The organism is Caulobacter sp. 602-1 (assembly GCF_003931565.1).
Taxonomy (GTDB): Bacteria; Pseudomonadota; Alphaproteobacteria; order Caulobacterales; family Caulobacteraceae; genus Caulobacter.
In genome coordinates, this window is sequence record NZ_RRYI01000007.1 from 1 (window position 1) to 54,089 (window position 54,089).

The following is a 54,089-nucleotide window of genomic DNA, read 5'->3' on the forward strand; positions in this document are numbered from 1 at the left end:
ATCGCGGCGGATTGAACGCGGATCATTCAGCGGCGTGAAAAATCGACAAGTCATTGATTTCGTGGGGTTCGATGTCGCCAACACCGGGGATAGAGCCCCCTCAATCCCCTCTCTCTTTGAGAGAGGGGTCCGGGTGGGTCCGCCTAGATCGAGATCGTCTTCAGCGGGTTCGCCCCATAGCGGTTCGCGCCCTGCTCGCCGCCCATGACCCCCAGCTCGACGATCGCCCAGACGATCACCAGGCAGAACATGAAATCCAGGAAGTGCTCGGGCTGCGGCCAGACGGCGATCACCGCCACCAGCACCAGCAGCGACCACCAGCCCGAGCGGCCGCGATCGTGCAGGCGCTTGGACAGTACGCAGGCGCCCGAGAACAGCAGGGCCGGATAGACCAGCCAGCCCGTCAGCCAGTGCAGGGTGTAGCCGGCGATGGCCTCGTAAAGCACCGCCACGCCGATCAGGACCCCGGCCGCGATCAGGAACGGCGTCCGCGCCAGCCTGCCGTTCGACGACAGGAACAGCTCCGCCCATTCGCTACGATCGCTCATTTCGCCTTGGCTCCGAGTCGGCGAATGCGCCGAAGCGGCAATCTAGGCTTTCGGCGGCTCGCTCGAAAGAGTGGGTTCATCGAGCACCAGGCGCCTGCCGTCGGTCTCGGGATACTTGTCGGAGGCGCCGTAGCGATTGGGTCCCTTCGTGCCGTCGATGAAGCCGTAGTCGATCAACATGTACAGCGCGAGCGGGAGCATCACGAGGCCGAGCAAGGCTCCTAGCGTTGCATCACCCGCGTGGAGTAGCCAGGAACCGATCCAGGCGAGCCCATAGAGCAAGACCAGCAGGACGCTCGTGTATCGCGCCGAGCGATTCCGGTCATGACCCCGCTTGATGGCGATCGCCGCATAGGGCCACAGGAACACCAGGTCCAAGCCAACCCGCAGCGGAAAGACGTTGCTGGCCTGGACAAAGCCCATGCCTAGAACGGCCGCGCTAACACCCAGCGTCACCAGGCGTACGATGCCCAAACCGATGCTGGCGATCCAGTACTCGGAGCGTCGGAACCGGCCGTCAAAACCGAAGAGACCATCGATGAAGTGACTGGTTTTGCGAGCCATGCCGCTGAAGCTAGACAACTCCACCTGAGGTCGCAAGTCGCCTTACGCGAACTCCACCAGGACCTCATCGGCGGCGACGGGATCGCCGGCCTTGGCGTTGACGGCCTTGACGGTTCCGTCGCGCTCGGCGCGGATGATGTTCTGCATCTTCATGGCCTCGAGCACGCAGACGACCTCGCCCTCGCGGACCTGCTGGCCGGCGGCGACGTCCATCGAGACCACGAGGCCCGGCATCGGCGACAGCACCAGCCTGGAGGTGTCGGCGGCCTGCTTCTCGGGCAGCTTGTCGTGCAGTTCGGCGTTGCGCGGGGTCAGGACCAGCACCCGGGCCCTGGCGGCGCGGTGGCGGATGGTGAAGCCCTCGGCGGCCGGCGAGACCTGGACCGTGAAGGCCTTGCCGCCCAGGGCGGCCTTGAACACCGGCTTGCCCGGACGCCAGTCGATGTCGGTCAGGGTCAGGGCGCGGCCCTCGTCGAGCAGGTCGACGGTGACGTCGCCGTTCTCGCCGGCCACCTTTGCCCGGCGCTTGGCGGGACCGACGGCCACGACCCACTCGGCGCGCGGCGGACCGGCCAGGCCCGAGGCGTCGGAGCGGGCCCGGGCGGCGTGGACCCGCTGCATGGCCGCGCCGACGGCGGTCAGGATGTCGATCTGCTCAGACGTCGGCTCGGTCCCGGCGAAGCCGTCGGCGAACTCGTCCTTGATGTAGTTGGTCGAGATCTTGCCGGACCGGAACCGGGCCTGGTCCATCACCGCGGCCAGGAACGGGATGTTCTGGCCAAGCCCCTCGATGTGGAAGTCCTCCAGCGCCCGGCCCATGCCGTCGATCGCCGCCAGGCGGGTCGGGGCCCAGGCGCACAGCTTGGAGATCATCGGGTCGTAGTACATCGAGATCTCGTCGCCCTCGCGCACGCCCGCGTCGTTGCGGATCGTGTAGCCGTCCTTCTCGCCTTCCGCCGGCGGGGCGTAGCGGACCAGCCGCCCGATGCTGGGCAGGAACTTGCGGTAGGGGTCCTCGGCGTAGATGCGGCTCTCGATGGCCCAGCCGTTGATCGAGAGGTCCTTCTGCTCGAAGGCCAGCGCGTCGCCCCAGGCCGAACGGATCATCTGCTCGACCAGGTCCAGGCCCGTGATCAGCTCGGTGACCGGGTGCTCGACCTGCAGGCGGGTGTTCATCTCCAGGAAGAAGAAGCTCTTGTCCTGGCCGGCGACGAACTCGACCGTGCCGGCGCTGTCGTAGTTCACCGCCTTGGCCAGGGCCACGGCCTGGGCGCCCATGGCCGCGCGGGTCGCCTCGTCCAGCAGCGGCGACGGCGCTTCCTCAATGACCTTCTGGTTGCGGCGCTGGATCGAGCATTCGCGCTCGAACAGGTGGACGACGTTGCCGTGCTTGTCGCCCAGCACCTGGATCTCGATGTGGCGCGGGCTCTCGATGAACTTCTCGATGAAGATCCGGTCGTCGCCGAAGCTGGCCTTGGCCTCGGCGCGCACGGCCGGGAAGCCTTCCTCGACGTCCTGGCGGCTCCAGGCCACGCGGATGCCCTTGCCGCCGCCCCCGGCCGAGGCCTTGATCATCACCGGATAGCCGATCTGCTCGGAGATCGTCACCGCCTCGGCCGTGTCGGCGATCTCGCCGATGTGTCCCGGCACGCACGACACGCCCGCGGCCTGGGCGAACTTCTTGCTCTCGATCTTGTCGCCCATGGCCTGGATGGCGCCGGGATTGGGACCGATGAACACGATCCCCTCGTCGGCGCAGCGCTGGGCGAAGCTGGCGTTCTCCGACAGGAAGCCGAAGCCCGGGTGCACCGCCTGCGCGCCCGTCTGCTGGCAGGCGGCGATGATCTTGTCCGCGACGAGATAGCTCTGATTGGCCGGCGAGGGCCCGATATGCACCGTCTCGTCGGCCATCTCGACGGCCAGCGACCCCGCGTCGGCGTCCGAATAGACCACCACCGTCGCGATCCCCAGCCGACGGCACGTCTTGATCACCCGAACCGCGATCTCGCCTCGGTTGGCGATCAGTATCTTCGAAAACATCGCAACTTCCGCCCAAAGATCTTGTGCCTTGCGGCACGGCCTATCAGTCCCCGTCGGGTTTGCAAGCTTGCCCTTGGGGCGCTAAACCAGCCCCCAGGCATGACACCGGTTTCCATTAGTGCGGCGACCGCGATGAAACGCCACCGGGAGGAGACCAAAGATGAAGGCGATTTTCCTGGGATCGGCGTGTGCGCTGATCCTCGCCAACGCCGCCGCGGCCCAAAGCGCGCCCTTGGCGGCCGAGCCGGCGCTGCTGTTCAAGGTCTCGGGCGACAAGGGCCTGGTCGCCGACGTCGCCGCCGGTGACCCCGTCCCCAACTTCGCCGACAAGGTCACGCCGATCGCCGATGGCAAGGCGGGCAAGGGCTTCCACGCCGAGGACGACGGCGTCGTCTCGTGGAACGCGCCCGGCAACATCCAGGCCCAGCGCGGGACCCTCTCGTTCTTCTGGCGCTCGGGCTATCCGGTCGGGGTCGCGCCGTTCGTGATCTTCCGCGTGGGCTATGCCGACCATTCCAGCTGGGACATGGCGTTCCTGCGCATCGACTGGAACGGCCACGGCTTCGACGCCTTCGTCACCGACAACGGCCTCTCGCGCACCCGCGTGTCGTTCAAGCTCGACAGGAACCCGGCCGCGGACGCCTGGACGCATCTGGCCTTCACCTGGGACGAGACGAGCGGCGTGCAGCTGTTCGTCGACGGCAAGCTGGCCGCCAAGACCGAGGCCAAGGCCGTCTATGACGCCGGTCTCGACCAGTTCGGCGTCGCCGGCCGCGTGATCGCCCCGCATCAGGTCCAGAGCCGCTATAACTTCACGCGCGGCGGCGACCTGGACGAGCTGCGCGTCTACGACCGCCCGCTGGCGGCCGACGCCATCGCCGCCCTGGCCCGCAACGAGACCCCGGCGACGACCGCGCCGATCGCCACGCTCGAAAACCCCGCCGTCCATGCCGCCTGGAAGCAGCGCTACGGCTGGACCAAGGCCCTGCCGCCGCTCCTGACCGACGCCCAGACCACGATCCGCAAGGTCGAGTTCAAGGACGCCAAGGACATCAAGGAATGGATGTGGAAGGCCACCGACGGCATTCCCGAAACCACCTGGCCCGGCGTCTACAACCGCTCGCGCCTGCCCGGCCGTGACGACTATTTCCAGCTGCCGGACTGGAACGTCTATGTCGACGGCGGCAAGGCCCTGACCCTGACCCTGCCCGACGAGCCGGTGAACCGCATCGAGATCCAGGGGCCGGCCTATGGCGACCTGAACTGGTCGCCCCTTGGGACCGCCAAGGCCGGTGACAAGGGCGCCAGCGTCGGCTCGCGGGCCAAGGACCAGCAGCGCACGGTCAACACCCTGGCCAAGCCGCTGACCGGCGGCGTCCTGACCTTCACCAACGTCGCCCAGGAAACCCCGATCCAGGAGATCTGGGCCTACAACGTCACCGCCGGCGCGGAGCCGAAGGACGCGTTCAAGATGAGCTACGTGGTCCGCGCCGACGTCGCGCCGGACTATCTGAACCTGGCCGCCCTCAACGCCTACATCACCGGCCGCCACCCGGCCGGCGAGCGCGCCACCGTCGTCGCCCTGCCCGAGGGCGCGCCCAGCCGCAAGCGGCCCGCCGGCGACCTCGCGGGCTCGCCGGCCATTGGGGGCCTGCCGATCGTCCACGTCCTGATCCCGTCGGGTTTCGGCGACGCGCCGGCCGCCCAGCCCCTGGCCCGCAACTGGGCCTATGGCTGGGAGAACGCCCGCGACGGCCTGGACGGCGTGGCCATCGACATTCCTTCTCTGCCTGGCGCCGCTGGCGCCATCATCCCGCTGAACATCCAGGTCAAGGACCCGATCTGGCCGGGCCGCAACATGATCGACGTCAGCGTCTCGGTGAAGGCCGGCGAGGCCCGCACCGTCTGGCTGGACCTGCGCGACCGCATCCTGACGTCCGACAGCCTGTACCTGACCCTCGCCGCCGACAGCGCCGAGTTCGGGCCCAAGGCCCTGGACGGCGCCAGGATCCGGCTTGTCCTCAAGGACCGCGACAAGGCCAAGGCCGAGCACGTCACCGACCGCCTGAACCAGGTGAAGGACAACTGGGCCTTCCTGGTCGAGGAGCACACCACCTCCAAGCGCCAGGGCCTCTATCGGCGCCTCTATGCCGATATCTCGGACCTGCTGAAGGTCGATCCCGACAACCAGATCGGCCGGGAATACTGGGGCGACATCACCTATGGCAGCCAGGGCTGGCCAGCGTTCGAGCGGCCCAAGCCGACGGACGGAACGCCGCTGTGGGCCTTCCGCCAGCTGGAAGACCTCAAGCTGGTCTCCAGGTTCGTCAACTGGTGGATCGACGAGCGCCAGGCCGAGTTCGGCGACTTCGGCGGCGGCCTGTCGGACGACACCGACCTCTTGCAGCAGTGGCCGGGCCTGGCCCTGATGGGCGTCCAGCCGGACAAGATCACCCACTCGCTGAACCGCCTGACCGACGCGGTCTACAAGAACGGCATGTTCACCGATGGCCTCTCGACCATCGTGACCGACGAACTGCACGCCTACGAGGAGGGCATCAACAGCAACTCCGAGGCGATGTACGTCAACTACGGCGACCCGCTGACCGTCGAGCGCCTGTTCACCACGGTCAAGGCCCTGCCCCGCGTCGTTGACAGGAACCCGGTCGGCCACGTCCACTTCAACACCAACTGGTACAGCGGCAAGATCGCGTATCGCGAAGGCCCGTGGGAGTGGCAGAAGCCCTATTCGTTCGGCGTCACCCACCCCTCGATCCTGATCAGCGACTTCAACGGCGATCCGACCGCGCGCAACACGATCATCGGCCTGGCCGACGGCTACCTGGCCCACGTGGCCAAGGACGGCTCCTATCCCAACGAGATCAACTGGCGCAGCGACGCCGAACGCGGCGGCACGGTGCTGCAGGGCTCGGGCGCGGACGGTCCGTTCCAGGTGTTCTGGCAGGCCTGGCGCCTGACCGGCGACAGGAAGTACCTGGCCCCGATCAGCTGGCGGATCGGCAAGGCCGGCGTCAAGGCGCTGGGAAGCATCAACGAGAACGCCCTGACCGACATGGGCCTGAGCGCTTCGGCCAAGGACCAGATCATCGCCGCCGCCAGGAAAGGCGGCGCGTTCGAGCGTTACAGCGCCTGGAACCTGACCGGCGACAAGACCTACCTGGAGAGCCTCTACGCCGACGAGATCCAGTGGAACGCCCAGCACATGTACATGCACACGGAAGGCCACTGGTGGTCCGACCGCGTGGAGCTGCCGTCCGACATCCTGCAGCGCACGCGCCTGGGCGGCGTCGCCAACAAGCGCACGCAGATGACGCCGGGCCACACCGTCTCGTGGCGCTTCGACGGCGTAGACGGCGCTGAGGTGGCGGTGCTGGTCAAGGACGCGACCAAGACCGGCTTCAAGGTCATCGCCTACAACACCACCGACAAGCCGGTGACGGCGACCATGACCGGCTGGAACATCGCGCCCGGCCAGTGGAGCCTCCGCCAGGGTCTCGACGCCGACGGCGATGACGCGATCGACGGCTCGGGCGAAACCCGCTCGCTGGCCTTCGAGCGCAGCCTGGGGACCAAGGTCACGCTGGCTCCGCGCCAGACCACGGTCATCGACATGAAGCTTGTGACGGCCGGCGACGATCCGGCCAGGCGCGCCGACCTCGGCGTCGGTCGTGGCGACGTCGTGGTGAAGGGTTCGACCATCTCCGCCACGGTCCACAGCCTCGGGGCCCAGGACGCTCAGGCGGCCAGGCTGGAGCTGGTCGACGCGGCCGGCAAGGTGCTGGCGAGCGCCGCGACGCCGGCCCTGAAGGCGCCGCTGGACCTGCTGCCCAAGACCGCTTCGGTGAAGCTGAAGATCCCGGCCGGGGTGAAGGCCCAGGGCCTGCGGGTCCGCATCGTCACCGCCCAACCCCAGAACACCGCCCTGAACGACGAGGTCGTGCTGCCATGACGAAGACTATCGCCCTGATCGCCGCCGGTCTCTGCCTGGCCGGCGCGCCCGCCCTGGCCCAGACGGCGGCTACGCCCCCCGCGCCGAACCCGGCCTATTCCAGCCGCGTGATCACCCTGGCCGAGGCCAAGACCGTGGTCGCCGCCGCCGAGGCCGAGGCCCGCAAGAATGGCTGGACCATGGTCATCACGGTGGTGGAGTCGAACGGTCAGCCGGTCCTCACCGAAAAGATGGACGGCGCGCAGTACGGCTCGGGCGAGGTCGCCCACAAGAAGGCCGCGACCGCCGCCAACTTCCGCCGCCCCTCGTCCTATTTCCAGGACGCGGTGAAGGCCGGGACGCTGAACGCGATCTTCACCGGCGCCATGGCGCTGGAGGGCGGCGAGCTGCTGATGGTCGACGGCAAGATCGTCGGCGCCATCGGCGTTTCGGGCGGCGCGACCGCCCAGGACGGCGTTGTGGCGCGGGCGGGGGTGGCGGCGCTCAGGTAGCGGCGAATTCCCGCGCGAACATCGCCTCGTAGCCGGCGATCGCGTCTTCGGCCTCCGGTGCGATCAGGCGCGCGACGGCGGCGGCGAAGGTCACCGGGGCCAGGCCCGAGGCGCTGACCACCTTGCCGTCGCTGACGGCCTTGGGCGTGTCGACATAGTGCTCGGCGCCCGGATAGTCGGTCACTGTCTTGGCCAGCCAGTCCTGTCCGTTCGAGGTGTGCCTGCGCCCCTCGAACAGGCCGGCATGGGCCAGGGCCGTGGTTCCGGCGCAGATGCCGGCCACCACCTTGCCGTCGGCGAAGGCCTGGCGCAGCAGGCCGCTGACCGCCTTGTTCTCGCCCTCGGCCCACGAGTCGCTGCCGATCAGGATGAAGACGTCGGCGTCGTTCAGCACCGGATCATCGAAGCGGTAGTCGGCCGCGGCCAGCACGCCGCCGATCGAGGTCTCAGGCTCGCCGTCCGGCGTGGCGATCTCGATCTGGACCTTCAGCTCGCGGCGCAGCAGGGCCAGCACGCTCCCGGCTTCCCAATCGGCCCAGCCGGGCTGCAAAAAGGCGACGGCGACGGTCATTGAGTGCCTCCTAGGGTCCTACCGGACGAACGCGCGAACACTTACATTGGCTGTCATGACAGACACAGCCGCCCTTTCAACCGCCGGATTCGACCTGACGCCGCCGACCGAGGCCGAGCGCGAACGCCTGGAGGCCGACCTGACGGCCGAAGAGGCCCGAGTCCTTCTGCATCACGGCACCGAGGCCCCGTTCTGCGGCGGCCTGCTGGGCGAGAAGAGCCCCGGCGTCTACGCCTGCCGCCTGTGCGGCCTGCCGCTATTCAAGCACGAGACCAAGTTCGAGAGCGGCACCGGCTGGCCCAGCTTCTACGCCCCGTTCGCCGAGGATCACGTGCTGGGCGTCCGCGACGACTCGTACGGCATGGTCCGCATCGAGACCCGCTGCGCCCGCTGCGACAGCCACCAGGGCCACGTCTTCCCCGACGGCCCCGCCCCCACGCGCCTGCGCTACTGCATCAACTCGGTCTCGCTGCAGTTCGTGAAGTCGGGCGATCCCCTGCCCGACCCGTTGCATCGCGGCGACAAGATCGCGGCCTAAGCGCCGACCAAAGAGCTGGGGCGAAATCACGGTCTCGCCCCAGCTTTTCTCAATTCCTATCGAATGGATATGAATTGTCTCCCGGCGTTGGAATGGGGCATCTCCGCTGGGTAGCCAGAGCACGCCCATGACCCCTACGCCCGCCCTCTTCGAAGCGCCCCGCCGCGACCGTGCCAATTACGAACCAGAATGGCCGCCGATCCTGATCGTGCCGGGCCTCTACAATTCCGGCCCCGACCATTGGCAGAGCCATTGGGAGCGCGAGCTGCCCAACGCCCAACGGGTCGAGCAGCAGGATTGGGAGCGCCCCTTGCTGGGCGACTGGACCATCAGCCTGGCCGAGGCCATCCGCCAGAACCCCGGCGCGATCCTGGTCGCCCACAGCCTGGGCTGCGCCCTGGTCTGCCACCTGGCCCAGGTGACCGGCGGACGCGGCGTCGGCGGGGCCATGCTGGTCGCGCCGGCCGACGTCAATCGCGAAGGCCCGGCCGGCCGCCTGCTGGTCGGCTTCTCACCGATCCCACGCCAGCGCCTGCCCTTCCCCAGCCTGGTCGTGGCCAGCCGCAACGACCCCTATGTCGAACTCGAACGGGCGGAAGCGTTCGCGCGGAGTTGGGGGTCTGAGTTCGTCGACCTGGGTCGGGCGGGACACATCAATGTGGATTCGGGGCACGGGGCGTGGATGAAAGGCCGCACGCTGCTGCGGGGGTTGGCGCAGCGGGTGGCGGCCGCGGAGCGGCTATAGTCCACTATGAAGGAAAGAGTTGGTGCGGGCGGTCGGGGTCGAACCGACACTCCTTTCGGAACCGGATTTTGAGTCCGGCGCGTCTACCAGTTTCACCACGCCCGCAGGCTTCGCGTCTCCGCGAAGGGTGGTCTTCCTAACAGGCGTCGCCGGCGATTTCCAGTCTTCAGAACGCGGTTTAGCGACGGCCTTCGAAACCCCTATGGCGGGCTGATCGTCTCGCCGCCGGTCAGCTGGACGGCGGCCGTCTCGAGGTGATCCAGCAGGCGCTTGAACATCGCCACCTCACTGGGGGCCAGGCCGGCCAGCAGAGTCGCCTCATAGGCCAGGGCCAGCGGGGCGATCTCGGCGAACAGGCGACGTCCGGCAGCGGTGAGTTCCAGGGTGTGCGAGCGGCGGTCCGAGCGGACCGTCGTGCGGGCCACCAGCCGCCGGACGACCAGTTCCTGGGCGGCGCGGCTGACCCGGACCTTGTCCATCGCCGTGCGCGTGACGGCCGTATGCGGGGTCAGCGCCCCCTCGGCCAGCACCGACATCAGCCGCCACTGTGGGATGGTCAGGCCGAAGCGGTCCTCATAGGCGCGGGCGATCAGGCGACTGACCGCCGCCGACGCCGTAGCCAGCCGATAGGGAACATAGTCGATGAGGCTGACACCTGCCTCGGGCGCGTCGGGCGCGCCAGACGTGATCGGAGAGACCGTCGCGGTCATACCCTTCCTTTCGTCCTCCCGGGCGTGACCGCCTTGGAAGGCGCGGCCTTCGCCAATTCATTGCGCGTTGGTCGGGCCATGGCGTTGGCCCACGCGTCGTCTTGGTGTGAGCGTCCCCTGCCCGCGCCTCAACGACGGGGCGAGTTCGCTCGAAAGAAGACCCACATTCGCACGCCGCTTGGGCAGAGAATAGCCGTCTCGCCCACCTGAACGGCGTTCTTATGCCTCGGGACGTCAGTGATGGTCGGCGCCGTGCGGCTTTTCCTTGGGCATCGGCGGCAAGGTGGTCAGCGACTTCTGGCAGTCCTCCAGCTCGCGCAGGCAGTTGGGACGGTTCCAGAAGTCGGCGAACTCGGCCACGGCCAGACGCAGCAGCTGCTTGAATTCCTTGGAGTCCGGGCCCTTGGGGCCCCCGTGGTCCTCGTGCTTGGCCTCCGGCTTGCACGACGCCAGCAGCACGGTCTGGGAGCCGACGATCGTCACGTTGCGACTCAGCACCTCGACACCGCCGCCGCGGCACTTGTCGTCGCACTTGTGCTTGTCGTGGCCGTGCTCGGCGCAGACCTTGTCGTCGCCATGCTTGTCGTCCTTGCCGTGCGCAGCGCCGGGGTGGCCGTCCTTGGCGGCTTCCTTCGGCTTCTCCTCGGGCGGCTTGCCGTCGATGGCGTCGGACAGGTGCTGGAACGCCTTGGCGCAGGGACCGCCGAACGTCAGCAGCGGCCCGATCAGGCGGTCGACCTCGGCGAGTAGCTCGTGGGCCTTCTTTTCCAGTTCGCCGGAGTGGGCGCTGCTGGCGGCCACGCACTTGGCCTTGATAGCCTCGTGGATCTTCTTGGGAACGTCGCTGGTCTTTTCGCCCTTTTCGCCGCGCCCCGTCAGGCGGCCGGCGAAAAAGGCCAGGGCCGCGATGGCGATGCCCGCGAGAATCAGCAGGAAGACCAGGGTCGGGTCGAAGACCGGCACCGGCTGCTCGACCGGAAATTCTGACTGGTACACGGCGATCCCCCTTGGCCCCATACGCCACGCGTCGAATAGCGCGGCCTATGGTTAACGCAACAGCGTTATCTATGCACGGCCAAGGTGCTCAGGACGGGGCGGAAATGATGCTGGAGACGCGTGCGCCCGCGTCGTAGCGCGACGGACCGCCAAACACGGTCACCTCGCAGAGGATGTCGCCGCCCTCGGCCGAGGCCCAGATATAGCTGCGCTCGACCTCGACATAGCGGCCGGCGGGCGAGATCCCCTCGAAGCTGTCGCCCCAGGGCACGATCCCGCGCAGGTCTCGCCAGCGCAGGGTCACGGCGCGCGAAAGCTCGTCGCGCGCCATGGCCTCCAGGTCGGGATCACCCACCGGACTGCTCACCTTAGGGGCCTCAGCCTTCGGCGGTGTCGCGGAAATAGGCCTCGACCTCGCCCTGCAGCTTCAGGGTCATCGGGTTGCCCTTGCGGTCCACGGTCTTGCCGGCGGCGACCCGCACCCACTTCTCGCTGATGCAGTATTCCTCGACATTGGTCTTCTCGACGCCCTTGAAGCGGATGCCGATGCCGCGCTCCAGCAGGTCGGCGTCGTAGTACGGGCTGTCCGGGTTCACGGAGAGGCGGTCGGGAGGCGTGTCGCTCATGGTCTTCTGGCTTTCGGTCGGGGCAGCGCGGCCCATGTCTTGGCCGGCGGTGATAGCCACGAAACGCCGAAAATCCAAATACGGCGACGCGCCGCCCGTCCTTTTAGGCCTGCGGGTCTTCCTTTACCGGGTCGGCGGCCGACACCGTCCCGTCGTTGTTGGTGTCGTGCGTCACGAACATCCGCCAGCCGGAATAGTCGAACTCGGCGCGGGTGATGGCGCCGCTCTTGTCGCTGTCGAGCACGTCGAAGCGGACGTCGGCCTGGCGCATCTGGCGCTCGCGCTCCTCTTCCTTCTTCTCGGCCGTGCGGCTGTCAGTGGCGAGCCGCTTCTCGAGGCGCGCCTTGAACTCGCCGACATATTCGGCCCTCGACAGCACGCCGTTCCGGTCGGCGTCGGTGGCGGCGAACTGCAAGGCGCGGGTGGCGGCGTACTCGTCCTTGGTGACGACGCCGTCGCCGTTCTGGTCCTGCTCCTTGATGAAGGTGTCGCGGGCGTGCGAGGCGGCGTGGGCCGCCCCGGCGGCCAGCGAGACGGCGGCGATGGCGGCGAGAATCGTGCGGGTCTTCATGGGATGTCCTAGCGGAGGGATTCGAACGTCAGGGCGTAGGTGAAGCTCTGGCCGGGCTGACCAGCGGCGGCCGGAGCGATGCGGTAGCGGGTCTGGGCCTGGTAGATCCCCGACCTGTCGACCTTGAGGACGAAGCGCCCCTTGGCGTCGCTGGTCACGGTCCTGGGCGCGCTCTTGGTGTCGGCGTATCGGTCGTCGGCGCCCTGGACGGTGATCGGCTGGCCCGCCAGCGGCTTGCCGTCGAACAGCACCTCGAACACGGCGTCCTGGCCGGTGACGATCTTGCTGGGATGGGTGATGGCGTGGAATTCCAGGCCCTTGCCGATCGGGGCCAGGGCCGCGTCGCTCGGCGCGCCGCGCGTGACATAGACGTCCGCCATGGTCAGGCTCTGCATGTCGATGGCGTCGGCCGGGGCCTTGTCGCCCTCGAAGAACTGCCACTCGCCCTTGACCAGGGCGGCCTTGGCGACGCGACCGCCCCGCAGGCCGGTGGTGATGCGATAGGTGCCCGGCTTCTCGGTGACGGCTTCGACCAGCGCCAGTTCGCGCGTGTAGACCGGCGTCAGGGCGACACGGACTCCGTCGGGGCCGATCACGGCGTAGGCGTCGGACTTCATCACCACCTCGGGCGTGAAGAAGCTCTCGGTGAAGGCGCCCTGCACGGTGACGATCTTGCGGTCCGACGCGTCGAACACGGTCGGCAGCAGATAGGGCGAATGGGCCTGGGCGGCTGAGCCGGCCAGACCGAGCAAGAGCGCGCCGCCCAGCAGGCCAACGCGGAGAGAACGGATCATCGGGAACACCCCAGCCGCCGCTCCAGTCGCGGCGAGGCTTGAGATATTGCGATTAGTTCTGAGAATCAATTGCAAATAGCTTGACCGGTCTGGCGGGCCGTTTTACCCCGTCGCCACCAAGTTGCGAACAAGTCGCAAAAACCATCGAAGGGGATATCGATGTCTCGCCTCAAGCTGGCCGCCCTCGCGGCCGCCTCCTCCGCCGCGCTCATGGCCGTCGCCGCGCCCTCCTCTCAAGCCTGGGCCGCCGACAACACCGCCGATGCGGTCGAGGTCGACAAGGTCACGGTCACCGCCACGCGCTCGGAAAAGTCGGTCGACAAGGTCCCGGCGACGGTGAGCGTCATCTCGTCGGACGAGATCGAGGACGGCCTGGTCAAGGACATCAAGGACCTGGTCCGCGACGAGCCGGGCGTATCGGTCCGCAGCGCCCCCGCTCGCTTCACCGCCGCCGGCTCCTCGACGGGCCGCGACGGCAACGCCGGCTTCAACATCCGCGGCCTGGAGGGCAACCGCGTGCTGATCGTCGTCGACGGCGTGCGCGTGCCGGACGGCTTCGCCTTCGGCGCCCAGTCGACCGGCCGTGGCGACTATGTCGACCTCGACATCCTGAAGTCGGTCGAGATCGTGCGCGGCCCAGCCTCGGCCCTCTATGGCGCCGATGGCCTGGCCGGCTCGGTCAACTTCATCACCAAGGATCCGTCCGACATCCTGAAGGACGGCAAGACCTTCGCCGGCCGCGCCCGCGTCGGCTACGCCTCGGCCGACGAGAGCTGGACCGAGAGCCTGCTGCTGGCCGGCAAGTCGGACCGCTGGGAAGCCCTGGCGGCCTACACCCGCCGCGACGGCAAGGGCCAGAAGACGGCCGGGACCAACGACTCGGCCAATACCGACCGCACCACCGCCAATCCCGAGGACAATCAGTCCAATTCGTTCCTGGGCAAGCTGATCTACAGCCCCGACGACAGGAACCGCTTCCGCCTGACGGTCGACCACCTGGATCGCGACGTCGACTGGACCGTTCTGTCGGCCATCGCCAAGCCGCCGCTGGCCTCCACCAGCGTCCTCGGCCTGACCGCCTTCGACAAGATCAAGCGCAATCGCGTCAGCGCCGACCACCGCTTCGATGGCGGCGAAGGCCTGATCAAAACCGCCCGCTCGACCGTCTACTGGCAGAAGAGCACGACCCGCCAGTTCTCGGCCGAGGATCGCAACACCGCCGCCGACCGCACCCGCGACGCCACCTTCAACAACCGCGTCCTGGGCGCCAGCGTCGAACTGCACAGCGTGTTCGACACCGGCGCGCTGAAGCACGAGATCGTCTGGGGCGGCGACGCCTCGATCACCCGCCAGCAAGGCACACGCGACGGCACGGTCCCGCCGGTCGGCGAAACCTTCCCCGGCAAGGCCTTCCCGACCACCGACTTCACCCTGGCCGGCCTCTATTTGCAGGACGAGATCGCCGCGGGCCCCGTGACGATCTATCCGGCCATCCGCTTCGACTACTACAAGCTGGACCCGAAGGCCGACCCGCTGTTCACCACCGCCGCGTCGGGCCAACACGACTCGCACATCTCGCCGAAGCTCGGCCTGGTGTGGGAGGCCAGCGACGTGGTCACCGTGTTCGCCAACGCCGCGGCCGGCTTCAAGGCCCCCGCCCCGATCCAGATCAACACCGGCTTCGCCAACCTGGTCTCGAACTACAAGTCGATCTCGAACCCCGACCTGAAGCCCGAGACCAGCAAGACGATCGAGGGCGGCGTCCGATTCCACCAGGGCGGCTTCCGCGCGGCCGCGACCGCGTTCACCGGCAAGTACGACGACTTCATCGAGCAGGTGCAGGTCGGCGGGAACTTCACCGCCGCCAATCCCGCCGTCTACCAGTACATCAACCTGTCCGACGCCAAGATCAGCGGCGCCGAGGCCAAGGCCTCGTTCGACTTCGGCAACGGCTTCACGGTCCGCGCCGCGGCCTCCTACGCCAAGGGCTCGTCCAAGACCGACGGCGTCCGCGCGCCCCTGGTCTCGATCGACCCGGTCAAGCTGACCGGCGGCCTCGCCTATCGCGCGCCGACGGGCCGTTTCGGCGGCGACCTCAGCGTCGTCCACGCCGACCGCAAGTCGGCCAGCCGCGCAGGCGTGACCTGCACTGGCGGCTGCTTCCTGCCGCCGTCGTTCACCGTCGCCGACGCCACCGCCTGGCTGGCCGTGACCGACACAGTGACCGTGCGCGCCGGCGTCTTCAACCTCACCGACGAGAAGTACTGGTGGTGGAGCGATGCGCGCGGCCTGGCCGACAGCTCGACGGTCAAGGACGGCTACAGCCAGCCCGGCCGCAACTACAGCGTCTCCCTGGCGCTGAAGTTCTAAACCCGCCGCGATCCTCGCCGGCGAGCGCCCCGATCCGGCCGGATCGGGGCGTTTTGCGCTTAAGGGCCATGGGCGCGCCAAAAGCGCTTACACTTTGCGCGCTCACGCTTTACCACCGGCGAGGTCACGATATCGGAGTCCGCATGCTGCGTCGCCTCTACGACTGGGTCATGGGCCTGGCCGCTTCCCGCCACGCTCCGGTGAGCCTTTTCGCCGTCTCGTTCGCTGAAAGCTCGTTCTTCCCGATACCGCCGGACGTGATGCTGGCTCCGATGGTGCTGGCCAAGCCGGAGAAGGCCTGGCGCTACGCCCTGATCTGCACGATCGCCTCGGTGCTGGGCGGCGCCCTGGGCTGGGCGATCGGCTATTTCCTGCGCGATTTTGGCCTCTGGATGATGGCCGCGACCGGTCATACGGGCGGGCTCGAGCAGTTCCAGTGCTGGTATGGCAAATACGGCGTCTGGGTGATCCTGGCCAAGGGCTTGACCCCGATCCCCTACAAGCTGGTGACCATCGCCTCTGGCCTGGCCGCGTTCAGCTTCCCGATCTTCCTGGTCGCCTCGGCCGTGACGCGGGGCGCGCGCTTTTTCATGGTCGCCTTCATCGTCAAGAAGTTCGGCCCCACCCTGCTGCCGATCGTCGAGCGCCGTCTGGCCCTGTTCGCCGGAATTTTGATCGCCCTCCTTGTCATCGGCCTGACCGCCAGCCACTTCATCGGCGGAGGCGGACATGCTGGAGCTTGTGGCGCGTGACGAACGACGATCCGAACACTGAACGCCCGGCTGGCGGCGAAACGCCGGCCCCGACCTTCATCGGCGTCGTCTATGACCTCGTGACCCGCCACTGGCCGCTGGTCGCGTTCCTGTCCAGCGCGCTGATGCTGGCTATCGCCCATGGCTTCGAGACCTTCGGTCACCTCGCGCCCTGTCACCTCTGCCTGAAGGCCCGCGAGGTCTATTGGGTCGCGGGGACCGTGGGCCTGCTCGGCGCCGTCCTGCAGCGCACGCCGCTGTGGCCCCGCCTGCGCCAGCCGGCGAACCTGCTGCTGGGCGTTATCTTCCTCTATGGAACCGGCCTCGCGATCTTCCACGCCGGCGTTGAATGGAAGTGGTGGCCGGGTCCGACCACCTGCACCGGCAGCGGCGCGGCCAGCGCGGCCAACCTCTCGGCCATGCTGGACGGCTCGCTGAAGATCGAGGCGCCGATGTGCGACAAGGCCGCCTGGGTGTTCCTGGGCCTGTCGATGGCCGGCTGGAACGCCTTGGTCTCGCTGAAGCTGACCGTCTGGTCGGTGCTGGCCGGCCTGCGCAAAACGGAGACGCTGTCATGACCCGTCCGATCCCCGCTCGCCCCGGTCAAGGCGCCCTGAGTTCGCGCCTCGCCGAGATCCTGCGCGTCGACCAGGCCGGCGAGCTGGCGGCGGTGCACATCTATCGCGGCCAGGCGGCCGTCATGCGCGCCGCCCCCGGCCGTGAGCGCATCGCCGGCCAGCTGGAGGAGATGGAGGGCCACGAGCAGGTCCACCTCAGCCGCTTCAACGAACTGCTGACCGAACGCAATGTCCGCCCGACCCTGATGTCGCCGGTCTGGCGCGCGGCCGCCTTCGCCCTCGGCGCGGGCACCGCCCTGCTGGGCGACAAGGCCGCCCACGCCTGCACCGAGGCGGTCGAGACCGTGATCGAGAAGCACTATGCCGGCCAGATCGAGGAGCTGAAGGACCGCGACCCGGCCCTCGCCGCCGAGCTGACCCAATTCCGCGACGACGAGCTTGGCCACCGCGATATCGCCATCGAGGAAGGCGCGCACGAGGCCGTCGCCTATCCGCTGCTGACCGCCGTGATCCAGGCCGGCTGCCGCGCCGCCATCAAGATCAGCGAGAAGATCTAGACCCTCGGCTTGGCGCCCGCCGCGCGCGCGCCTACCGATGCTCCCACAAGACCTTGCGTTGGGGAGTCGTCTACTTGTCGTTCCGTATCTTCGCCGCCTGCGCGGCGTCGCTTCTGGCCCTATCGACGGCGACGTCTTGGGCCGCCGAGCCCTTGAAGACCAGCGAACTCAGCCTTCAGACCGGGGGCCCGATGCCCGCCGAACAGCAGGCGCTGGGCTTCGAGCACGCCGACCTCAAGTTCAAGATCCTGCCCGACAAGAAGGCGATCGAGGGCGAGGCAACCCTGACCTTCACGGCCAAGGCGCCTCTGGACAAGCTGGTCCTCGATTTCGACCGCGTCTTCACGATCCGCAAGCTGACCATCGACGGCAAGGCGCTGAAGCCTGCGGCCTGGACCAACCCCGAAGGCCGGATGACCATTACCCTGCCCCACGAGGTGGCCAAGGGGCGGTCGGTCACCGCCGTGATCACCTATGACGGCGTCCCGCTGGAAGCCAAGCGTGCGCCGTGGGACGGCGGCTTCGTCTGGAGCAAGGCCCCGACCGGCGAGCCCTGGATCGCCACCGCCGTCCAGGGCGACGGCTGCGACATCTTCTGGCCCTGCATCGACTATCCGACCGGCGAGCCCAAGCTGGTGGACCTGCACATCACCGTCCCCGCCCCGCTGGTCGCTCCAGCCAACGGCGTCTTCAAGGGCATGACCGAGAAGGACGGCTGGCGGACCTACAACTGGCGCGCAAAGAACCCGAATACCTACGCCATCGCCCTGGACGTCGGCCCCTATGAGGAACTGACAGCGCCCTACAAGAGCCGCTTCGGCGACAGCTTCCCGATGTCGTTCTGGTATCTGAAAGGCAGCGCCGACAAGGCCAAGGGCCTGTTCGCCGAGTTCGCGCCGATGCTGGACTTCTACGAGCAGATGATCGGCCCCTACCCCTTCCGCGACGAGAAGATGGGCGTGGTCGAGACCCCGCACCTGGGCATGGAGCACCAGACGATCAACGCCTACGGCAATAAGTACAAGAAGGAGGTCTACGGTTTCGACTGGCTGCTGCAGCACGAGTTCGCGCACGAGTGGTTCGGCAACCAGCTGACCAACAGCGACAACGACGACATGTGGCTGCATGAGGGCTACGGAACCTACATGCAGCCGCTGATGTCACAATGGCTGCACGGCGACATGGAGTACATGGCGCGCCTGAACCAGATGCGGGTCGACACCAAGAACAGGTTCCCGATCGTGTCCGGCAAGCCGCTCAGGGAAGACGAGGTCTATAACGGCGAGCGCGGGCCCGGGAACGACATCTACTATAAGGCCGCCAACGTCCTGCACACGCTGCGGGCCCTGATCGGCGACGAGGCCTTCTTCAAGATCACCCGCATCGCCGTCTACGGCCGCGACGACCCGAAGCCCGGCAATTTCACCCCCCGCTATCTGGGTACCCGGGACTATATCAAGATCGTCAACCAGGTGACCGGCAAGGACTACGGCTGGTTCTTCGACGTCTATCTCTACGAGGCCGCGCCGCCTGAACTGATCGAGACCCGCGAGGGGGACGACCTGATGCTGACGTGGAAGGCGCCCAACGGCAAACCCTTCCCCATGCCGGTCGACGTCAAGGTCGGCGACCGGATCGTCACCCTGCCGATGGCCGACGGCAAGGGCCGGGTCAGCGTCGGCGACACCGTACCGGTAATCGTGGACCCGGGCTCGAAGGTTCTGCGCCGGCAGCCCTATCTGGAAGCCTATCAGGTGTGGAAGAAGGCGCAGGACGACGCCGCCAAGGCCGAGGCCGAAGCCAAGAAGAAGGCGGAAGCCGGGAACAAGTAAGCCTCCGCTAACCCTGTCCGTTCACCGGATGGCGCGACCTTCGCTGCTAGGACCCTGTCGTCCTTCCGGAGGTCGCGTCCCATGTTCAAGCCCGTCCACTTCGTCGCCGCCGCGCGCTTTACGCTGCTGGCCGGCGCCCTGTCCGTGGTGGTGCTGACCCTCGGCCCGTTCCAGGGTGCGGAAGGTCACTTGGGTCTGACCGACAAGGAGGCCCACGCGATCGCGTTCGGCGGCCTGCTGGCCGTGTCCTTCCTGGCGTTTCCGCGGATGCGCCGCAATGACCTGATGATCGCGGCCCTGGTGCTGGGCGCGGCCATCGAAGTGGCCCAGGTCATCGCCCATCGCGACGGCAATATCGCCGACTGGCTGGCCGACGCCGCCGGCATCCTGACGATCTACGGCGCCAGCATGATCGAGACGGTCCGCAAGATGGCTCGCGAACAGGGCCATCTGACGTTCGCGCAGATCGCCGCGCAGGACCGCCGTCGCGGCCGCCGCCGTCGCGCCACGGCGTTCGAGCCGGTCGAGACGGCCGCGTCCAGCTTCGCCGAACGCGCCGCCCGCCGGTTTCCGGTCAGGTAATGCGCTTGACGCTGACCGGGTCGCTGCCCGGGAAGCTCTCTTCCAGGCCCTCGTCCAGCAGGGCTTCCTGACGGCTCTCGGACTTGGCGACCTTGTCGGCTAGCTGATCGTGCTTCTCATTGTCGGCCAGAGGACGCTTGGCCTCGCGGGCATGCGGGGCGTCGATATGTCGGTCTTCCGGACGCACCTTGCCCTCCGACGCCGCGTCGGCCGTTGACGCGGCGGAGCCGTGCGTGAAGTGGCGCTGGTCGCTGTCGGTGTTGGGTTGTCGGCTCATGGCGTAATCTCCCGTGGCTTTTCGCCTCGGATATAAAAACCCGCCGGTCCAGGTTCGGGTTGCATGGGCCGCCCCTCGCGACACGTGCCCGTCTCGCGCCCGAAATTTTTCAGCGAGCTTTGGAACCTTGGCCTTGCGCCCCGCATTTGAGGTTCAGCTTCGGCGGTCTATCCCCTTCCGCTCACAGCCACGGCCCGGGACAGCTATCCCCTTCGTGCACAGCCCGGGCCGTTTTGCTGTCCGAAGCCAGAGGCCTAAGCCTCCAGCTCGATGTCCCAGTACAGATAGTCCAGCCAGCTGACGTGCAACCGCCCCGGCGGGAACCGACGTCCCCGCTCCTGCAACTCGTGCATCGAAGGTCGGCGGGCGTTGTGGAAGGGCTGCATGCCCGCTTCGCGCGGCGTGCGGCCGCCCTTGCTGAGGTTGCAGGGCGCGCAGGCGGTGACGATGTTCTCCCAGGTGGTCCGGCCGCCGCGCGAGCGGGGGATCACGTGGTCGAAGGTCAGATCCTCCGGCGAACCGCAGTACTGGCAGCTGAAGCTATCGCGCAGGAACAGGTTAAAGCGGGTGAAGGCCGGCGGCCGCTCTTGCGGGACATACTGCTTCAGCGCCACGACGCTGGGCAGCCGCATCTCGAACGACGGCGAATGGACGACCTGATCGTAGCTGGCCACGACGTCGACGCGATCCAGGAAAACCGCCTTGATGACCTCCTGCCATGGCCAGACGGACAGCGGATAGTAGCTGAGCGGCCTGAAATCGGCGTTGAGCACGAGGGCCGGCATGCCCGAGGGCGGGCGCGTGAGGACCTGCATCAGATCCCCCCTTCGAGGCGAACGTGAGAGCGTTCAGCGCCTCGGCTGATGTGGTACGCGACAGGACTGAAGACGGGCCTCCTTCCTACGCTATTCAGGGAATCGCCATTCATTCCCGAACGCATGGAAAGGATGGGCCATGTCAGCGACAGAACCAAGACATCTCGCCGACCGAAGCTAGAAAGGCGCGATCTCGCGACGTTTCACGGCGCCATAGCAGGCCCAAAGCAAATGGGCGGCGACGCCGCGATAGGGCCGCCAGAGCTCGGCTCGGGCATAGGCCTGCTTCTCGGTCGGCCGGACCTCGGACCGGTCGGCCCAGCGCATGGCCTCCTGCAGGGCGATGTCCCCGCCCGGGAACATGTCCAGCCGCCCCTGGGTGAACATCAGATAGACCTCCGCGGTCCAGCGGCCGATGCCGGTGATCGCCGTCAGCGCCGCGATCGCCTCCTCGTCGGACAGGCCCGGCAGGGCGTCGAAATCGCAGGTCCCGGCCAGGTGGGCGTGGGCGATGGCGCGGACGTAGCGGGCCTTGGGCCGCGAAAGGCCCAGCGACAGCAGATAGGCGTCCTCGTGGCCCATCACCGCGTCGGGCGTCATGTCGGGCAGGCCCGCCTCGACCCGCGCCCAGATGGCGGCGGCCGAGGCCAGCGAGACCTGCTGCTGCACGACCATCTTCAGCAGGCCTGGAAAGCCGCCCGTACTCACGCGCCATTCGAAGGCTGGCGTGACGGCCTCGATCGCGGCGAGCGCCGGGTCGACGGACGCCAGATGCCTGCGGGCTTCAAGAAGGGCGTCGGCGGTGGGGGGAACGAACATCGGCCTCAAGGGACCCCGCCCCGCGGCCGCTGACAATCCGGAACTTGCTGGACTAGCCGATGCTCGTGATCTCGACCTCGCCGCCAGGAGCGGGGGAGACGTCGCCGACGACCTTCCCCAGCAGGGCCCGGGCGATCGGGGCGACATAGGAGATCGAACCCTGGGTCGGGTCGGCCTCGTCCTCGCCGACGATGCGGAAGGTCTGCACACGCCCATCTTCGCGCTCGAAGGTCACGCGGTCGCCGAACTGCACGGCGGTCTTGGCCGGGTCTCGCTCCATCAGCTGGGCGGTGGCCCGGCGAGCGGACCAGTAGCGCAGGTCGCGGGTGGCGCGCGCCATGGCCGTGCGATCGCCATCGGCCGCCCCGCCGGCGCTCTGCGCCGCGCTGTACGCGGCGCGCGCCGAGGTCAGCTCGGCCTCGATCTGGGCCAGGCCTTCGGGCGTGACGAGATTGGGATGGGTGGAGATCGGGCGGTCGGGCAGATCGGCCGCGAAGGCCTCGCTGTCGCCTTCCTTGGTGAAGGCGACGCTCATCGGACGATGTCTTGGATCATGGAAAAAGCCTGCGACGCGTACGGATGAAAACGGCGTCGGAAGGCCTAACGCGCCGGACTCTGGTTAGCTCCGCCCCGAACAGGGATCAAGACGGCGAAGCTTCAAGCCGAACGCGGCGGCGGGCGCTCAAGGGCGAACCCGCCGACAGCGAACCATCAGTCTTTACAGAACGACGCCAGCGACGGCGGCGGCGACGCCCAGGGCGATGACGAGGAAATAGCCGGCGGCCAGACGGTCGAAGGCGTTTTCGAAGGCGGTAAGCGTGCGGTGCATGAGGAGTCCCTCCAGTGTCATGTCCGGCCCCCAACGGGCCTTGGCTGGCCTTCGCCGAACCAATCTGGACAACGCTTAGATAGCGCCAATCTGAACGACGTCAAGATAATCTGTACAGTGTTTGGATGAAAATTTAGAAAGGCGCTGTTACAGTGAGGACCGATGAGCACCGTGACCGCCGAATCCCGTCCGTATCACCATGGCGACCTGAGCCGCGCCCTGGTCGACGCCGCCCGCAAGATCCTCGAAACGGAAGGTCCGGCGGCCCTGTCGCTGCGGGCTGTGGCGCGCGAGGCCGGGGTGAGCCCCGCCGCGCCCTATCATCACTTCAAGGACAAGGCCGAGCTCTTGGAAGCCGTCGCCCATGAGGGCTGGCACGAGCTTGATCTGGCGCTGTCGGCGGCCCGCGCCTCGACCGACGACGCCCGCGCGCGGATCAGCAATCTGGGCGTGGCCTATGTCTGCTTCGCCCGCGACAACCCGGCGCTCTATCGCGTGATGTACGACCGCTCGCGCGACAAGGACGCCCTGCCCGACCAGCTGAAGGACGACGGCGCCTATTGCCAGGTCCGTGACACCATCAACGAGAACAGCGGCGGCCACGTCAGCGACATCGACCTGGAACTGGCGACCATCGCCGCCTGGTGCGCCGGCCACGGCCTGGCCGAGATGATCGGCTTTAAGCAGTTCGCTACGCTGAAGGCGCAGTTGGGCGGCGAGGAAGCCTTCCTCCGCGCCGTGTTCGAGCACCTGGGCATGTTCGCGAAGTTCACCGCCCCTAAGGACTGAAGCCAGCGTGACCTTCGTCACCCGGTTCGCCCCGTCGCCGACGGGCTATCTGCATCGCGGCCACGGATTCTCGGCGCTCACCGCCTACCGCGCCGCGCGGGAAGCCGGCGGCCGCTTCCTGCTGCGCATCGAGGACATCGACGCCACCCGCTGCCGGCCGGAATACGACGCGGCGATCTTCGAGGACCTGGCCTGGCTGGGCCTGGAGTGGGAAACGCCCGTCCGCCGGCAGTCCGAGCATCTGGCCGACTACCACGCCGCCATCGAGACCTTGCGCGAACGCGGCCTGGTCTACCGCTGCTTCAAGACCCGCAAGGAGATCGACATCGGCCGCGCCCCGCACGCGCCGACGGTTCCCTATGTCGGCGCGCCCTTGCCCGCCGACGAGGAAGCCAGGCGCCTCGAACGCGGCGAGGCCTTCGCCTGGCGACTGTCGCTGGCGGCGGCGCGTGACGCGCTCGGCGGGTTCGACGGCCTGACCTTCGTCGAGGAGGGCGCGGGCCCCGATGGCGAGACCGGAGTCATCCAGGTCCGCCCGGAAACCGCCGGCGACATCGTCCTGGCCCGCAAGGACGTCGGCGTCGCCTATCACCTGGCCGTGGTCCACGACGACGCCCTGCAGGGCGTCACCCACGTGATCCGGGGTCAGGACCTGTTCGAGGCCGCTCACATCCAGCGCCTGCTGCAGGCCCTGCTGGGCCACCCGACTCCGACCTATCGCCATCACGGCCTGCTGGTCGGTCCGGACGGCAAGCGCTACGCCAAACGGGACAAGGCCCAGACCCTGCGTGAACTCAGGACCGCGGGCATGAGCGCGGCCGAGCTGCGGGCCGAACTCGGCTTTTAGGCCCCGCCCCCGGCCTGCTCGACCAGCTGGCCCATCGTCTTCAGATAGTTCGAAAAGGCCGCTCTCCCGGTCTCGGTCAGGCGCACGCGGGTCAGGGGCTTGCGGCCGACGAAGCTCTTGTCGATCGAGACGTATCCGGCCTCCTCCAGCTTGCGCAGATGGATCGACAGATTGCCCTGGGTGACCTCCAGCACGTCCTTCAGCTCGGTGAAATCGGCGACCTCGGCGCTGGCCAGGTAGGCGACGATCCCCAGCCGCACGCGGCCATGGATGACGTCGTCCAGCCCGCTGATGTCGAACCTGGGCGCCACGATCGTCTCAGGCGCCCGGCCGCAGGGCCTGGCGCATCATGAAGAAGCCGGGGGCCCCCATGAAGGCGAACAGGCCGAAGGTCGCGATCGCCAGATAGAGGTCCGCGCGATGGATCAGCATTCCCATGGCGACCCCCGACACCAGCCAACCGATCGCCACCAGCGCCATCCACGCCCGCTTGCGCAATACGAAGCTCACGTACCAGACCGCGCCCTGCAGGATGAACACCACGGCCGGATGGAACAGCCAGTAGCGGAAGTCGTGGTTGCGCGCAGCGGCCGAGGCGAAGACCACCACCAGCGCCAGATTGGCGATGCCCGTGCCCGCGAAGGCGGCGTTGACGGCGCGGTTGGTGACGCCGCGCTGGGGGTTCTTGCGGTCAATGACGATGACGATGGTCATCAGGATCAGGAAGATCACCGTCGGCGCCCAGGCCATCACGATGTTCCCCGTCGCCCCCAGGCTCAGGAGGCCCTTCTCCTGGACGAAATAGCTCAGGGTCTGGACGCCGTAGAGCACGCCCGCCGAGCCGTAGAGCGCGCCTCCGGCCACGCCCAGCCCGCCGCGCTCTTTGCCGCCCTCGGCGAGGCCGCGCAGGAAGGCCAGGTCGTCCTGGGCGCTCTTGAGCTTGCTAAGTTGATCCTCTGGCATGCCGATCCCCTTCAGCGCTGCATCATGACGGCTCACAGGATTCGCCCCAACAGCGGCATGCGGCGCAGGACCATGGTGGTCAGCCAGCTGAGCACGACAGCCCCGCCGAACGCGACGCACCCCTTGGCCAGACCGCCCCAGGCCTGCGGCAGGAGCAGCCAAGCCAGCCAGGACGTGAAAACGTAGTGGGTCAGATACATGCCGTAGGCGTTGGCTTGCAGGCTCCGACCGATGGGCCCCGTCTCGCGGACGAAGCGCAGGAAGGTCGCCAGCGCCGCGAACGACAGCGTGGCGCAGGCCAGGCAGAACATCAGCCCACCGAACGAATCCAGCAGCGGCCTGGGCGGAGGGTTCGGCGAGAAGGCGATGATCATGGTCGCCACCGCCCCGACGATCGGCAGGATCGGGGCCAGCTGCCAGAGCTGCCAGCGCTTGGCGAGCTTCCCCTCGGGATCCGTCAGGCCATGTCCCACGCCCGCGGCGCCGACCGCGATCCCGGCCAGGAAGTAGACGAAGTAGTGGCCGATGCGCGCGGTCTGGACCACGAACGGTCCGACCATCGTCCAATGACCGAACGGGGTGGTCATGGCCAGCGGCAGATAGGCCATCAGGCTTACCGCCGCCAAGCCGCAGAAGAACCGACCTGGCTTGGCGTCCGCGCCCTTCGCCGCGCGACCGAGGACGGCGGTGACGCCAGGCCACATCGCGTAGACCGCCGTGAAGAGCCCGCCGAACGCCAGCAGCACCCAGAGGAACCAGGCCGGGCCGCTGGGCCAGAACGGCAGATGCGTCCAGGCCTCGGCGAAGGCGGTGAACGACGGCGCGCCGCCCGACTGCAGCCAGGCCGGGAAATAGGCCAGCGGGGCAAGCAGGCCGACGGCGAGGACGAACGGGACGCCCAGACGCAAGGCCCGGCTCTTAAGGTAGCCGCCCGCCCCCTTGGCCTTCAGGCCGTCGGCGACGAACAGGCCCGAGATGAAGAACATCAGCGACATGAAGAAGAGGTCGTTGACCAGGGTCAGCAGGCTCCAACCGCCGAACTTTTGCGGGTCCACGACCGGGAAGGCCGTCCAGAGAATCGGCTGGGCGTCGAACGCCTTCGGGGCCGGCGCATACGGGTGATAGGTCAGCACCGCGTGGTGGGCGATCACCAGCAGGGTGACGAAGGCGCGCAGGGCGCCAATCGGGGCGTTGCGCCCGCCGATTTGGGCGAGCGTCGACCGCTCGGAGGCGCTGAGGGGCGCGTGCATGGCTTGGGTCTCCCCTTGAGGCGACCGCACCATGGATCAACAAGTTTGTTTTGTAAACTAGTCTGCCAAGACGTTCCCCTAAGCGACGCCAGGCGGAGCATCGCGCTGCCTTCAGCGAACCCAGTAGCTGTAGCGATACCCCGGCGTGAAACCCTCGTCGGCATAGAGGGCGATGGCTGGCGCGTTGTCGGCCTCGACCTGCAGCCAGGCGCGATCGGCGCCCAGGGTCTCGGCCTCAGCCAGCAGAGAGCGCAGCACGCGGCGGGCCAGGCCCTTGCGACGATGGTCGGGGACGGTGCGCATGCCGAAGATCCCGGCATAGCCGCCGCCGATGGCGCTGGCCCCGATCGCCGCCGGGACGCCGTCGATGTCCAGCCGCGCGAAGCGAGCGGGCGCGGGGATCCGACCCAGGGCCTCGAGACGCTCGCGACCATCCTCGGGATCGCCGGCCGTGGCGGTGAAAACGGCCTCGAAGGTGGCGTCGGGCGTGTCCGACAGGCGGATCGCCGCGTCGCCCTCCCCGCCCGCCACATCCTTCAATTGGCCCAGCATCACCAGGGTCGCCTTGCAGGCGCCGTAGCCGCGCGCCGCCAGCCGCGCGGCCAGATCGGCGGGCGCCACGACGCCATCGGTCAGCTTGAAGCGCGGCGGCAGGCCGCGTTCGGCGAACCAGGCCTCGACCGCATCGAGCGCGGCCTCCGGATCGCGATCCGGCGTCGCCAGCGGCCAGCAGGCGTTGATCCGCATCGAGCGGCCGGACGAGGCGTTCAGCCGCCAGCCGCCCAGCCGCGCGCGCTCACGGGCCGGCCAGGCGTCGTCAGCCAGGGGTTCTAGAAGCGCCGGATCAATCACTTCTCGGCCAGGAGCTTCTCGACGATTCCGCGCGCTTCCGGGCTGGACCAGTCGGCCGGACCGGCCATGCGGGCGCGCTCACGGCCCTGGCGGTCGTAAATGATCGTCGTCGGATAGCCGGCCGCCTTGGGCTCCAGCGCGAACGAGAGCTTGTAGGACGGATCGCGATAGGTCTTCAGCGGCGGATTGGCGGCCATCTCCTCGTTGACGAGGTTGAGGTCGCTATCGCGGTCGACGCTGATCGGCAGCACGGTCACCGGCTGGGTGGCGTAGACGGCCTGCAGCTTGGCCAGGGTGGGCATCTCGGCCTTGCACGGCGCGCACCACGTCGCCCAAAGGTTCATGACGACGACCCGGCCCTTGAAGTCGGCCAAGGTCGCGGGCTTGCCGTCCAGGCTGGTGAAGACCGTATCGGGCGCGGGACGCGGCGTGGCGGGCACGTCGAGCTTCTCCAGCGTTCCCTTCTTGAATTCCTTGAGATCGGCGGGCCCATGGGGTTTGAACGAAGCACTGGCGATGACGTATAGAACCGCCGCCACGCCGACGAGGACGACGCCGCCCAGCGCCAGCCTTATCGGGTTGCGCTTCTTGGCCGCCGCCTCCGATTGGACTTCGCTCATATGACCGACAACGCCTCCGATACGCCCAAGGCCGACAAGGGCCAGGGTCAAGCCATGTGGGGCGGTCGGTTCTCGGCCAAGCCGGCGGAACTGATGCAGGCGATCAACGTCTCCATCGGCTTCGACAAGCGCCTCTGGGCGCAGGACCTGGCAGGCTCCCGCGCCCACGCCCGGATGTTGATCAGCCAAGGTGTGATTGCAAGCGCCGACGGCGAGGAAATCCTCAAAGGCCTCGACGCCATCGAGGGCGAGATCACGGCCGGGACCTTCCCGTTCCGCGACGAATACGAAGACATCCACATGAATATCGAGGCGCGGCTGCGCGAGCTGATCGGCGCGACCGCCGGCCGGCTGCATACCGCCCGCTCGCGCAACGACCAGGTGGCCGTCGACTTCCGCCTGTGGGTCCGCGACGCCGCCGACCGCTCCGCGGCGCAACTCGAAGCCCTGCAAAAGGCCCTTCTGGCCCAGGCCGAGGCCCATGCCGACGCCCTGATGCCGGGCTTCACCCACCTGCAGCCGGCCCAGCCGGTGACCTTCGGCCACCACCTGATGGCCTATGTCGAGATGTTCGGCCGCGACGCCAGCCGCTTCCGCGACGCCCGCGCCCGCATGAACGAGTGTCCGCTGGGCGCCGCCGCCCTGGCCGGTTCGCCGTTCCCGATCGACCGTCACCAGACGGCGGCGGCCCTGGGTTTCGACCGCCCGACCGCCAACTCGCTGGACAGCGTCTCGGCCCGCGACTTTGCGCTCGAAGCCCTGTCGGCCGCCTCGATCACCGCCACGCACCTGTCGCGCCTGGCCGAGGAGATCGTGCTTTGGACGACGCCGATGTTCGGCTTCATCAAGCTGACCGACGCCTTCACGACCGGCAGCTCGATCATGCCGCAGAAGAAGAACCCGGACGCCGCGGAGCTGATCCGCGCCAAGGTCGGCCGGATCCTGGGCTCGCTGACCACCCTGACCGTGGTCATGAAGGGCCTGCCGCTGGCCTATTCGAAGGACATGCAGGAGGACAAGGTCCCGACCTTCGAGGCCTTCGACGCCCTGGAACTGTCCCTGCTGGCCATGGCCGGCATGGTCGCCGACCTGACGCCGAACACCGAAAACATGGCCAAGGCCGCCAGCGCGGGCTTCTCGACCGCCACCGATCTGGCCGATTGGCTGGTGCGGACGCTGAACATGCCTTTCCGCGACGCCCACCACGTGACAGGCTCCGCCGTGAAGACGGCCGAAGGTCTTGGCGTCGATCTGGCCGATCTTACCTTGGAGCAGTTCCAGGCGATCGAGCCCCGGATCACCCAGGACGTCTACGCCGTTCTGACCCCGGCCGCCTCGGCGGCCAGCCGCATGAGCTACGGCGGGACCGCCCCCGCCCAGGTCCGCGCCCAGATCGCGCGTTGGAAGGAAGTCCTCGCATGACGCCCCGCAAGCTCGCCTCGCGCCCCCTCACCCTGCTGGCGCTGACCGCCTTGGCCGTCACGGCCGCCGCCTGCGGCAAGCAAGGCGCTCTGGAGCGTCCCGCGCCGATGTGGGACCCGGCCAAGAAGGCCGCCTGGGAAGCTGAACGCCGCGCCGCATCGGCCCAGGCCAACCAGCCGGCCCGCGCCGGCGGCGCCCAGGAGATCCGCGACCCGGCCTCCAGCAACCGCACGATTCGCGAAGCGCCGCTGCCCGGCACGAACGATCCGTTCGGCGGCCCCTCGCAAGCCGGCTTCCCCGGCGCCACGCCCAGGTAAGAGATTCCGTTGAACCACTTCGAGTACGGCCCCGAGGGCCTGGCCTGTGAAGGCGTGCCCTTGGCCAGGATCGCGGCGGAGGTCGGCACGCCGGTCTATGTCTACAGCCGCGCCACGCTGGAGCGGCACTTCACGGTGTTCCGCGACGCTCTGATCGCCGGCGGCGTGGTCGACCCGCTGGTCGCCTACGCCGTGAAGGCCAATTCAAACGTCGCGGTGCTGAAGGTGCTGGGCGACCTGGGCGCCGGCGCCGACACGGTCTCGGAGGGCGAGGTCCGCCGCGCCCTGGCCGCGGGCATCCCGGCCGAGCGCATCGTCTTCTCCGGCGTCGGCAAGGTCCGTCGCGAGATCGCGTTCGCCCTCAAGGCCGGCGTCGCCGAGATCAATGTCGAGTCCGAGCCCGAACTGAACCTGATCGCCGAGGTCGCGGCCAGCCTGGGCCTGCGGGCCAAGGTCGCCTTCCGCGTCAATCCGGACGTCGCGGCCGGCGGCCACGCGAAGATCGCCACCGGCAAGTCCGAGAACAAGTTCGGCGTCTCGTTCGCCGAGGCCGCGCGCCTCTACGCCAACGCCAGCAACAACGCCAATCTCGAGCCCATCGGCGTGGCCTGCCATATCGGCAGCCAGATCACCGACCTGACGCCCATGCGCGCGGCCTTCAGCAAGATGCGGGGTCTGGTCGAGCAGTTGCTGGGCGAAGGCCTGTCGGTCGAGCGCCTGGACCTGGGCGGCGGCCTGGGCGTGCCCTACTTCAACAGCCCCGCGCCCCCCTCGCCGGCCGAGTTCGGCGCGATGGTCGGCGAGGTCACCAAGGGCCTTCCCGTCAAGCTGGCCTTCGAACCGGGCCGAGTCATCGCCGCCAACGCCGGCGTGCTGGTCTCCGAAGTGATCCATGTCCACGAGCGTCCGGAAGGCCGCAAGTTCCTGGTCATCGACGCCGCCATGAACGACCTGATCCGGCCGGCCATGTACGACGCCTTCCACGACATTCGGCCGGTGACCAGGCGCGCCAAGGACCAGCTGGGCGCCGAGACGGTCTATGACGTGGTCGGCCCGGTCTGCGAGACGGGCGACACCTTCACGCGCGATCGCGCCCTGCCGACGTTCGTCTCGGGCGATCTGGTGGCCTTCATGTCGGCCGGCGCCTACGGCTCGGCCATGGCCAGCGAGTACAACACCCGGCCTCTGGTCCCCGAGGTCCTGGTCGACGGCGACCGCTACGCGGTGATCCGCGCGCGCCCGACCTATGACGAGATGCTGGCGCGGGATCTCGTCCCGGACTGGATCTAGGTAATTTTACGGAAGCCTCAAAAAGACCCCACAGCCACAAGGGATTAACCAACGCGTTGTAAAGCTGCTCCCGTTTCGGGGAACAGTGGAGCTCGGCCGTGGGCAACCTCATTGAATTCGACAGTATCGAGGCCCAACGGAAGCTCGGCGGCCATCTGGTGCTGGCCTGTATCGCGGCGCTGGTTCTGATCACCCCGGCCGCCGCCATGATGGCGGGTCGCCCGGTCCCGCCGCTGGCTGGCGCTTCGGTGCTGCTGGCGGCCCTGGCCTGGGGCGGCTGGGCGATCTGGCGCGACAACGCCGCCCAGCGAATCTCGACCGCGCTGACCTTGATGGGCCAGGTCAGCCTGTTCATCGCCGCCTTTTCCGGCCATCCGCTTCAAGCCGACGCTCGCATGGCCTACCTCGCCGCCCTGGCCCTGCTGGTCGCCTATGGCGACTGGCGCGCCGTCGCCGTGGGCGCGGCCTCCGTGGTGGGGATCGAGCTGTCCATGGCCGCGATCGCCCCGCACGTTCTCATGAGCGGCGAGGTCACGCCCCTGCGCCTGGCCTTCGACGCCGGCGTCACCTTCGCCACGGCCTGGTCGCTGATCTGGCTGACCGCCGGCGTGTCGCGGCTGTTCGTCACGGTCAACGCCCGCACCGACAAGGCGCTGGACGCGGCCTCGCGCGCCGACGCCGCCAACGCCGAGGCCGAGGCCCAGCGCGTCGCGCGCGACACCGCCAATGCCGAACAGGCTCGCCAGAAGGCCGCGCTGGAAGCCGAGCAGACCCAGGTCGTCGAGGAACTGGCCACGGCGCTGGGTCACCTGTCGCGCGGCAACCTGACCTGGCGGCTGGAACACGCCTTCGCCGCCCGCTACGAGCCGCTCCGCGCCGACTATAACGACGCCCTGTCGCGCCTGCAGGCCGCCATGCGCGAGATCGCCGGCAACGCCGCCAGCATGACCGCGGGCGTCGCGGACATGTCGCGCGCCTCCGACGAACTGGCCCGTCGCACCGAGCACCAGGCCGCCAGCCTGGTCCAGACAACGGCCGCCCTGGGCGAGATCACCGTCGCGGTCAGCAGCACCGCCGACAGCGCCAGCCAGGCCAACGCCGCGGCGGCCTCGGCGCGCCAGGAAGCCGAAAGCTCGGATCCCGTGGTCAGCGAGGCCGTCGAGGCCATGACCCTGATCGAAACCTCGTCCGGCCAGATCGGCAAGATCATCGGCGTGATCGACGAGATCGCCTTCCAGACCAACCTCCTGGCGCTGAACGCCGGCGTCGAGGCCGCGCGCGCGGGCGAGGCCGGGCGCGGTTTCGCGGTCGTGGCCCAGGAAGTTCGAGCCCTGGCCCAACGCTCGGCGAGCGCGGCCAAGGAGATCAAGGACCTGATCAACGTCTCGGGCCAGCAGGTCAGCGCCGGCGTCGAGCGCGTGGGCCGCACCCGCGAGGCGCTGCAGCGGATCATCGCCCGCGTCGCCGAGATCGACGCCCAGGTCAACGCCATCGCCGCCTCGGCCCGCGATCAGGCCCTAGGCCTGGGCGAGGTCAACACGACGATGGGCGAGATGGACAGGGTCGTGCAGCAGAACGCGGCCATGGTCGAGGAGACCACGGCCGCCGCCCATGCGCTGCGCAACGAGACGCAGGAACTGGCCGACCGGGTCGACCTGTTCCAAATCGACGAAAAATCGGCGACGCGCCCGCAGCGCGCGGCCTAGGGGTTTCTAGTCCAGGGCGCCGATATACGGCAGGCCGCGGCTCTTGCCCTCGTCGTCGAGGCCGTAGCCGACCAGGTAGCGCGCGGGCGCTTCCCAGGCGACGAAGTCCGGCTCCATGCCGCGATCCTTGGGCCAGGGCTTGCGGGCGAACACGGCGGTCAGCACTTCGCTGGCCCCGGCGTCCTTGACCAGACGGGCGGCTTCCGACAGCGACAGGCCCGTGTCGAACACATCGTCGACGACCAGGGCGCGGCGGCCGACCAGCGGACGTTGCAGGTCGGCGCGGACCTCGCAGCGGCCCGTGCTCTTGCGCTCGTCGTGATAGGAAGCCAGCCACAGAGCGTCGAACCGCACGTCGCGGCCGGCCTTGTAGAGGGCGCGGGTCAGATCGGCGGCGAACCAGAGGCCGCCGGTCAGCAGGCAGACCACGACGGTGTCGTTGTCGATGCGCGGGGCGATGGCCTCGGCCAGTTTCTGAACCCGCTCGGCGATCTCGGCTTCCGAGATCAGGACTTCGGGCTGTTTGGTGTCATTCATGGTGGGCGGGTTCATGAGAGTCTGCAGGGGGAGGAGTTTCGTCCCCGCTCTCATGTCCCGGGGGTTCCTGTCCAGCCGCTTCGTGCTCGGCGGGGGCGTCCTGGGCGCCGCGCAGGTCTAATTCGGGTTCGCCGCCGTGGCCTTCGGGCTTGTGGAGCGCCGCCTTCACCGCCTTGGCCGCGCCAGCTTCGGTGGCGAAGCCGATCTGCAAGTCCTTGGCTGTGCGGGGCGGATTCAGGAAAGTGATCGAGAAGTGACGCACCTCGCCCGGAGGGATCTTGGCGTCGGCGGCCGCGGCCAGCTGGCCGGCCACGCGCTTTTCCTGCTTGTTCAGCAGTTCGACCCGCAGCGGCGGGGCCAGCACTTCATGTTCGGTGATGTTACGAATCGAACCAGTGATGGTCACCGCCGCGTGACCGTCCTGCATGACGGGCTGAGCCTTGATGCTGCCGCGGTCGATCACCAGACCGATGGTGTTCACCGGCAGGCCGACGGCGGCATAGGCGCCGGCCGAGCCCGGCAGGATCTTGACCACGTCGATGCGGAAGATCAGGGCGGCGACCACGACCACCGCCATGGCGGCGGCCATGCCGGCCCAGATGACGCCGGTGGCGGTGGCCTCGCGAAGGCGACGCTCGGCGTCGGCGCGCGCCCGGAAGACCTTGGGAAGCTCCTCGCCCGGCAAGGCGCTGACGGGCGGCTCCTCGCCGTCGGCGCTCCCGCCTTCGGCCACGGTCTCGGGGACCTGCTCGGGATCATCGGTCTGGCCGGCGAGGGTCTGAGCTTCGGGCTCGTCGAACAGGTCTTCGGCGTCGTCGTTGCGGGCGGTCCAGCGGTGACCGCAGGAAGCGCAACGCACGACACGCCCCGTCGCGCCGACCTTGGAGTCGTCGACGAAATAGCGGCTGGCGCACTCCGGACAGGTCAGTATCATGGCCGCGAATCGAACGCTCCCCACACAGCTTAAGGGGGTCGCTGATTTTAACCCTGATGTCCAGAAACCCAAGTGACGCGCCTTGCGGATCGACACAGAACAGGGCGATGACGCCCTTCCGGTGGTCCGGTTCGAAGGCGTCTCGATGCGTTACGGCCGCGCGCCGGAAACCCTAAGAGATATCAGCTTTTCCCTGGCGCCGGGCTCATTCCATTTCCTGACCGGCGCGTCGGGCGCGGGTAAGAGCTCTCTGCTCAAGCTGATCTATCTGGCGCACCGTGCGTCACGGGGTCGCGTCGAGCTTTTCGGGCGGGATGTCAGCCTTACCCATACCGCCGATCTGCCGTTCCTGCGTCGCCGGATCGGGGTGGTGTTCCAGGAATTTCGCCTGCTGGAGCACCTGTCGGTGTTCGACAACGCCGCCCTGCCCCTGCGTATCCTCAAGCGCAAGCCCGCCACCTACCGCGAGGATGTCGCCGAACTGCTGACCTGGGTCGGCCTGGGCGAACGGATGCATGCGCTTCCCGCCACCCTGTCCGGCGGCGAGAAGCAGCGCCTGGCCATCGCCCGCGCCGTGGTCGACCGCCCCGACGTCCTGCTGGCCGACGAGCCGACCGGCAATGTCGATCCGGCCATGTCGCTGCGCCTGTTGCGCCTGTTCGTCGAGCTGAACCGCCTGGGCACGACGGTGCTGATCGCCACTCACGACGAGGATCTGGTGGCCCGCGCCGGCCGCCCGACCCTGCACCTCGAACATGGCCGGCTGGTCGACGCGGGAGGCCCTCGATGAGCGAGTTCTTCCAGGTCGCCCGCTGGAAGCCGGGGCCGCTGCTGCCGCCGCGCGACGCTCGCGACGGGGCGCTGGTCTTCGTGGTGGCGGTGCTTTGCTTCCTGGCCTGCCTGACCGCCTTCGCCGCCCTGGCCGCCAACCGCGCCGCCCATGGCTGGACCTCGCAACTGGTCAACTCGGCCACCGTAGTGGTCCGGGCCCGCGCCAACGAGACGCCCGACAGCGCCGCGGCCCGCGCCGCCGAGACCCTGGCCGGGGTCAGGGGCGTGGCCGAGGCCCAGGCCCTGCCGCGCGAAAAGGCCGAGGCTCTGCTCGCGCCGTGGATCGGCAAGGAGGCCCTGGTCGACGACCTGCCGACCCCGCGCCTCGTCACCCTGGAGCTCGACCCCAAGGCCCCGCCGACCGCCCAGGTGCTGGACAAGGCCCTGCGCTCGGCCGGCATCGACGCCACGGTCGACGACCACAGCCGCTGGATCGCCGATATCGAGCGCGCCGCCGACCTGGCGCGGCTGGCGGCCCTGGGCGTCTTCGCCCTGATCGCCGCAGCCACGGCCGCCGTCATCGCGTTCGCCACCCGCGCCGGCCTCGCCGCCCGACGCGACGTGATCGAGGTGCTGCACTTCTCCGGGGCCGAGCAGGGCTTCATCGCCAGCCTGTTCCAGAACCGCTTCGCGACCATGGGCGCGCTGGCGGGCTTGCTGGGCGGCGCGGGCGCGGCCATCATCGGCGTCGTTGCGCGTTACTTCGGCGGCGGCGCGGGGGTTGCGCCGATCCTGCCCTTGGCCTGGATCGATCTGGTCGCCGCCCTGCCCGCTCCGGTGGTCGCGGCCCTGATCGCCGGGCTCTCGGCCCGCCTGGCGGCGTCGCGCATCGTGGGGGAGATGCCGTGAAGATCCAAACGCCATGAAGACGCTCGCCGCGCTGCTGATCGCGCTGATGATCTGGGGCCTGGGCCTGCTGGCCTTCACCGGTCGGGTGGACCAGTCGACGCCCGCCAAGGAGCCGCCGGTGGCCGACGGCGTCGTGGCCCTGACCGGCGCCTCGACCCTGCGCCTGGAGGCCGCCACCAAGCTGCTGGAGGAAGGCAAGGGCCAGCGCCTGCTGATCTCCGGCGTGAACCGCGAAGCCACCCGCGCCGATGTCCTGACGGTGACCAAGGCGGTCAAGCCGATCTATGACTGCTGCGTGGACCTGGGGTTCGCCGCCGCCAACACCGTCGGCAACGCCCGCGAGACGGCCGAGTGGGCCAAGTCCAAAGGCTATCGCAGCCTCATAGTGGTCACCGCCGACTATCACATGCCGCGCTCGATGCTGGAGCTGCGGGCCGCCATGCCGCGCGTCGAACTCTATGCCTATCCGGTCAAGACCGACCTGAACGCTCATCGCTGGTGGAAGACCGGCCTCAGCGCCCGGCGGATGATCGTGGAATACTGCAAGTACCTGGCGATCCTGGGGCGTGAAGCGTTCCTGGGGCTGGGTCCTAAAGAGAAAGCCGCCTCGGCGGCGAAGGAAGCGTCTTGATCTATCTGCGTTCGTTCCTGTTCCAGTTGTTCTTCTGGCTGTGGTCCATCGTCTGGGCCGTGGGCATGATCGTGACCTACCCGCTGCCCCGCGCCGCCAACACCTGGTCGCTGAAGGCCTGGGCCAAGGGCTTGATCTGGGCCCTGCGCTGGCTGGCCGACGTGAAGGTCGAGGTGCGCGGTCAGCGTCCGACCGGCCCGGCCCTGGTCGCGGCCAAGCACCAGTCGATGTTCGATGTCTTCAGCCAGTTCGCGCTGCTGCCCGACGCCTGCTTCGTGATGAAGAAGGAACTCCTGATGGTGCCGCTGTTCGGCTGGCACGGGATGAAGGCCGGCATGATCGTGGTCGACCGCGCCGGCCATTCGACGGCGCTGAAAAAGCTGGTCCGCGACTCCACCGCGCGCATGACCGAGAGCCGCCAGATCATCATCTTCCCGGAGGGCACCCGCGGCCTCCCCGGTCAGCCCGGCGAGTACAAGCCCGGCATCGCCGCGCTGTATCGCGAGCTGAACATGCCGGTCACGCCGCTGGCCCTGAACTGCGGCGGCCACTGGAACAAGGGTTTCGTCATCAAGCCCGGCGCGATCGTCTTCGACTATCTCGAACCCATCCCCGCCGGCCTGAAGCGCGGCGAGTTCATGCGCGAGCTGCAGACCCGGATCGACACCGCGACCAAGGCCCTGGAGGACTCCGGAGTCTAGGACGGCCCGATCGCCTCGACCATCTTCAACAGCTTCTCCATCGTCCCGTCGCGCACCCCGTCCTCGCGCAGGTGCAGGACGAGATCCCTGAGATAGTCGATGTTCGGCCCGGAAAGCCCCGTGGCCCCGGCGATCAGCGCCGCCTGCTGCTCCAGGGTCAGCGCCCCGGCCCACTGGGCGTGCTTCATGTCCGACAGGAAGACCAGGGCCGAGACCTTGCCGCTCCCATCGATCTTCACGTCTCGCGAGGTCTCGAAATAGGTCTCGGTCGGCTGCTCGCGTTCGCGCAGATAGGCGTAGACCTCTTCCCATTCGCCGGCCGCCACCCGGTAGGCCATGCCGCGCACCGCGCCGCCGGGCGCCAGGCCCAGCACCAGGCCCGGTCGCTCGTAGGTGCCGCGATGGTGGACGGAATAGATGCAGAAGGCCCGCCGGCGACCGTGGAGCACGGCCGTTCTTCGGTCTATGAACGGGAACCCGGGCCGCCACATGAGCGATCCGTATCCGAACACCCAGCGATCTTCGCCGTCGCCTGCCAAACCCATTCCCGATCCCGACTGGACGCGCCCTATACATGACCCATACCGACGCCCGCCCGTCCCGCAAAGCCCCCCGGAAGGCTCGGCGCAGCCGTCTGTTCACGCCTTTCATCCTCGCCGCCGTCATCGCGGGCGGCTGGAGCTATGGCTGGTTCTGGCTGCGCGGTCAGGCCGAGCAGCGAATGGACGCCCAGTCGGCCGACCTGAAATCACGCGGCTATGACCTGTCGTGGAGCGCCCGCACCTTCTCGGGCTTTCCGTTCCGCATGAACGTCGACCTGACGAACGCCCGCGTGGCCGAACCCACCGGCTGGGCCGTCCGCGCCCCCGTGCTCAAGGGCGAGGCCGAGATCTACGACCTGACCCACTGGGTGCTGGTCGCCCCGCAGGGCGTGGTGCTGACCCGTCCCGAGGCCGGCGACGTGACCATCACCGGCCAGGCCCTGCGCGCCAGCATCTCGCACGTGACCGAATATCCGCCGCGCATCTCGGTCGAGGGCGCCAAGCTGACCTTCACCCCCGCCCCCGGGACCAAGCCGTTCCAATTGGTCTCGGCCGCCAACATGCAGTTGCACACCCGCGGCGGTCCCGACGACCAGGGCGCGATCTTCTTCAAGGCCGACGGCGCCAAGACCGCCTTCACCGGTCTGCTGGGCCGCATCGCCCAGGACAAGACCGCCTCGATGATCCTGGAGACCCGCCTGTCGCACGTCTCGTACCTGCGCGGCCGCAACTGGGAGGCGGCCGTCAAGCGCTGGAGCGCGGCCGGCGGTCAGATCAGCGTTCAACAGAGCCAGCTGCTGGCCGGCGACGCGGAAGGCAAGGCCAAGTCCGGCGTCCTGTCGGTCGACCCGGACGGCGCGGTGACCGGCTCGCTGAGCGTCGCGCTCAAGGAACGCGCCGCCCCCGGCCAACCGATCAGGACGCCGGAACAGGCCCTGGCCGCCGTGGCCCAGGCCGCGGGCCAGGAGCCGGTCATCGAGGCCGACCTGAAGTTCCAGGGCGGCCGCACCTACCTGGGTGTGATCGATACGGGCCCAGCCCCGAAGGTGTACTGACCGAGCACTGATCGCCGGAAACGCAATTTCCTTCCCCAACAGGGCCGGCTATTGCGTGTTCGGCGGCAAAGACTATGGTCCGCCCTCCAATTTCGGGGAAGAACATGGGCAGCGACGCGACGGACGCCACACCGTCTCTCGAAGAGGTCCGATGGCGGCTGGACGCCATCGACGGTGAATTGTTGAAACTGCTCGACGAGCGCGCCGGCCTGGCCAGCGCCGTCGCGGCCGCCAAGCGCGCCTCGGGCGACACGGGCTTTGGCCTGCGCCCCGGCCGCGAGGCCCAGATCGTCCGCAAGCTTCTGGAAGCGCCCCGCACCGGCGCCTCCAACGCCCTGGTCATCCGCATCTGGCGCGAGATCATGGCCGACAACCTGGCGCGCCAGGGTCCCTATCAACTGGCCGTGTTCGGCGGCCGCGAGCCGGCCCGCGCCGTCGAACTGACCCGCCTGCGCTTCGGGACCGCGCCGCGCCTGTCGATCGTCGCCACCGCCCAGGACGCCCTGGCCGTCGCCCGCGCCCCGTGGGGCGTCGCCGTCCTGCCGCTGGCCGCCGACACGCCCTGGTGGGGCCGCCTGCTGGCCGAGCCAAAGCTGAAGGTGTTCGCCGCCCTGCCCTGCCTGGCGACCTGGGGACCGCAAGCCGCCCTGGCCGTGGCCGAGGTCGAGGTCGAGCCCACCGGCCACGACCAGACCTTCTGGGTGACCGACTCGGCCAAGAGCACGGCCGCCATCGTCGACGCGCTCAGCCAGGACGGCGTCGCCGCCGAGCAGGTCGCCGAGGCCGGCGGTCTGAAGCTGTTCTCGCTGTCGGGCTTCTTCCAGACCGATGACGAGCGCCTGGCCCGCGCGCCGGGCCAACTTACGGGCGTCATCGGGGCTGCACCCGAGCAGTTCGACGTGTAAGAAGCGGCCGTCTGCAAACCAGACGTCCGTCAGCTGAGTAGTCCGATGACCGCCGCTCCCACCGATCGCTTCGCCGCGCCCCGTCCCGTTCCCAAGCCCGGGATCATGGACATCCACGCCTATGTCGGCGGCAAGTCGAAGATCGAGGGCGTCGCCCATCCGGTGAAGCTGTCGAGCAACGAGAACATCCTGGGCAGCAGCGACAAGGCCAAGCAGGCCTATCGCGACGCGGTCGACCGGATGCACGTCTATCCGGACGGCAAGGCCAATATCCTGCGCGCCGCCGTGGCCGAGCGCTTCAAGCTGGAACCCGAGCGCCTGACCTTCGGCGACGGCAGCGACGAGATCTTCGCCCTGCTGTGCCAGGTCTATCTGGAGCCCGGCGACAACATCGTCCAGGGCGAGCACGGCTTCGCCGCCTACGCCATCGGGGCCCGCGCCTGCCAGGCGCAGGTGCGGATGGCCAAGGAGATCAACCACCGCATCGACATCGACGAGACGGTGAAATGCATCGACGAGCGCACGCGTCTGGTGTTCATCGCCAACCCCGCCAACCCGACCGGCACCTGGCTGACGGGCGAGGAGATCCGCGCCCTGCACGCGGCCCTGCCGCCGTCGGTGATCCTGGTGCTGGACGGCGCCTATTCGGAATTCTGCAGCGATCCGCGCTTCGAGGACGGCCTCGACCTGGCCCGCGCCGCCGAGAACGTCATCGTCACCCGGACCTTCTCGAAGCTGCACGGCCTGGCCGCCCTGCGCGTGGGCTGGGGCTATGCGCCGCCCCACATCATCGAGCCGATCGAGCGCATCCGCCCGCCGTTCAACACCTCGATCCCCGGCCAGGAAGCCGCCGTCGCGGCCCTGTTCGACGACGACTTCCAGGCCCGCTCGCTCGCGCTGGTCGAGCAATGGCGACCGTGGCTGGCCCAGCAGCTGGGCGGCCTGGGCCTGGAGGTGACGCCGTCGGCGGCCAACTTCGTCCTGGCGACCTTCCCGACCACGCCCGGCAAGACCGCGCTCGAGGCCGAGGCCTTCCTGGCGTCGAAGGGCTATCTGGTCCGCGCCGTGGCCAACTACGGCCTGCCCGACGCGATCCGGATCACCATCGGCCTGGAAGAGCAGAACCGGGCGGTCGTCGACCTGCTGAGTGAGTTCATGGCGCGCTAGATGTCCAATCCCGGTCTTCTCTATCCCAAGCTCACCGTCATCGGCTGCGGCCTGATCGGCGGCTCGGTGATCCGCGCGGCGCGCCAGCACGGCGTCGTCGGCGAAGTCACCGTGGCCGACGCCAGCGAGGCCAATCGCGCCCGCGTCGTCGAACTGGGCATCGCCGAGCACGTCACCGGCGACATCGCCGAAGCGGTCAAGGACGCCGACCTGGTGGTCATCGCCACGCCGGTGCTGTCGATCCCCGGACTGGCGGCCGTCGTCATCCCGGCCATGAAGGCTGGGGCGACCCTCACCGACGTCGGCTCGACCAAGGCCAATGTCGCCGAGGCCTTTCGCGCCCAGGACCTCTCGAAGATCTACGCCATCCCCGGTCACCCGATCGCCGGCACCGAGCAATCGGGTCCCGACTCGGGCTTCGCCGAGCTGTTCGAGAACCGCTGGACGATCCTGACCCCCTTCGACAGCGACGACGAGCACTACGCCGCCGCGGTCGCCAAGCTGTCGGCCTTCTGGCGCGCCTTCGGGGCCCAGGTCGAGCTGATGGAGGAAAAGCATCACGACCTCGTCCTGGCCGTCGTCTCCCACCTGCCCCACCTGATCGCCTATACGATCGTCGGCAGCGCGGCGGATCTCGAGAACGTCACCGAGAACGAGGTCATCAAGTACTCGGCCTCGGGCTTCCGCGACTTCACCCGCATCGCCGCCAGCGACCCGACCATGTGGCGCGACATCTTCGTGGCCAACAAGGACGCGGTGCTGGAAATGCTGGGCCGCTTCACCGAGGACCTGCAGGCCATGAGCCGCGCCATCCGCTGGGGCGACGCCGACACCCTCCACGCCCACTTCACCCGCACCCGCGCCATCCGCCGCGGCATCGTGGCGGCCGGCCAGGAAAGCGCCGAACCGAACTTCGGGCGCGATCGCGGGAAGCACTGAAGCGGATATCCTCCGGCGTGCTGGAGGATTGCGTCTGTGCCCGTTCGGCCACACCGGCTCAACTTCCGCGTCACTCCCACTAGCCCTGGTCCGACGAACGCTGTAATCGCCCGCCTCCCGAAGGATGAGGACCATGGCGCACAAAGCCCCAGTCAATTCGCAACTGTTCACCATGCTCGATCGCCAGGTCGAGTACGCGAACACGCGCGCGTTGGAGGGGATCACGGCCTAGGGTTCGACTGAACTCGGGAAGTCCGAAAAAGCCCCTCCTGGCCATCAGCCGGAGGGGTTTTTTCGTTTGTGCGGAAACACTTGCCGGCCCGCCGCCAGGAGGGGGAGCAAGAGGAGAGAAGCCGATGAGCGGCTTCACGCATATCGAAAGTGACGGCGCGCCGATCAAGGCGTGGACCCAAGGGGTTCCGATCGAGGACTCCGCCCTCAAGCAGCTGCGCAACGTCGCCAGCCTGCCGTTCATCCACAAGCACGTGGCGGTGATGCCCGACGTCCACTGGGGGATGGGCGCGACCGTGGGCTCGGTGATCCCGACCTACAAGGCGATCATCCCGGCGGCGGTGGGCGTCGACATCGGCTGCGGCATGATGGCGGTGCGCACCTCGATCCGGGCCGAGTACCTGCCGGACAACCTGTTCGGCGTCCGGTCGGATATCGAGGCCGCCGTGCCGCACGGCCGGACCGACAATGGCGGGCGCAACGACAAGGGCGCCTGGCAGGTCGAGCCGCCGGCCATCGCGGCCGAGAAGTGGGCCGCTCTGAAGGACGGCTACGACGACATCGTCGCGCGCAACCCGAAGGCGGGCCACCCGCGCGGCTACGGCCACCTGGGCACGCTGGGCACCGGCAACCACTTCGTCGAACTGTGCGTCGACGAGGCCGGCGACGTCTGGGTGATGCTGCACTCGGGCTCGCGCGGGGTCGGCAACCGGTTCGGGACCTACTTCATCGAGCGGGCCAAGCACGAGATGCGCCGGTGGTTCATCAACCTGCCGGACGAGGACCTGGCCTACTTCGCCGAAGGCAGCGAGGGCTTCAACGACTACGTCCGGGCCGTGGCCTGGGCGCAGAAGTACGCCCTGGCCAACCGTGAGGTGATGATGGACCAGGTCCTGACCGTGCTGAGGAAGACGTTCCCGGACCTGACCGTGACCGAGCATGCGGTGAACTGCCACCACAACTACGTGTCGCGGGAAAAGCACTTCGGCAAGGACGTCTACCTGACCCGCAAGGGCGCGGTGTCGGCCAAGGACGGAGAGCTGGGCATCATCCCGGGCTCGATGGGCGCCAAGTCGTTCATCGTGCGCGGCCGGGGCAACCCGGACTCGTTCTGCACCTGCTCGCACGGGGCGGGACGGGCGATGAGCCGGAACGAAGCCAAGCGGCGCTTCACCCTCGCCGACCACGTGGCGGCCACCGCCGGCGTCGAGTGCCGGAAGGACGCCGACGTGATCGACGAGACGCCGATGGCCTATAAGGACATCGACGCGGTGATGGCCGCCCAGGCCGACCTGGTCGACATCGTGCACACCCTGCGCCAGGTGGTGTGCGTGAAGGGATAGCGGACGCCGTCCGGTCGCGAGACCGGGCGGCGTTTCGCGTTCAGCCGCGCCCCTTCCCGCCGTAATCCCGCAATAAGCCGGCAACAATCGCGGCTCATCCACCTCGGTCAGGGACATCTCTCGGGGAAGGAAACCCATCATGCGCCGTACGCTGCTCGTCGCGCTTGCTTCGCTCACCACCCTGGCCGGCGGCGCCGCCCTGGCTCAGGAAGGCCCGCCGCCCGGCCGCATGCCGGCGCCGGAAGACATCTTCAAGCGCTGGGACTCCAATGGCGACGGCGCGGTCGACAAGGCCGAATGGGACGCCACGGGCCGTCCGGCCGACCGTTTCGCCATGATCGACGCCAACAACGACGGCAAGGTCACGCTGGACGAGCTGAAGGCCGCCTTCGAAAAGATGCGCGCCCGCCGCGCCCAGGAAGGCGGTCCGCCTCCCGGCCCGCCGCCGGAAGGCCCGCCGCCGCAAGGCAACTAAGCGCTCCCAGTCCAGACGCTTTCGAACGCCGCCCGGTCCGCCCGGGCGGCGTTTTGCATTCAAGGTTCTCGCGCGCTTTGACCGACAAGCCTCACGAACATTCAAACCGCGTCCAGGCCGTCCAATCCCGCCCCGCCCCCCTGGGCCACTGTCCGTCTCGCAGAACGACGGCGCGCCGCCGCAGGCGGGCGCCTCCACACGAGGGGCACGACCATGGACGCCAACGAACCGGCCAACGACCCGATCGAAACCTCGCGTCGCGGCGTGCTCGCTGGCGGACTCGCCCTGGGCGCGCTCGCGGCCGTCCCCACCCTCGCCAACCCGGCCGTCGCGACGGCCGCTCCAGGAGCTTCGAACATGAGCAGCGGTTTCGTCACCACCAAGGACGGCACGCAGATCTTCTACAAGGACTGGGGTCCCAAGACCGCCCAGCCGATCGTGTTCCACCACGGCTGGCCGCTGAGCGCCGACGACTGGGACGCCCAGATGATGTTCTTCCTGCTGCAGGGCTATCGCGTCATCGCCCATGACCGCCGCGGCCACGGCCGGTCGACCCAGACCGACACCGGCAACGAGATGGACACCTACGCCGCCGACGTCATCGCCCTGACCGACCACCTGGACCTGAAGAACGCCGTCCATGTCGGTCATTCGACCGGCGGCGGCGAGGTGATCCACTATGTCGCCCGCGCCAAGCCCGGCCGCGTGGCCAAGGCCGTGCTGATCGGCGCGGTGCCGCCGATCATGCTGAAGACGCCCGCCAATCCGGGCGGCTTGCCGATCGAGGTGTTCGACGGCTTCCGCGCCGCCCAGCTCGCCAACCGCGCCCAGTTCTTCCACGATGTGGCAGCGGGCCCCTTCTATGGCTTCAACCGCCCTGGGGCCAAGGTGTCGCCGGCCACGGTCGACAACTGGTGGCGCCAGGGCATGATGGGCGGAACCAAGGCCCACTACGACTGCATCAAGGCTTTCTCGGAAACCGACTTCACCGAGGACATGAAGAAGGTCGACGTGCCGGTGCTGCTGATGCACGGCGAGGACGACCAGATCGTCCCGATCGACGACAGCGCCCGTCTGGGCATCAAGCTGCTCAAGCACGGCACGCTGAAGACCTATCCTGGCTTCCCGCACGGCATGGCCACGACCCACGCCGACGTGATCAATCCCGATCTGCTGGCCTTCATCAAGGCCTGATAGGCCAAGGTGGGACGAGGAAGGCGGGCGCCGCGGCGCCCGCCTTTTTCACGTCTATCGCTTGACGAATTCACGCGGGACCGGCGGCGGTTCGCAGCCGGGCGACGAGGGCCCGGGCCGCTCCTGTTTGAGGCAGCCGTCGGCCGTGCGCTGCGCGCGGGTCTTGCGAATCTCGACGCGGTCGGCCTCTTCCGCCCGCGCCCAAGCATAGACGCCGACCCCGCCCAAGCCGCCGACCATCACCGCCAGAGCCGCGCCGCCGACCACCCAGGCTGGCCCCCTCGACCAGCGCGGTCCGGGCGGGCGCGGACGTTCTGGCGGCTCCTCGAAGATCCAGCGATAGCCCAGCCCGGCCACCGTCTCGATGAATCGCGGGGCCCGGGCGTCGTCGCCCAAAGCCCGGCGCAGCTTGGCCACCGCCTGGCTCAGCGCCTCGTCGGAGCCGTCGTCGTCGCCCCACACCGTCTCGATCAGGTGATCGCGCGAGGCGGTCAGGCCCGGTCGTTCGACCAAGGCCCGCAACAGATCGAAAACCCGGGGCTCCAGGCTGCTGGCGCCGGTCGGCCCGCGCACGCGGCGGCTTTCGACATCGATCGTCACCTCGCCGAACGCCATGCGCGGCGGGTTTCGGCCAGACTCGGCTCTAAGAGAGATTTCCGTCAGGACTGCCACGCGCCGATCGACTCCCATCCGTGTCGCCGCGGATAAGGAGACGAACCATGCGGCGCAATTTGGTCACCTTGACCAATGCGACCCCAGAAGGCCCCTCGCGAAGGCGACTTGAGTAGGCGGACATCCCAGGCTAAACGGAGCGTCCCTTTGGCGGGCGTAGTTCAGAGGTAGAACGTCAGCTTCCCAAGCTGAATGTCGGGGGTTCGATTCCCCCCGCCCGCTCCAAGGTCCCCTACTCCACCCGCTCCGCCTTGACGCCCAGCTTGGCCAGCTGGACCTGGACGCTGTCTGGCCCCACCAGGTGTCCGGAACCGACGGCCACGAAACTGACGCCCTTGCCCGCCAGCTTGGTCTTCAGTTGCCCCGCCCAGTTCTGGTTCCGCTTGGTGATCAGCAGGTCGTAGAGCTCGGGGTACTGGCCCTTCATCTCGGTGACGAATTCGGTTTCCAGCGCCGCGATGTCGCCGGCCGCCCAGGCGGCGACCATCTTGTCGATCTTGTCCACGCCCTCATCGGCCTCGTCGAGGGTCGAGCTCAGGAACTCCACCTCGGTCTTGACCGGCAGGTCGGCGAAAAAGCGGATCTGCTGCTCCGGCGTCTCGAAGGCGCTTTCCGGCTTGCCCGCGGCCTTGACCTCGGCCGCCAGGATAGGCTCGACGCCGCTCTTGGGATCGTAGCCGGCCTTGACCACCGGGATCAGCGACAGCTGCACCGCCGCCAGCCAGGGCCGCATGGCGTTCAACAGCTGGGGCGGCACGCCGCCGACCTGGGCCAGGGTCGAGGCCTTCTGGAAAGCGGCCGCGTCGATCTTGCCCGACAGCGGCTGGTTCGGATCCAGGCCGTATTTCAGCACCAGCGGCTGCATCACCGCGGGATCGTCGGCGCCGACGATCTCCAGGGTCAGGTCGCCGCTGTCCTTCAGGGCCTTGTCGATCCTGGGCGAGCGCCAGACCGTGCTGGGCTTGAGCACATGAATCGTGCCGAACAGATAGATGGTCGAGTCCGCGTCGTGGATCTTCCACAGCGCCGGCTCGGCCAGGGCGGTCCCGGCGAAGCCGAACGCGAGGACCGAGGCCAGGCCGGCGGCGAGGCGACGAAGATTACGAAGCATGGGACCCCCGCTGATGCGTTGGCCCCATGCTTGGACTGCGCCGCCCCCTACTTCAAGAAGGTCTCGACCGCGTCGGCGAAGGCCTTGGGCTGGTCGAACATGATGAAGTGGCGGCTGTCGTCGATGCGCTTCAGCGTCACGCCCGGCAGGCCGGCATAGGCGTCGGCATAGGTCTTGTCGATCATCGCCGTGGGCGCGCCCATGGCCGGATCGTAGGGATAGAGCAGCGTGGTCGGGGTGTTGATCGCCGGCAGGTCGGCGCGGGCGTCGGTGGTCAGCAGATCGTACAGGGCGCGAGCCACGACCGATTGCGACGAGGCGACCGACCAGGCCAGGGCGGCCTTCTGGCCGTCCGGCGACTTGACCATGCGCGGCAGGGTCATCGCCTGCTGGCTGGCGAAGGCGTCGGCGCTCATGGCGATGGTGGCGTCGCGCATGGCGGCCGCCTGGGGCTTCATGCTCTCGGCCGTGGCGGCCGGCGAGAACAGCGACGAAAAGAACGGCAGGCTGTCGACGATCAGCAGGCGGCTGACATCCTCGGGGTGACGGCGGGCCAGAAGCAAGCCGGTGAAGCCGCCCATCGAGTGGCCGACCACGACGGGCAACTTCAGATGATTGGCCTTGATGTAGGCGTCGACGGCCTCGACCAGGGGCGCGACGACCGGTCCCTCGGCGTTGCCGGCCACCGGCGCGCCGGCGAAGCCCGCGACTTGAACGACATGGACGCGGTGGGTCGGCGCCAGCTGCTTGACGGTCTCATCCCAGACCGCGCCGGACGAGGCCAGGCCCGGGATCAGGACGACGTCGGGACCCTTGCCCGTCACCGTGACCGTGATCCGGTCCGCGGCGTGGGCGCGGCCGAAGACGCCGCAGGCGGCGAGGATCGCCATCACCATGATGAAGAAGCGGAAGCGCGGCATGAGCATGCACATGATTTTTCTCCTAGGATAGGGGCGCGCGGAAGACTCCGGCGCTCGGCGCCGGACGCGGTTGGAAAGAAGGTCGGTGGAAGCGAGCCGGCCTGAGGGCCGCGGCTCAGGCCTCGTCCAGGAAGATCGCCTCGATCGGCTGCTCGAACAGGCGAGCGATCTTGAAGGCCAGCGGCAGGCTGGGATCGTACTTGCCCGTCTCCAGGGCATTGATGGTCTGGCGGGAGACCTGGAGCTTTTCGGCGAGGTCGGCCTGGCTCCAGTCGCGCTCGGCGCGGAGGACCTTCAGGCGGTTCTTCATTGGTACCGCCTCCGGATGATCGGCTGGCTGAAGCCCCAGGCCAGGCAGAACAGCGGGAAGACCAGGAACAGCGGCGGCGAGGGAACGACGCCGGCGTTGCTCAGGAAGCCCCAGACAGTGCTGACGCCCAGGACCGCGCCCAGGCCCCATAGCATCGCCTCGACGTGGATCATGCGCTCGAACTCGTCGGGCTCTTCCTTCAGATAGAGGCCCATAACGACCAGCACGCCCAGGATCGGGATCGCCGGCGCGGCGGCCACGATCCAAAGCAGCGGTCCGGTGATCTCGCCACCGCGGAGCAGACTCAACGAGCCGATCAGGAACAGGAAGTAGGCCATCATCGCCACGGCGAGGCGGCTGCGATAGCGCTTCATGACGGGACCGATCCGGCCAGCCTTCAGCCGCGATGAGCCGACATAGACATAGGCCATATAGACCAGCAGCCAGACGAACATCGCGACCAGCATGGCCGTCCCGCCGAACGGCCGAGCGAACGCCAGCCAGAACGGAACAGCCGCCAGCGCCGCCGCGCCGGCGAAAAACAGAGTCCATTGAATTCGCTTGGGCTTCAGATCGTCATCCATGACAAGCACCCCTCTCAATTTGACAAGCTAACTTGTCACATCAGAGCGCATTCATGTCAAGGATAGTTGTCATTTTGTCGTGCAGGCACGACTAAATGACGGAGAAGCTTGATGTTTCCGAAGGGCCTCAGGCCGCCTTTCGGTCCAGGAACGGGTCGGCCGGCGCCGCGTCGCGGGTCAGGCCGCGCCAGTGGATGGCTTCCTGGCGCTTGACCGACAGGGCGCGGCCCAGCACGCCTGGACGCGGGCGGCTGACCACTTCCCAGCCGTAGCGCGAGAAACGATCGCCGAAGTCGGCCCAGCGGATCACCCGGCCCTTGGCGTCCTGGCGCCAGACGGCCTTGTCGCAGCCGGGGATGCGCGCGCACCGCTCCCAGGCCTCGACGCGGCCTTGCAGGATCAGGAACGGATCGTGTGCGATACGGGCCAAGACGGCCTCCGTGTAGATTTCACCGCTCTCGCCGCCCGCCGACTCGGTGAGTCGCCGCCGCGAGAACGAGGACTAGAATTTGTGTAACCGCACCAAGTGTCCACTAGATGTGGTGCGGCGCGTTGCCGCGCGGCGGAGCTGCGACAGGTTCACTGCAGCCTCCGGACGGCATAGCCGCGCGCCTTCATCAAGGCCGGCAACCCTTCGCTTCCGGCCATGTGCAAGGCGCCGACGACCACGAGATCGGTCCCCCGTCCGAGGCGCATCGCCGCGTCCAGCCGGTCGGCCCAGGCCAGGTTCCGCCGCAGCAGCAGGGCCTGATAGAGCGCCGGCCGGTCGGCCTTCATGGGGGCGACCAGGGCCGAGCCCAGGCGGGCGATGTCGCCTTTCAGCCAGGCGCGCTCCAGGTCCACGCCGCCGCGCGGCGGCGACAGCTGCTCGCGGGCGACGTCGTCCAGATAGGTCAGCTCGGCCTGCTCGGGCAGGTCGGCGAAGATGCGCAGCTGCTGTTCCAGCGTCTCGAAGGTTTCGATCGGCTTGTCCGCCATCCGCGCGCGCTGGGTGGTGGCGACATCGACGCCGCTGGCGACGCTGGCGCCGGCCCGGGTCATCGGGGCCACCGACAGCATCATCGCCGCCGCCCAGGGCCGCAGGCGCTCGACGCGCTCCAGCGGCACGCCGTCCCGATCCAAGACGGGACGCAGGGTGGCCAGGGCTGTCGGCGAGAGCTTCTGCGTCAGGGAGCGGTCGGGATCGACTCCGTAACGATCGACCAGAGCCTTGATCCGGTCGGGGCCGACATCGGCCCGCGTCTCGAACCACACCCGGTCGGCGGCGGCGTAGGCGTGGTCGAAGGCCCGGGTCCGCCAGCGCACGTTCGGACCCAGGACGTGCATCGAGCCGAAGAGATAGACGACCGAGTCCCTGTCGCGGACTTCCCACATCGCCGGCGCCGCGTGGGCCGCGCCGACACCAGCCGACCAGGCCAGTCCCGCTACGATCGCCGCACGCGACAGACGCTTCAATACGCTACGCAACATCCACCAAGACCCGACCGATACTGGACCTTGAGGTAAGCGTGAGTTGGTTAAGGCGCGAGTGAACGCGCCCCGCGACCTAACGCCTCAGCGCGCGCGATCAGCTCCAGGCCTTGAAGTGCTTGGACAATTTCAGGCCCTGGCGCTGGTAGTGCGAGCCGCCTTCGCCGTACAGCCTGACGGGGCGCGCGGTCAGGGGTTCATAGACCAGCCGGGCCACGGTCTGGCCGTCCTCCAGCAGGAACGGCGTCTCGTGGCTGCGGACTTCCAGCACGCCCTTGGAGCCGGTGGCCAGGGCCTCCTCGGTGCCGAAGCCCGGGTCGAAGAAGCCGGCATAGTGGACGCGGAACTCGCCGACCGACGGGTCGATCGGGGTCATCTCGGCCGCTTCCAGCACCGGGATCTCGATGTTTTCCTTCGAGGCCAGGATGTAGAACTCGCCCGGATCCAGCAGCAGTTCGCCATGGCGAGCCTCCAGCGGCTCCCAGTAGTCACGCGGGTCGTGGCCGTCCTCGTGATCCAGGTCGACGACGCCAGCGTGACGGCGGCCGCGGAAGCCGACCAGGCCGTTCAGGCCCGGCGTCAGGTCCACGCCAACACTCTTGATCGACAGCTTGGCCGGTTCGCCGCGCTTAAGGCGCAGCTGGTTCAGCCGCGTGCCGGACCGCACGAGCACCGAGAAGGTCTGCGGCGCGATCTCCATGTAGAGAGGGCCGTCATAGCCGGCGTCGACGTCGTCGAAGGCGCGGCTGTGGTCGGTCAGCAGACGCACGAAGACATCCACCCGGCCGGTCGAGCTCTTGGGATTGCCGCGCGCCGAGACGTTGCCCGGCAAGGCCAGGCTCTCCTGCAGCTCGGCGATGTAGACGCAGCCCTTCTCCAGCACCGCGCCCTTGGTCAGGTCCAGCTCGTGCATGGCCACGTCCTTCAGACGCTCCACCACACGGCGGCCCAGGCCGGGCAGGAACGAGGCGCGGACACGCCAGGCGCGCGCGCCCAGCCGCAGGTCCAGGCTGGCGGGCTGCACCTGATCGGTGTCGAACGGCGTGGCCGAGGTGATCGCCTCTTCGGCGATCAGGTCCTCGATGGTCTGGCAGGGCAGAATCCCTGCGGCGTGGGCGTCGGTCATCGGCGCGACACTCGCCAAACCGCGCCACAAAGGCAAGGCGAGAGAGAAAGCCGTTCGCCCGTGACAATGTGATTTTCGCCCGTGACAATTCTCCGCTCGCGGACGGGGCGTTCAGGCTTGACCAAGCCCCCCTCGCCGCTCCTTATGCCGGCGGTTTCAAGCGTAGAGAGGCAGGCCCGTGGCCGAGGATCCAAAAGACTGGGACGTCGCGACGAAGCTCATTCGTGGGGGGATCGCGCGGTCGCAGTTCATGGAGACCGCCGAGGCGCTCTATCTGACCCAAGGCTTCACCTATGACAGCGCCGAGGGCGCCGACCGCCGCTTCTCCGGCGAGGATCCGGGCTTCGTCTATTCGCGGTTCAACAACCCGACCGTGAAGATGTTCGAGGACCGCCTGGCCCTGCTGGAAGGCGCCGAGGTGTGCCGCGCCCAGGCCACCGGCATGGCCTCGATCCACTCGGCGCTGATGGGCCTGGTCCGCGCCGGCGATCACGTGGTGGCCGGCCGCGCCCTGTTCGGCTCGTGCCGCTGGATCATCAGCGAGTGGCTGCCGCGCTTCGGCGTCGAGACCACCTTCGTCGACGCCACCGACCCGAAGGCATGGGAAGCGGCGATCCGGCCGGGCACCAAGGCCGTGCTGATCGAGACGCCCTCGAACCCGGTCCTCGAAATCACCGACATCCGCGCCGTCTCGGAGATGGCCCATGCGGTCGGCGCCAAGGTCATCGTCGACAACGTCTTCGCCACCCCGATCTTCCAGCAGCCGCTGGAGTTGGGCGCCGACGTCGTGGTCTATTCGGCCACCAAGCACATCGACGGCCAGGGTCGCGTGCTGGGCGGGGCCATCCTGACCAGCGAGGCGATCAACGAGGAGTTCTACCGCGACAGCCTGCGCCACACCGGCCCGTCGCTGTCGCCGTTCAACGCCTGGGTGATGCTGAAGGGTCTCGAGACCCTGGATCTGCGCGTCCGCCGTCAGGCCGACAGCGCCTTCGCCCTGTCCAACACCATCGCCGAGCACAAGAAGGTGCAGCGGGTGCTCTATCCGTTCCGCGCCGACCATCCCGGCCACAATGTCGCCAAGGCGCAGATGAGCGGCGGCGGCACCGTGATCGCCATGGACCTCGGCTCGCGCGAGGCGGCCTTCAAGTTCCTCAACGCGCTGGAGATCGTGGACATCTCCAACAACCTGGGCGACGCCAAGTCGATGGCCACCCACCCGCCGACCACCACCCACCGCTCGGTGCCCGAGGAGCAGCGTCCGTCCCTGGGCGTGACCGAGGGCGGCGTGCGCCTTTCCGTGGGGCTGGAAAGCCTGGCCGACCTTCAGCGAGATGTGATCCGTGCGCTCGATCAGGCGTGAAACCTCCCCGCCGATGCAGCGGATGCGCCGCCGTCGCGGCCAGGACGGCGCGGCCTACGAGGCTCGCACGCGCGACATCGTCGTGCGCGTCTTCGCGACCTACGCGGCCGAGGAATCCTCGCCCGACCAGGGTCTCTATCTTTGGTCCTACACGGTCGAGATCGAGAACCACGGGACCGAGACGGTGACCCTGATCTCGCGGCGCTGGTCGATCACCGACGGCTTCAACCGCGTGAATGACGTCGAGGGTTCCGGCGTGGTCGGCGAACAGCCGGAGCTGAAGCCGCGCGAGGCCTTCCGCTACGTCTCCAACTGCCCCCTGCCCACGCCGTCCGGCGCGATGAAGGGCAGCTATCAGATGGTCACCGACCAGGGCGAGGTGTTCGAGGCCGAGATCCCGGAGTTCTCGCTGCACCTGCCGGGCGCGGCGGCGAAGCTGAACTAGGCTTCCAGGACCCCGACAAGCAAAAGCCGGCGCTCTTGCGGGCGCCGGCTTTCTTCGTCTTGGGCCGCGGCTTCAGGCCGCCGCCGGCGGATCCAGCTTGTAGACGCGCGAGCAGTACTCGCAGGTCACGTGGATCTTGCCGTCGGGTTCGACCATGTCGGCCACTTCCTCGGCCGAGAACGAGTCCATCACCACGCCGATCCGGTCTTCCGAACAGCGGCAGAAGGCGCGCATCGGCTTCTCCTCCAGCAGGCGCACGCCATCCTCGTTGAACAGCCGCCACAGCAGGGTCGGGGTCGAGACGGTCGGGTCGACCAGCTCGTCCTCGCCGGTGGTCTCGAACAGGGCCTGGACGTGCGTCCAGGCGTCCTGCGTGTCGCCGCGCGCCTGGTCGCCCGCGATGACCTGGATCAGGATGCCGCCGGCGCGCCACTTGGGCCCCTCGCCCGCATCGACCTGACCCACGGCCAGGCGCACGCGGGTCGGGGTCTGCTCCGACTGCTGGAAGTACTGCTCGGCGCACAGGGCCAGGGTCTCGCCCTCGATCGGCGTGACGCCTTGATAGCGATCCATGTCGGCGCCCTGGTCCAGCGTCATGATGAACACGCCGCCGCCCAGCAGCGTCTTGGCGCCGGGACGGGTGAACCCTTCCGAGACCTTGGCGACCTCCTCCGGATCGAACCGGCAATAGCCGCGCAGGCCGCCGCTGGTGTCGTAATCGACCACGACGTAGCGCACGGGACCGTCGCCCTGGGCCTGGATGATCAGGCGGCCCTCGAACTTCAGGCTGGAGCCGACCAAGGCGGCCAGCGCGCAGGCCTCGCCCAGCAGGTTGGCGACCGGCTCCGGATAGGCGTGGCGGGTCAGCACCTGATCGACGGCGTCGCCGAGGCGGACCACGCGGCCGCGCACGGGCAGGCCTTCGATCTGGAATGCGGAAACGACGTCGTCGAGGACGCCGGGATTGGGGGCGATGTCGGTCATGGGGAGGCTAGATAGGATGAGGGGGTGACAATTGCGAGGGCGCCGCCCCGACTGCCCTACCCGATCGCCCCGAACACCCAGGCCAGCACGGACTTCTGGGCGTGGATGCGGTTCTCGGCCTCGTCCCAGACCAGCGAGC

General features: G+C 68.4%; 61 protein-coding genes, 2 tRNA genes and 1 pseudogene (1 of these 64 running past the window's edge). 30 read left to right on the forward strand and 34 right to left on the reverse strand.

What is annotated here, in order from left to right:
- Positions 1–143 precede the first annotated feature (143 nt).
- The 3 genes from EIK80_RS19080 to EIK80_RS19090 are packed head-to-tail and all read right to left on the reverse strand — an operon-like array spanning position 144 to position 3,152.
- Complete coding sequence (locus EIK80_RS19080; RefSeq protein WP_125158607.1) at positions 144–548, reverse strand: DUF805 domain-containing protein; 405 nt, start codon at positions 546–548, stop codon at positions 144–146.
- 42 nt (positions 549–590) lie between these two features.
- Positions 591–1,112 carry a DUF805 domain-containing protein gene (locus tag EIK80_RS19085; protein WP_125158608.1) on the reverse strand — a complete coding sequence of 174 codons (522 nt, stop codon included), beginning with the start codon at positions 1,110–1,112 and terminating at the stop codon, positions 591–593.
- A gap of 42 nt (positions 1,113–1,154) precedes the next feature.
- Positions 1,155–3,152: an acetyl/propionyl/methylcrotonyl-CoA carboxylase subunit alpha gene (locus EIK80_RS19090; RefSeq protein WP_125158609.1), complete on the reverse strand. Its 1,998-nt coding sequence runs from the start codon at positions 3,150–3,152 to the stop codon at positions 1,155–1,157.
- Positions 3,153–3,173: 21 nt separating this feature from the next.
- On the opposite strand from EIK80_RS19090, the pseudogene EIK80_RS19095 reads away from it, so the two are divergent.
- Positions 3,174–7,122: pseudogene (locus tag EIK80_RS19095) on the forward strand (LamG-like jellyroll fold domain-containing protein).
- Positions 7,119–7,613 (forward strand): heme-binding protein, encoded by a 495-nt coding sequence (locus EIK80_RS19100; protein ID WP_125158611.1) that lies wholly within the window; start codon positions 7,119–7,121, stop codon positions 7,611–7,613. Before EIK80_RS19095 ends, EIK80_RS19100 begins: the two are co-directional and overlap by 4 nt.
- Here the strand turns inward: EIK80_RS19100 and EIK80_RS19105 are convergent.
- Entirely contained in the window at positions 7,606–8,184 is a 579-nt protein-coding gene (locus EIK80_RS19105; protein WP_125158612.1) for a type 1 glutamine amidotransferase family protein, read from the reverse strand. The two genes, EIK80_RS19100 and EIK80_RS19105, sit on opposite strands and share 8 nt — an antisense overlap.
- 55 nt (positions 8,185–8,239) lie before the next feature.
- Between EIK80_RS19105 and msrB the strand changes: the two genes are divergently transcribed.
- Positions 8,240–8,722, forward strand: coding sequence for a peptide-methionine (R)-S-oxide reductase MsrB (gene msrB / locus EIK80_RS19110; protein WP_125158613.1), 483 nt, complete (start codon positions 8,240–8,242; stop codon positions 8,720–8,722).
- Between the two features lie 127 nt (positions 8,723–8,849).
- Positions 8,850–9,467: an alpha/beta hydrolase gene (locus EIK80_RS19115; protein WP_125158614.1), complete on the forward strand. Its 618-nt coding sequence runs from the start codon at positions 8,850–8,852 to the stop codon at positions 9,465–9,467.
- A 20-nt stretch (positions 9,468–9,487) separates the two neighbouring features.
- On the opposite strand, the gene EIK80_RS19120 is transcribed toward EIK80_RS19115, so the two are convergent.
- From EIK80_RS19120 to EIK80_RS19150, 7 genes are all read right to left on the reverse strand, one after another.
- Positions 9,488–9,572 (reverse strand) — tRNA-Leu (locus EIK80_RS19120).
- Between the two features lie 95 nt (positions 9,573–9,667).
- On the reverse strand, positions 9,668–10,177 hold the full coding sequence (locus tag EIK80_RS19125) for a MarR family winged helix-turn-helix transcriptional regulator (protein ID WP_125158615.1): 510 nt from the start codon (positions 10,175–10,177) through the stop codon (positions 9,668–9,670).
- A 234-nt stretch (positions 10,178–10,411) separates the two neighbouring features.
- Positions 10,412–11,173 carry a hypothetical protein gene (locus EIK80_RS19130; RefSeq protein WP_233586886.1) on the reverse strand — a complete coding sequence of 254 codons (762 nt, stop codon included), beginning with the start codon at positions 11,171–11,173 and terminating at the stop codon, positions 10,412–10,414.
- Between the two features lie 88 nt (positions 11,174–11,261).
- Entirely contained in the window at positions 11,262–11,504 is a 243-nt protein-coding gene (locus EIK80_RS19135; protein ID WP_125158851.1) for a hypothetical protein, read from the reverse strand.
- A 46-nt stretch (positions 11,505–11,550) separates the two neighbouring features.
- Entirely contained in the window at positions 11,551–11,799 is a 249-nt protein-coding gene (locus EIK80_RS19140; protein ID WP_125158852.1) for a DUF3297 family protein, read from the reverse strand.
- A gap of 103 nt (positions 11,800–11,902) precedes the next feature.
- Complete coding sequence (locus tag EIK80_RS19145; protein ID WP_125158617.1) at positions 11,903–12,370, reverse strand: hypothetical protein; 468 nt, start codon at positions 12,368–12,370, stop codon at positions 11,903–11,905.
- Between the two features lie 8 nt (positions 12,371–12,378).
- The gene (locus EIK80_RS19150; RefSeq protein WP_125158618.1) at positions 12,379–13,164 is read right to left on the reverse strand and encodes a DUF4198 domain-containing protein; all 786 of its coding nucleotides are present in this window, start codon (positions 13,162–13,164) and stop codon (positions 12,379–12,381) included.
- A gap of 159 nt (positions 13,165–13,323) precedes the next feature.
- Here EIK80_RS19150 and EIK80_RS19155 point away from each other — a divergent pair, with 159 nt between their 5' ends.
- The 6 genes from EIK80_RS19155 (at position 13,324) to EIK80_RS19180 (ending at position 19,835) form a co-directional block, all read left to right on the forward strand.
- Entirely contained in the window at positions 13,324–15,534 is a 2,211-nt protein-coding gene (locus tag EIK80_RS19155; protein WP_125158619.1) for a TonB-dependent hemoglobin/transferrin/lactoferrin family receptor, read from the forward strand.
- A gap of 143 nt (positions 15,535–15,677) precedes the next feature.
- Complete coding sequence (locus EIK80_RS19160) at positions 15,678–16,286, forward strand: YqaA family protein (RefSeq protein ID WP_125158620.1); 609 nt, start codon at positions 15,678–15,680, stop codon at positions 16,284–16,286.
- A complete protein-coding gene (locus EIK80_RS19165) occupies positions 16,283–16,864 on the forward strand; it encodes a disulfide bond formation protein B (RefSeq protein ID WP_370450243.1) in 582 nt (193 codons plus the stop codon). The genes EIK80_RS19160 and EIK80_RS19165 overlap by 4 nt, the downstream gene beginning before the upstream one ends.
- Positions 16,861–17,421, forward strand: coding sequence for a demethoxyubiquinone hydroxylase family protein (locus EIK80_RS19170; protein WP_125158621.1), 561 nt, complete (start codon positions 16,861–16,863; stop codon positions 17,419–17,421). The genes EIK80_RS19165 and EIK80_RS19170 overlap by 4 nt, the downstream gene beginning before the upstream one ends.
- Before the next feature lie 53 nt (positions 17,422–17,474).
- Positions 17,475–19,253 (forward strand): M1 family metallopeptidase, encoded by a 1,779-nt coding sequence (locus tag EIK80_RS19175; RefSeq protein WP_199743545.1) that lies wholly within the window; start codon positions 17,475–17,477, stop codon positions 19,251–19,253.
- 81 nt (positions 19,254–19,334) lie between these two features.
- The gene (locus EIK80_RS19180) at positions 19,335–19,835 is read left to right on the forward strand and encodes a VanZ family protein (RefSeq protein WP_125158623.1); all 501 of its coding nucleotides are present in this window, start codon (positions 19,335–19,337) and stop codon (positions 19,833–19,835) included.
- On the opposite strand, the gene EIK80_RS19185 is transcribed toward EIK80_RS19180, so the two are convergent.
- The 5 genes from EIK80_RS19185 to EIK80_RS19205 all read right to left on the reverse strand — a co-directional run bounded on the left by EIK80_RS19185 (position 19,828) and on the right by EIK80_RS19205 (position 22,575).
- Positions 19,828–20,112 (reverse strand): hypothetical protein, encoded by a 285-nt coding sequence (locus EIK80_RS19185; RefSeq protein ID WP_125158624.1) that lies wholly within the window; start codon positions 20,110–20,112, stop codon positions 19,828–19,830. The genes EIK80_RS19180 and EIK80_RS19185 overlap by 8 nt on opposite strands.
- Before the next feature lie 254 nt (positions 20,113–20,366).
- Entirely contained in the window at positions 20,367–20,930 is a 564-nt protein-coding gene (locus EIK80_RS19190; protein ID WP_125158625.1) for an HNH endonuclease, read from the reverse strand.
- 174 nt (positions 20,931–21,104) lie between these two features.
- Positions 21,105–21,746: a DNA-3-methyladenine glycosylase gene (locus tag EIK80_RS19195; RefSeq protein WP_125158626.1), complete on the reverse strand. Its 642-nt coding sequence runs from the start codon at positions 21,744–21,746 to the stop codon at positions 21,105–21,107.
- A gap of 52 nt (positions 21,747–21,798) precedes the next feature.
- Positions 21,799–22,281, reverse strand: coding sequence for a transcription elongation factor GreA (gene greA / locus EIK80_RS19200; protein WP_125158627.1), 483 nt, complete (start codon positions 22,279–22,281; stop codon positions 21,799–21,801).
- A 183-nt stretch (positions 22,282–22,464) separates the two neighbouring features.
- Positions 22,465–22,575, reverse strand: coding sequence for a hypothetical protein (locus EIK80_RS19205; RefSeq protein WP_125158628.1), 111 nt, complete (start codon positions 22,573–22,575; stop codon positions 22,465–22,467).
- A 162-nt stretch (positions 22,576–22,737) separates the two neighbouring features.
- On the opposite strand from EIK80_RS19205, the gene EIK80_RS19210 reads away from it, so the two are divergent.
- Positions 22,738–23,364 (forward strand): TetR/AcrR family transcriptional regulator, encoded by a 627-nt coding sequence (locus tag EIK80_RS19210; RefSeq protein ID WP_125158629.1) that lies wholly within the window; start codon positions 22,738–22,740, stop codon positions 23,362–23,364.
- Between the two features lie 7 nt (positions 23,365–23,371).
- Positions 23,372–24,211: a tRNA glutamyl-Q(34) synthetase GluQRS gene (gene gluQRS / locus EIK80_RS19215; protein ID WP_125158630.1), complete on the forward strand. Its 840-nt coding sequence runs from the start codon at positions 23,372–23,374 to the stop codon at positions 24,209–24,211.
- Here gluQRS and EIK80_RS19220 read toward each other — a convergent pair.
- The 5 genes from EIK80_RS19220 to EIK80_RS19240 all read right to left on the reverse strand — a co-directional run bounded on the left by EIK80_RS19220 (position 24,208) and on the right by EIK80_RS19240 (position 27,896).
- The gene (locus EIK80_RS19220; protein WP_125158631.1) at positions 24,208–24,522 is read right to left on the reverse strand and encodes a transcriptional regulator; all 315 of its coding nucleotides are present in this window, start codon (positions 24,520–24,522) and stop codon (positions 24,208–24,210) included. The genes gluQRS and EIK80_RS19220 overlap by 4 nt on opposite strands.
- Positions 24,523–24,529: 7 nt before the next feature.
- Positions 24,530–25,174 (reverse strand): hypothetical protein, encoded by a 645-nt coding sequence (locus EIK80_RS19225; RefSeq protein ID WP_125158632.1) that lies wholly within the window; start codon positions 25,172–25,174, stop codon positions 24,530–24,532.
- Positions 25,175–25,206: 32 nt separating this feature from the next.
- Positions 25,207–26,424: an acyltransferase gene (locus EIK80_RS19230; RefSeq protein WP_125158633.1), complete on the reverse strand. Its 1,218-nt coding sequence runs from the start codon at positions 26,422–26,424 to the stop codon at positions 25,207–25,209.
- Positions 26,425–26,535: 111 nt separating this feature from the next.
- The gene (locus tag EIK80_RS19235) at positions 26,536–27,276 is read right to left on the reverse strand and encodes a GNAT family N-acetyltransferase (protein ID WP_125158634.1); all 741 of its coding nucleotides are present in this window, start codon (positions 27,274–27,276) and stop codon (positions 26,536–26,538) included.
- On the reverse strand, positions 27,273–27,896 hold the full coding sequence (locus tag EIK80_RS19240) for a TlpA disulfide reductase family protein (protein ID WP_125158635.1): 624 nt from the start codon (positions 27,894–27,896) through the stop codon (positions 27,273–27,275). The genes EIK80_RS19235 and EIK80_RS19240 overlap by 4 nt, the downstream gene beginning before the upstream one ends.
- Between EIK80_RS19240 and argH the strand changes: the two genes are divergently transcribed.
- The 4 genes from argH (at position 27,897) to EIK80_RS19260 (ending at position 32,631) form a co-directional block, all read left to right on the forward strand.
- Positions 27,897–29,318 carry an argininosuccinate lyase gene (gene argH / locus EIK80_RS19245; protein ID WP_125158636.1) on the forward strand — a complete coding sequence of 474 codons (1,422 nt, stop codon included), beginning with the start codon at positions 27,897–27,899 and terminating at the stop codon, positions 29,316–29,318.
- Complete coding sequence (locus EIK80_RS19250; protein ID WP_125158637.1) at positions 29,315–29,635, forward strand: hypothetical protein; 321 nt, start codon at positions 29,315–29,317, stop codon at positions 29,633–29,635. The genes argH and EIK80_RS19250 overlap by 4 nt, the downstream gene beginning before the upstream one ends.
- A gap of 9 nt (positions 29,636–29,644) precedes the next feature.
- On the forward strand, positions 29,645–30,925 hold the full coding sequence (lysA, locus tag EIK80_RS19255) for a diaminopimelate decarboxylase (protein WP_125158638.1): 1,281 nt from the start codon (positions 29,645–29,647) through the stop codon (positions 30,923–30,925).
- Between the two features lie 98 nt (positions 30,926–31,023).
- Entirely contained in the window at positions 31,024–32,631 is a 1,608-nt protein-coding gene (locus EIK80_RS19260; RefSeq protein WP_125158639.1) for a methyl-accepting chemotaxis protein, read from the forward strand.
- Positions 32,632–32,637: 6 nt separating this feature from the next.
- On the opposite strand, the gene EIK80_RS19265 is transcribed toward EIK80_RS19260, so the two are convergent.
- On the reverse strand, positions 32,638–33,222 hold the full coding sequence (locus tag EIK80_RS19265) for a phosphoribosyltransferase (RefSeq protein WP_199743546.1): 585 nt from the start codon (positions 33,220–33,222) through the stop codon (positions 32,638–32,640).
- Complete coding sequence (locus tag EIK80_RS19270) at positions 33,161–34,126, reverse strand: MJ0042-type zinc finger domain-containing protein (protein ID WP_199743547.1); 966 nt, start codon at positions 34,124–34,126, stop codon at positions 33,161–33,163. The genes EIK80_RS19265 and EIK80_RS19270 overlap by 62 nt, the downstream gene beginning before the upstream one ends.
- 58 nt (positions 34,127–34,184) lie before the next feature.
- Between EIK80_RS19270 and ftsE the strand changes: the two genes are divergently transcribed.
- Genes ftsE through EIK80_RS19290 form a run of 4 tightly spaced genes read left to right on the forward strand, consistent with a single transcriptional unit; the run spans position 34,185 to position 37,114 of the window.
- Entirely contained in the window at positions 34,185–34,892 is a 708-nt protein-coding gene (ftsE, locus tag EIK80_RS19275) for a cell division ATP-binding protein FtsE (RefSeq protein ID WP_199743548.1), read from the forward strand.
- On the forward strand, positions 34,889–35,782 hold the full coding sequence (locus EIK80_RS19280) for an ABC transporter permease (RefSeq protein ID WP_125158642.1): 894 nt from the start codon (positions 34,889–34,891) through the stop codon (positions 35,780–35,782). The genes ftsE and EIK80_RS19280 overlap by 4 nt, the downstream gene beginning before the upstream one ends.
- A 13-nt stretch (positions 35,783–35,795) precedes the next feature.
- Positions 35,796–36,413 carry a YdcF family protein gene (locus tag EIK80_RS19285; protein WP_125158643.1) on the forward strand — a complete coding sequence of 206 codons (618 nt, stop codon included), beginning with the start codon at positions 35,796–35,798 and terminating at the stop codon, positions 36,411–36,413.
- The gene (locus EIK80_RS19290) at positions 36,410–37,114 is read left to right on the forward strand and encodes a 1-acyl-sn-glycerol-3-phosphate acyltransferase (protein WP_125158644.1); all 705 of its coding nucleotides are present in this window, start codon (positions 36,410–36,412) and stop codon (positions 37,112–37,114) included. The genes EIK80_RS19285 and EIK80_RS19290 overlap by 4 nt, the downstream gene beginning before the upstream one ends.
- Here EIK80_RS19290 and EIK80_RS19295 read toward each other — a convergent pair.
- Positions 37,111–37,659, reverse strand: a complete 549-nt coding sequence (locus EIK80_RS19295) for a gamma-glutamylcyclotransferase (protein ID WP_125158645.1) — start codon at positions 37,657–37,659, stop codon at positions 37,111–37,113. The two genes, EIK80_RS19290 and EIK80_RS19295, sit on opposite strands and share 4 nt — an antisense overlap.
- Before the next feature lie 29 nt (positions 37,660–37,688).
- Here EIK80_RS19295 and EIK80_RS19300 point away from each other — a divergent pair, with 29 nt between their 5' ends.
- From EIK80_RS19300 to EIK80_RS19330, 7 genes are all read left to right on the forward strand, one after another.
- Positions 37,689–38,711 carry a DUF2125 domain-containing protein gene (locus EIK80_RS19300; RefSeq protein WP_125158646.1) on the forward strand — a complete coding sequence of 341 codons (1,023 nt, stop codon included), beginning with the start codon at positions 37,689–37,691 and terminating at the stop codon, positions 38,709–38,711.
- Between the two features lie 104 nt (positions 38,712–38,815).
- Complete coding sequence (locus EIK80_RS19305; RefSeq protein ID WP_125158647.1) at positions 38,816–39,616, forward strand: chorismate mutase; 801 nt, start codon at positions 38,816–38,818, stop codon at positions 39,614–39,616.
- Between the two features lie 45 nt (positions 39,617–39,661).
- A complete protein-coding gene (gene hisC, locus EIK80_RS19310) occupies positions 39,662–40,783 on the forward strand; it encodes a histidinol-phosphate transaminase (protein ID WP_125158648.1) in 1,122 nt (373 codons plus the stop codon).
- Complete coding sequence (locus EIK80_RS19315; RefSeq protein ID WP_125158649.1) at positions 40,784–41,722, forward strand: prephenate/arogenate dehydrogenase family protein; 939 nt, start codon at positions 40,784–40,786, stop codon at positions 41,720–41,722.
- A 356-nt stretch (positions 41,723–42,078) separates the two neighbouring features.
- Positions 42,079–43,296 carry an RtcB family protein gene (locus EIK80_RS19320; protein ID WP_125158650.1) on the forward strand — a complete coding sequence of 406 codons (1,218 nt, stop codon included), beginning with the start codon at positions 42,079–42,081 and terminating at the stop codon, positions 43,294–43,296.
- Between the two features lie 139 nt (positions 43,297–43,435).
- Positions 43,436–43,771, forward strand: a complete 336-nt coding sequence (locus EIK80_RS19325; protein WP_125158651.1) for an EF-hand domain-containing protein — start codon at positions 43,436–43,438, stop codon at positions 43,769–43,771.
- A gap of 357 nt (positions 43,772–44,128) precedes the next feature.
- Entirely contained in the window at positions 44,129–44,965 is an 837-nt protein-coding gene (locus EIK80_RS19330; RefSeq protein ID WP_199743562.1) for an alpha/beta fold hydrolase, read from the forward strand.
- Between the two features lie 54 nt (positions 44,966–45,019).
- On the opposite strand, the gene EIK80_RS19335 is transcribed toward EIK80_RS19330, so the two are convergent.
- A complete protein-coding gene (locus EIK80_RS19335) occupies positions 45,020–45,580 on the reverse strand; it encodes a winged helix-turn-helix domain-containing protein (RefSeq protein WP_158624734.1) in 561 nt (186 codons plus the stop codon).
- A gap of 207 nt (positions 45,581–45,787) precedes the next feature.
- Between EIK80_RS19335 and EIK80_RS19340 the strand changes: the two genes are divergently transcribed.
- A tRNA-Gly gene (locus EIK80_RS19340) sits at positions 45,788–45,862 on the forward strand.
- Between the two features lie 7 nt (positions 45,863–45,869).
- Here EIK80_RS19340 and EIK80_RS19345 read toward each other — a convergent pair.
- The 7 genes from EIK80_RS19345 to EIK80_RS19375 form a co-directional block, all read right to left on the reverse strand.
- A complete protein-coding gene (locus tag EIK80_RS19345) occupies positions 45,870–46,748 on the reverse strand; it encodes a TraB/GumN family protein (protein ID WP_125158654.1) in 879 nt (292 codons plus the stop codon).
- Between the two features lie 47 nt (positions 46,749–46,795).
- Complete coding sequence (locus EIK80_RS19350; RefSeq protein WP_125158655.1) at positions 46,796–47,680, reverse strand: alpha/beta fold hydrolase; 885 nt, start codon at positions 47,678–47,680, stop codon at positions 46,796–46,798.
- 103 nt (positions 47,681–47,783) lie between these two features.
- Positions 47,784–47,978 carry a helix-turn-helix transcriptional regulator gene (locus EIK80_RS19355; RefSeq protein ID WP_125158656.1) on the reverse strand — a complete coding sequence of 65 codons (195 nt, stop codon included), beginning with the start codon at positions 47,976–47,978 and terminating at the stop codon, positions 47,784–47,786.
- Positions 47,975–48,562, reverse strand: a complete 588-nt coding sequence (locus EIK80_RS19360) for a hypothetical protein (RefSeq protein WP_125158657.1) — start codon at positions 48,560–48,562, stop codon at positions 47,975–47,977. The genes EIK80_RS19355 and EIK80_RS19360 overlap by 4 nt, the downstream gene beginning before the upstream one ends.
- Before the next feature lie 127 nt (positions 48,563–48,689).
- Positions 48,690–48,992, reverse strand: a complete 303-nt coding sequence (locus tag EIK80_RS19365; protein ID WP_125158658.1) for a hypothetical protein — start codon at positions 48,990–48,992, stop codon at positions 48,690–48,692.
- A 149-nt stretch (positions 48,993–49,141) separates the two neighbouring features.
- Positions 49,142–50,017 carry a TraB/GumN family protein gene (locus EIK80_RS19370; protein ID WP_233586887.1) on the reverse strand — a complete coding sequence of 292 codons (876 nt, stop codon included), beginning with the start codon at positions 50,015–50,017 and terminating at the stop codon, positions 49,142–49,144.
- Between the two features lie 112 nt (positions 50,018–50,129).
- Positions 50,130–51,158 (reverse strand): 2'-deoxycytidine 5'-triphosphate deaminase, encoded by a 1,029-nt coding sequence (locus EIK80_RS19375; RefSeq protein ID WP_125158660.1) that lies wholly within the window; start codon positions 51,156–51,158, stop codon positions 50,130–50,132.
- A gap of 178 nt (positions 51,159–51,336) precedes the next feature.
- On the opposite strand from EIK80_RS19375, the gene metZ reads away from it, so the two are divergent.
- Entirely contained in the window at positions 51,337–52,521 is a 1,185-nt protein-coding gene (metZ, locus tag EIK80_RS19380; protein ID WP_125158661.1) for an O-succinylhomoserine sulfhydrylase, read from the forward strand.
- The gene (apaG, locus tag EIK80_RS19385; protein ID WP_125158662.1) at positions 52,502–52,966 is read left to right on the forward strand and encodes a Co2+/Mg2+ efflux protein ApaG; all 465 of its coding nucleotides are present in this window, start codon (positions 52,502–52,504) and stop codon (positions 52,964–52,966) included. The genes metZ and apaG overlap by 20 nt, the downstream gene beginning before the upstream one ends.
- A gap of 72 nt (positions 52,967–53,038) precedes the next feature.
- Here apaG and EIK80_RS19390 read toward each other — a convergent pair whose 3' ends face one another.
- Positions 53,039–53,950, reverse strand: a complete 912-nt coding sequence (locus EIK80_RS19390) for an Hsp33 family molecular chaperone (RefSeq protein ID WP_125158663.1) — start codon at positions 53,948–53,950, stop codon at positions 53,039–53,041.
- A gap of 56 nt (positions 53,951–54,006) precedes the next feature.
- Positions 54,007–54,089, reverse strand: the end of a protein-coding gene (gene argF, locus EIK80_RS19395; RefSeq protein ID WP_125158664.1) for an ornithine carbamoyltransferase. The gene runs 853 nt beyond the window's last position; the window shows 83 of its 936 coding nt (coding positions 854–936); the start codon falls outside the window, past its right edge; its stop codon occupies positions 54,007–54,009.

Excerpts from the sequence above, each read along its gene's own strand:
- EIK80_RS19335 (WP_158624734.1), bottom strand. The coding sequence starts at position 45,580 with ATGGCGTTCGGCGAGGTGACGATCGATGTCGAAAGCCGCCGCGTGCGC.
- EIK80_RS19355 (WP_125158656.1), bottom strand. The coding sequence starts at position 47,978 with ATGAAGAACCGCCTGAAGGTCCTCCGCGCCGAGCGCGACTGGAGCCAG.
- EIK80_RS19145 (WP_125158617.1), bottom strand. The coding sequence starts at position 12,370 with ATGAAGACCCGCACGATTCTCGCCGCCATCGCCGCCGTCTCGCTGGCC.
- EIK80_RS19210 (WP_125158629.1), top strand. The coding sequence starts at position 22,738 with ATGAGCACCGTGACCGCCGAATCCCGTCCGTATCACCATGGCGACCTG.
- EIK80_RS19265 (WP_199743546.1), bottom strand. The coding sequence starts at position 33,222 with ATGAGAGCGGGGACGAAACTCCTCCCCCTGCAGACTCTCATGAACCCG.
- EIK80_RS19115 (WP_125158614.1), top strand. The coding sequence starts at position 8,850 with ATGACCCCTACGCCCGCCCTCTTCGAAGCGCCCCGCCGCGACCGTGCC.
- EIK80_RS19350 (WP_125158655.1), bottom strand. The coding sequence starts at position 47,680 with ATGTGCATGCTCATGCCGCGCTTCCGCTTCTTCATCATGGTGATGGCG.
- EIK80_RS19140 (WP_125158852.1), bottom strand. The coding sequence starts at position 11,799 with ATGAGCGACACGCCTCCCGACCGCCTCTCCGTGAACCCGGACAGCCCG.
- EIK80_RS19250 (WP_125158637.1), top strand. The coding sequence starts at position 29,315 with ATGACGCCCCGCAAGCTCGCCTCGCGCCCCCTCACCCTGCTGGCGCTG.
- EIK80_RS19135 (WP_125158851.1), bottom strand. The coding sequence starts at position 11,504 with ATGGCGCGCGACGAGCTTTCGCGCGCCGTGACCCTGCGCTGGCGAGAC.
- EIK80_RS19185 (WP_125158624.1), bottom strand. The coding sequence starts at position 20,112 with ATGAGCCGACAACCCAACACCGACAGCGACCAGCGCCACTTCACGCAC.
- EIK80_RS19240 (WP_125158635.1), bottom strand. The coding sequence starts at position 27,896 with ATGAGCGAAGTCCAATCGGAGGCGGCGGCCAAGAAGCGCAACCCGATA.
- EIK80_RS19325 (WP_125158651.1), top strand. The coding sequence starts at position 43,436 with ATGCGCCGTACGCTGCTCGTCGCGCTTGCTTCGCTCACCACCCTGGCC.
- argH (WP_125158636.1), top strand. The coding sequence starts at position 27,897 with ATGACCGACAACGCCTCCGATACGCCCAAGGCCGACAAGGGCCAGGGT.
- EIK80_RS19230 (WP_125158633.1), bottom strand. The coding sequence starts at position 26,424 with ATGCACGCGCCCCTCAGCGCCTCCGAGCGGTCGACGCTCGCCCAAATC.
- EIK80_RS19085 (WP_125158608.1), bottom strand. The coding sequence starts at position 1,112 with ATGGCTCGCAAAACCAGTCACTTCATCGATGGTCTCTTCGGTTTTGAC.
- EIK80_RS19180 (WP_125158623.1), top strand. The coding sequence starts at position 19,335 with ATGTTCAAGCCCGTCCACTTCGTCGCCGCCGCGCGCTTTACGCTGCTG.
- EIK80_RS19090 (WP_125158609.1), bottom strand. The coding sequence starts at position 3,152 with ATGTTTTCGAAGATACTGATCGCCAACCGAGGCGAGATCGCGGTTCGG.
- EIK80_RS19150 (WP_125158618.1), bottom strand. The coding sequence starts at position 13,164 with ATGATCCGTTCTCTCCGCGTTGGCCTGCTGGGCGGCGCGCTCTTGCTC.
- EIK80_RS19360 (WP_125158657.1), bottom strand. The coding sequence starts at position 48,562 with ATGGATGACGATCTGAAGCCCAAGCGAATTCAATGGACTCTGTTTTTC.
- EIK80_RS19160 (WP_125158620.1), top strand. The coding sequence starts at position 15,678 with ATGCTGCGTCGCCTCTACGACTGGGTCATGGGCCTGGCCGCTTCCCGC.
- EIK80_RS19315 (WP_125158649.1), top strand. The coding sequence starts at position 40,784 with ATGTCCAATCCCGGTCTTCTCTATCCCAAGCTCACCGTCATCGGCTGC.
- EIK80_RS19330 (WP_199743562.1), top strand. The coding sequence starts at position 44,129 with ATGAGCAGCGGTTTCGTCACCACCAAGGACGGCACGCAGATCTTCTAC.
- msrB (WP_125158613.1), top strand. The coding sequence starts at position 8,240 with ATGACAGACACAGCCGCCCTTTCAACCGCCGGATTCGACCTGACGCCG.
- EIK80_RS19320 (WP_125158650.1), top strand. The coding sequence starts at position 42,079 with ATGAGCGGCTTCACGCATATCGAAAGTGACGGCGCGCCGATCAAGGCG.
- hisC (WP_125158648.1), top strand. The coding sequence starts at position 39,662 with ATGACCGCCGCTCCCACCGATCGCTTCGCCGCGCCCCGTCCCGTTCCC.
- EIK80_RS19080 (WP_125158607.1), bottom strand. The coding sequence starts at position 548 with ATGAGCGATCGTAGCGAATGGGCGGAGCTGTTCCTGTCGTCGAACGGC.
- EIK80_RS19205 (WP_125158628.1), bottom strand. The coding sequence starts at position 22,575 with ATGCACCGCACGCTTACCGCCTTCGAAAACGCCTTCGACCGTCTGGCC.
- EIK80_RS19170 (WP_125158621.1), top strand. The coding sequence starts at position 16,861 with ATGACCCGTCCGATCCCCGCTCGCCCCGGTCAAGGCGCCCTGAGTTCG.
- EIK80_RS19125 (WP_125158615.1), bottom strand. The coding sequence starts at position 10,177 with ATGACCGCGACGGTCTCTCCGATCACGTCTGGCGCGCCCGACGCGCCC.
- EIK80_RS19105 (WP_125158612.1), bottom strand. The coding sequence starts at position 8,184 with ATGACCGTCGCCGTCGCCTTTTTGCAGCCCGGCTGGGCCGATTGGGAA.
- EIK80_RS19295 (WP_125158645.1), bottom strand. The coding sequence starts at position 37,659 with ATGGGTTTGGCAGGCGACGGCGAAGATCGCTGGGTGTTCGGATACGGA.
- EIK80_RS19345 (WP_125158654.1), bottom strand. The coding sequence starts at position 46,748 with ATGCTTCGTAATCTTCGTCGCCTCGCCGCCGGCCTGGCCTCGGTCCTC.
- EIK80_RS19100 (WP_125158611.1), top strand. The coding sequence starts at position 7,119 with ATGACGAAGACTATCGCCCTGATCGCCGCCGGTCTCTGCCTGGCCGGC.
- EIK80_RS19300 (WP_125158646.1), top strand. The coding sequence starts at position 37,689 with ATGACCCATACCGACGCCCGCCCGTCCCGCAAAGCCCCCCGGAAGGCT.
- EIK80_RS19390 (WP_125158663.1), bottom strand. The coding sequence starts at position 53,950 with ATGACCGACATCGCCCCCAATCCCGGCGTCCTCGACGACGTCGTTTCC.
- EIK80_RS19305 (WP_125158647.1), top strand. The coding sequence starts at position 38,816 with ATGGGCAGCGACGCGACGGACGCCACACCGTCTCTCGAAGAGGTCCGA.
- EIK80_RS19280 (WP_125158642.1), top strand. The coding sequence starts at position 34,889 with ATGAGCGAGTTCTTCCAGGTCGCCCGCTGGAAGCCGGGGCCGCTGCTG.
- EIK80_RS19225 (WP_125158632.1), bottom strand. The coding sequence starts at position 25,174 with ATGCCAGAGGATCAACTTAGCAAGCTCAAGAGCGCCCAGGACGACCTG.
- EIK80_RS19375 (WP_125158660.1), bottom strand. The coding sequence starts at position 51,158 with ATGACCGACGCCCACGCCGCAGGGATTCTGCCCTGCCAGACCATCGAG.
- greA (WP_125158627.1), bottom strand. The coding sequence starts at position 22,281 with ATGAGCGTCGCCTTCACCAAGGAAGGCGACAGCGAGGCCTTCGCGGCC.
- EIK80_RS19155 (WP_125158619.1), top strand. The coding sequence starts at position 13,324 with ATGTCTCGCCTCAAGCTGGCCGCCCTCGCGGCCGCCTCCTCCGCCGCG.
- EIK80_RS19195 (WP_125158626.1), bottom strand. The coding sequence starts at position 21,746 with ATGTTCGTTCCCCCCACCGCCGACGCCCTTCTTGAAGCCCGCAGGCAT.
- EIK80_RS19285 (WP_125158643.1), top strand. The coding sequence starts at position 35,796 with ATGAAGACGCTCGCCGCGCTGCTGATCGCGCTGATGATCTGGGGCCTG.